The sequence below is a fragment of the Dactylosporangium siamense genome (genome assembly GCF_016862795.1).
GTDB classification, from domain to species: domain Bacteria; phylum Actinomycetota; class Actinomycetes; order Mycobacteriales; family Micromonosporaceae; genus Dactylosporangium; species Dactylosporangium siamense.
Map to the genome: position 1 here is coordinate 1 of NZ_BONQ01000079.1, position 44,467 is coordinate 44,467.

At 71.0% G+C, this 44,467-nt stretch carries 35 protein-coding genes and 2 pseudogenes; 25 read left to right on the top strand and 12 right to left on the bottom strand.

What is annotated here, in order from left to right; all coding sequences use genetic code 11:
• Positions 1-366 precede the first annotated feature (366 nt).
• The 5 genes from Dsi01nite_RS25225 (at position 367) to Dsi01nite_RS25245 (ending at position 4,805) form a co-directional block, all read left to right on the top strand.
• Positions 367-1,563 carry a CapA family protein gene (locus Dsi01nite_RS25225; RefSeq protein WP_373318829.1) on the top strand — a complete coding sequence of 399 codons (1,197 nt, stop codon included), beginning with the start codon at positions 367-369 and terminating at the stop codon, positions 1,561-1,563.
• 108 nt (positions 1,564-1,671) lie between these two features.
• A complete protein-coding gene (gene nth, locus Dsi01nite_RS25230) occupies positions 1,672-2,355 on the top strand; it encodes an endonuclease III (protein WP_203848760.1) in 684 nt (227 codons plus the stop codon).
• Positions 2,352-2,966 (top strand): TlpA family protein disulfide reductase, encoded by a 615-nt coding sequence (locus Dsi01nite_RS25235; protein ID WP_203848728.1) that lies wholly within the window; start codon positions 2,352-2,354, stop codon positions 2,964-2,966. The genes nth and Dsi01nite_RS25235 overlap by 4 nt, the downstream gene beginning before the upstream one ends.
• Positions 2,963-3,616 carry an NUDIX hydrolase gene (locus tag Dsi01nite_RS25240; protein ID WP_203848729.1) on the top strand — a complete coding sequence of 218 codons (654 nt, stop codon included), beginning with the start codon at positions 2,963-2,965 and terminating at the stop codon, positions 3,614-3,616. The genes Dsi01nite_RS25235 and Dsi01nite_RS25240 overlap by 4 nt, the downstream gene beginning before the upstream one ends.
• 4 nt (positions 3,617-3,620) lie before the next feature.
• Positions 3,621-4,805 carry a MarP family serine protease gene (locus Dsi01nite_RS25245; RefSeq protein WP_275423414.1) on the top strand — a complete coding sequence of 395 codons (1,185 nt, stop codon included), beginning with the start codon at positions 3,621-3,623 and terminating at the stop codon, positions 4,803-4,805.
• Positions 4,806-4,842: 37 nt separating this feature from the next.
• On the opposite strand, the gene mycP is transcribed toward Dsi01nite_RS25245, so the two are convergent.
• Both mycP and eccD read right to left on the bottom strand, forming a co-directional pair.
• A complete protein-coding gene (gene mycP, locus Dsi01nite_RS25250) occupies positions 4,843-6,147 on the bottom strand; it encodes a type VII secretion-associated serine protease mycosin (RefSeq protein WP_203848730.1) in 1,305 nt (434 codons plus the stop codon).
• Between the two features lie 259 nt (positions 6,148-6,406).
• Positions 6,407-7,741, bottom strand: coding sequence for a type VII secretion integral membrane protein EccD (gene eccD / locus Dsi01nite_RS25255; protein WP_203848731.1), 1,335 nt, complete (start codon positions 7,739-7,741; stop codon positions 6,407-6,409).
• A 131-nt stretch (positions 7,742-7,872) separates the two neighbouring features.
• Between eccD and eccCa the strand changes: the two genes are divergently transcribed.
• Positions 7,873-11,823: a type VII secretion protein EccCa gene (gene eccCa, locus Dsi01nite_RS25260; protein WP_203848732.1), complete on the top strand. Its 3,951-nt coding sequence runs from the start codon at positions 7,873-7,875 to the stop codon at positions 11,821-11,823.
• Between the two features lie 4 nt (positions 11,824-11,827).
• Here eccCa and Dsi01nite_RS25265 read toward each other — a convergent pair whose 3' ends face one another.
• A complete protein-coding gene (locus tag Dsi01nite_RS25265) occupies positions 11,828-12,367 on the bottom strand; it encodes an inorganic diphosphatase (RefSeq protein ID WP_203848733.1) in 540 nt (179 codons plus the stop codon).
• Between the two features lie 133 nt (positions 12,368-12,500).
• On the opposite strand from Dsi01nite_RS25265, the gene dacB reads away from it, so the two are divergent.
• The 7 genes and pseudogenes from dacB (at position 12,501) to folE (ending at position 21,770) form a co-directional block, all read left to right on the top strand.
• Positions 12,501-13,844 carry a D-alanyl-D-alanine carboxypeptidase/D-alanyl-D-alanine endopeptidase gene (gene dacB / locus Dsi01nite_RS25270; protein WP_239136156.1) on the top strand — a complete coding sequence of 448 codons (1,344 nt, stop codon included), beginning with the start codon at positions 12,501-12,503 and terminating at the stop codon, positions 13,842-13,844.
• 74 nt (positions 13,845-13,918) lie between these two features.
• Positions 13,919-14,962 (top strand): annotated as a pseudogene (locus Dsi01nite_RS25275) (Rv3626c family coenzyme F420 biosynthesis-associated protein); the annotation flags it as partial.
• Positions 14,963-15,312: 350 nt separating this feature from the next.
• The gene (tilS, locus tag Dsi01nite_RS25280; RefSeq protein WP_203848736.1) at positions 15,313-16,281 is read left to right on the top strand and encodes a tRNA lysidine(34) synthetase TilS; all 969 of its coding nucleotides are present in this window, start codon (positions 15,313-15,315) and stop codon (positions 16,279-16,281) included.
• A gap of 291 nt (positions 16,282-16,572) precedes the next feature.
• Complete coding sequence (locus Dsi01nite_RS25285; RefSeq protein WP_203848737.1) at positions 16,573-18,192, top strand: gamma-glutamyltransferase family protein; 1,620 nt, start codon at positions 16,573-16,575, stop codon at positions 18,190-18,192.
• Positions 18,193-18,265: 73 nt separating this feature from the next.
• Positions 18,266-18,841: a hypoxanthine phosphoribosyltransferase gene (gene hpt / locus Dsi01nite_RS25290; RefSeq protein ID WP_203848738.1), complete on the top strand. Its 576-nt coding sequence runs from the start codon at positions 18,266-18,268 to the stop codon at positions 18,839-18,841.
• A 212-nt stretch (positions 18,842-19,053) separates the two neighbouring features.
• Positions 19,054-20,938 (top strand): annotated as a pseudogene (gene ftsH, locus Dsi01nite_RS25295) (ATP-dependent zinc metalloprotease FtsH); the annotation flags it as partial.
• 199 nt (positions 20,939-21,137) lie between these two features.
• Complete coding sequence (gene folE / locus Dsi01nite_RS25300; RefSeq protein WP_239136157.1) at positions 21,138-21,770, top strand: GTP cyclohydrolase I FolE; 633 nt, start codon at positions 21,138-21,140, stop codon at positions 21,768-21,770.
• 139 nt (positions 21,771-21,909) lie between these two features.
• Here folE and Dsi01nite_RS25305 read toward each other — a convergent pair whose 3' ends face one another.
• On the bottom strand, positions 21,910-23,982 hold the full coding sequence (locus tag Dsi01nite_RS25305; protein WP_203848740.1) for a hypothetical protein: 2,073 nt from the start codon (positions 23,980-23,982) through the stop codon (positions 21,910-21,912).
• A 429-nt stretch (positions 23,983-24,411) separates the two neighbouring features.
• On the opposite strand from Dsi01nite_RS25305, the gene Dsi01nite_RS25310 reads away from it, so the two are divergent.
• A complete protein-coding gene (locus Dsi01nite_RS25310) occupies positions 24,412-25,035 on the top strand; it encodes a hypothetical protein (protein WP_203848741.1) in 624 nt (207 codons plus the stop codon).
• Position 25,036: 1 nt separating this feature from the next.
• Here Dsi01nite_RS25310 and Dsi01nite_RS25315 read toward each other — a convergent pair whose 3' ends face one another.
• The 7 genes from Dsi01nite_RS25315 to Dsi01nite_RS25345 form a co-directional block, all read right to left on the bottom strand.
• Positions 25,037-25,666, bottom strand: a complete 630-nt coding sequence (locus tag Dsi01nite_RS25315) for a hypothetical protein (protein WP_203848742.1) — start codon at positions 25,664-25,666, stop codon at positions 25,037-25,039.
• Entirely contained in the window at positions 25,663-26,742 is a 1,080-nt protein-coding gene (locus Dsi01nite_RS25320) for a M23 family metallopeptidase (RefSeq protein WP_425554405.1), read from the bottom strand. The genes Dsi01nite_RS25315 and Dsi01nite_RS25320 overlap by 4 nt, the downstream gene beginning before the upstream one ends.
• A gap of 59 nt (positions 26,743-26,801) precedes the next feature.
• Positions 26,802-27,344: a hypothetical protein gene (locus Dsi01nite_RS25325; protein ID WP_203848744.1), complete on the bottom strand. Its 543-nt coding sequence runs from the start codon at positions 27,342-27,344 to the stop codon at positions 26,802-26,804.
• Between the two features lie 6 nt (positions 27,345-27,350).
• Positions 27,351-29,330 (bottom strand): MFS transporter, encoded by a 1,980-nt coding sequence (locus tag Dsi01nite_RS25330; RefSeq protein ID WP_373318830.1) that lies wholly within the window; start codon positions 29,328-29,330, stop codon positions 27,351-27,353.
• A 5-nt stretch (positions 29,331-29,335) separates the two neighbouring features.
• Complete coding sequence (locus tag Dsi01nite_RS25335; protein WP_239136160.1) at positions 29,336-32,626, bottom strand: ATP-binding protein; 3,291 nt, start codon at positions 32,624-32,626, stop codon at positions 29,336-29,338.
• A gap of 122 nt (positions 32,627-32,748) precedes the next feature.
• Complete coding sequence (locus Dsi01nite_RS25340; protein WP_203848747.1) at positions 32,749-33,123, bottom strand: hypothetical protein; 375 nt, start codon at positions 33,121-33,123, stop codon at positions 32,749-32,751.
• Positions 33,124-33,182: 59 nt separating this feature from the next.
• On the bottom strand, positions 33,183-33,497 hold the full coding sequence (locus Dsi01nite_RS25345; RefSeq protein ID WP_373318831.1) for a hypothetical protein: 315 nt from the start codon (positions 33,495-33,497) through the stop codon (positions 33,183-33,185).
• Between the two features lie 341 nt (positions 33,498-33,838).
• Between Dsi01nite_RS25345 and folP the strand changes: the two genes are divergently transcribed.
• From folP to Dsi01nite_RS25380, 7 genes are all read left to right on the top strand, one after another.
• Positions 33,839-34,636, top strand: coding sequence for a dihydropteroate synthase (gene folP / locus Dsi01nite_RS25350; protein ID WP_203848763.1), 798 nt, complete (start codon positions 33,839-33,841; stop codon positions 34,634-34,636).
• 14 nt (positions 34,637-34,650) lie between these two features.
• On the top strand, positions 34,651-35,016 hold the full coding sequence (gene folB / locus Dsi01nite_RS25355) for a dihydroneopterin aldolase (protein WP_203848749.1): 366 nt from the start codon (positions 34,651-34,653) through the stop codon (positions 35,014-35,016).
• A complete protein-coding gene (folK, locus tag Dsi01nite_RS25360; protein ID WP_203848750.1) occupies positions 35,013-35,534 on the top strand; it encodes a 2-amino-4-hydroxy-6-hydroxymethyldihydropteridine diphosphokinase in 522 nt (173 codons plus the stop codon). The genes folB and folK overlap by 4 nt, the downstream gene beginning before the upstream one ends.
• A gap of 15 nt (positions 35,535-35,549) precedes the next feature.
• Positions 35,550-36,122, top strand: coding sequence for a DUF3180 domain-containing protein (locus Dsi01nite_RS25365; protein WP_203848751.1), 573 nt, complete (start codon positions 35,550-35,552; stop codon positions 36,120-36,122).
• 67 nt (positions 36,123-36,189) lie between these two features.
• Entirely contained in the window at positions 36,190-37,614 is a 1,425-nt protein-coding gene (locus Dsi01nite_RS25370; protein WP_203848752.1) for an ABC transporter permease, read from the top strand.
• Positions 37,615-37,644: 30 nt separating this feature from the next.
• Positions 37,645-37,932 carry a hypothetical protein gene (locus tag Dsi01nite_RS25375; protein ID WP_203848753.1) on the top strand — a complete coding sequence of 96 codons (288 nt, stop codon included), beginning with the start codon at positions 37,645-37,647 and terminating at the stop codon, positions 37,930-37,932.
• Positions 37,933-38,031: 99 nt separating this feature from the next.
• Complete coding sequence (locus tag Dsi01nite_RS25380) at positions 38,032-38,451, top strand: hypothetical protein (protein ID WP_308442098.1); 420 nt, start codon at positions 38,032-38,034, stop codon at positions 38,449-38,451.
• A 52-nt stretch (positions 38,452-38,503) separates the two neighbouring features.
• On the opposite strand, the gene Dsi01nite_RS25385 is transcribed toward Dsi01nite_RS25380, so the two are convergent.
• Entirely contained in the window at positions 38,504-39,496 is a 993-nt protein-coding gene (locus Dsi01nite_RS25385; protein WP_203848755.1) for an ABC transporter ATP-binding protein, read from the bottom strand.
• A gap of 2 nt (positions 39,497-39,498) precedes the next feature.
• Between Dsi01nite_RS25385 and Dsi01nite_RS25390 the strand changes: the two genes are divergently transcribed.
• The 4 genes from Dsi01nite_RS25390 to Dsi01nite_RS25405 all read left to right on the top strand — a co-directional run bounded on the left by Dsi01nite_RS25390 (position 39,499) and on the right by Dsi01nite_RS25405 (position 44,411).
• A complete protein-coding gene (locus Dsi01nite_RS25390) occupies positions 39,499-40,182 on the top strand; it encodes an ABC transporter permease (protein ID WP_203848756.1) in 684 nt (227 codons plus the stop codon).
• Between the two features lie 82 nt (positions 40,183-40,264).
• Positions 40,265-40,954, top strand: a complete 690-nt coding sequence (locus tag Dsi01nite_RS25395; protein ID WP_203848764.1) for an ABC transporter permease — start codon at positions 40,265-40,267, stop codon at positions 40,952-40,954.
• Positions 40,955-41,132: 178 nt separating this feature from the next.
• On the top strand, positions 41,133-42,113 hold the full coding sequence (locus tag Dsi01nite_RS25400; RefSeq protein WP_203848757.1) for a glycine betaine ABC transporter substrate-binding protein: 981 nt from the start codon (positions 41,133-41,135) through the stop codon (positions 42,111-42,113).
• An 84-nt stretch (positions 42,114-42,197) separates the two neighbouring features.
• Positions 42,198-44,411, top strand: coding sequence for a hypothetical protein (locus Dsi01nite_RS25405; RefSeq protein ID WP_203848758.1), 2,214 nt, complete (start codon positions 42,198-42,200; stop codon positions 44,409-44,411).
• Positions 44,412-44,467: the final 56 nt, after the last annotated feature.

Below are 44,467 nucleotides of genomic sequence, written 5' to 3' on the forward strand. Positions count from 1 at the left end.
GCCACCGGCACGTTCCGCGACGCTCAGCCGCCCGCGACCGGCACGTTCCGGGACGGGGCCACTGGGACCTTCCGCGACGGTCAGCCGCCGGCAGGTGGGGCGGTGTTCGGCGCTGGTGGGTCGGTCAGCGGTCCGGCGTATGGCGAGGGCCCCGCGTACGGTGACGGGCCGGGTTACGGCGATGGGCCGGCCGGTCCGTCGTTCGGCGCCGGGCAGACCACCGGGCCCGTCTACGGCGCGCAGGCGAGCGGGCCCGTCTACAGCGCCTCGCGGGCGCCGGACCCCGGGGCGACCCGAGGCCCTGAGGACCTGTTCGCGGCGCAGGCGTATCAGCCCGAGGAACGGGCCGGGCGGCGCAAACTGCCGCTGCCGGGGCAGGCGCCGCCGCAGAAGAACGGGAGCGGGCGCCGCACGGCGATCATCCTGGGAGCGCTCGCGGCGCTCATCATCGGTGCCGGGACGGCGGGGGCGGCGACGTTCCTCAGCGGTGACGACCCGGCGCCGACCAACACCGCCGCGCCGCCGGCGCAGCAGGGCACCGACCCGGCGACGCCGGGTGGCACCTCCGCGCCGGCCGCGGCCGGACCGGCCGAGGGCATCACGATGACCGCCACCGGTGACATCGTGATGGGCATGGCGCCCGGCGGGCTGCCGCCGAACAACGGCAAGGGGTTCTTCGACCCGGTCAAGAGCTTCCTCGCGGCGGACTTCCAGATGGGCAACCTGGAGCAGGTGCTGACCGACGACACCGGCGTCGGCAAGTGCTCCGCGGAGTCCGCGGGCAAGACGTGCTTCGCGTTCCGGACCCCACCGGGCTACGTGAGCAACCTCAAGGACGCCGGGTTCCACATGATGACCATGGCGAACAACCACGCGTACGACTTCGGCGAGGTCGGGTACAAGAACTCGCAGAAGGCGCTCGACGGCGCCGGGATCAAGTACACCGGCTGGCCCGGGATGATCTCGGTCGGCGAGGCCAAGGGCGTGAAGATCGCGGTCGTGGGGTTCGCCTCGTACAAGTGGTCCAACCTGTGCAGTGACCTCGACGCGGCGGAGAGCATCATCAAGGAGGCCGCGACCAAGGCCGACCTGGTCGTCGTGCAGGTCCACCAGGGCGCGGAAGGCTCCGACAAGACGCACACCAAGCCCGGCACGGAGTTCTTCCTCGGGGAGAACCGGTGCGACACGATCGCGTTCGCGCACAAGGTGATCGACGCCGGGGCCGACCTGGTCGTCGGGCACGGGCCGCACGTGATGCGGGCGATGGAGTTCTACAAGGGCCGGCTGATCGCGTACAGCCTCGGCAACTTCGCCGGATACCGGGCGCTGAGCTACAACGGCGTGGTCGGCATCGGCGGGGTGCTCAAGGTGACGCTCGGTGGCGACGGCTCGTACAAGAGCGGCTCGCTGACGGCGACGTACATGGTGGCGCCCGGTTTGCCGCAACCCGACCCGAAGAAACAGGCGATCCCGTTCGTGTCCAACCTGACGAAGCAGGACTTCCCGACCACGGGAGCGAAGATCGCCGCCGACGGGGCCATCACCGCACCGGCGGGCGGCTGATCCACCGATCGCCAACTGCCGGGCGGGCCGAGCCGCCCCGGCTCGGCGGCGACGTAAAGTCGGAGCGTGACAGAGACTGCGCTGGGGCTGAAGCGGCGTGCCCGCAGGATGGGGCGGGCACTCGCGACGATCCACCCGGACGCGCACTGCGAGCTGGATTTCGGCACCCCGCTGGAGCTCGCCGTCGCCACGATCCTGTCCGCGCAGACGACGGACGTGCGCGTCAACCAGGTGACGCCGAAGCTGTTCGCGCGCTACCCGGACGCCGCCGCCTACGCGGCCGCGGACCGCACGGAGATGCAGGACATGCTGGTGCCGCTGGGCTTCTTCCGGAACAAGACCGACTCGCTGATGAAGCTGGGCCAGGCGCTGATCGAGCGGCACGACGGCGAGGTCCCGGCCACGCTCAACCAGCTCGTCGCCCTGCCCGGGATCGGGCGCAAGACCGCCAACGTGATCCTCGGCAACGCGTTCGGGGTGCCCGGCATCACCGTCGACACCCACTTCCAGCGGCTCACGCAACGGTGGCACTGGACCACGGAGACCGATCCGGTGAAGATCGAGTCCGCCGTCGGTGGGCTGATCGAGCGCCGCGACTGGACGATGCTGTCGCACCGGGTGATCTTCCACGGGCGGCGGGTCTGTCACGCCCGCAAACCGGCGTGTGGTGCGTGCACGTTGCGGCGTGACTGCCCGTCGTACGGGATCGGCCCCACCGACCTCGAAACAGCGATCGGGCTGTTGAAGGGCCCGCGGGTCGCGGAGCTGACCGAACTGGCGCTGGCCTCATGAGGCGCGTCCTCGCCGGGTTGGTGGCCGGTGCGCTGCTCGCGCTCGCCGGGTGCACCGCGGAATCTCCGAAGACCGACGACGGCGCCGCGGCGCCGACCGGCCCGCCGTGCCTGCCGGCCGCCTCGGCCGCCGCCTCGCCGGGTCCGGCGCCGTCGTCCGCCGGCAAGCCGCTGCCCGCGATGGCCGTGCGGTGCTTCGACGGCGGCCGCTACGTCGACGTGGCGCAACTCGGCAACGCCCCGACGATTCTCAACCTGTGGCGCTCCAACTGCGAGCCGTGCCGCACGGAGCTGCCCGCCTTCCAGCGGTTCGTGACCTCGGCCGGGAGCAAGGTCCGGGTCGTCGGCGTGATCGTCATGGATTCCCGGCCGGCCGCGCAGTCGGTGATCGACGACAAACAGTTGACGTTTCCGATGCTGGAGGACCGCGACCAGCAGTTCTCGATCGCGTTGAGCCAGGTCGTGGGGAGGTCCGTCGCCAGTGCGCTGCCGGCGACGCTGTTCATCGCGCCAGGAGGTCGCATCGTTTACACGTACCAAGGGATCGCCCTCGACGACGAGAAGATCAGGGCGCTCACGGCGGCCCACCTCGGGATCGAGGTGGCGGCATGAGTGACATTCCCGACTGGTTGGAGCCGCTCCTGACCCGTCTGCGCGACGCCGAGGCGGGCGACTTCACGCGCCTGCCGACCCCGGACGACGAAGGGCAGCGGCAGAGCGCGGTGCTGGTCCTGTTCGGTGAGCAGCCGGAGAGTGGTCCCGACATCCTGGTGCTCCAGCGCGCCGCGACGATGCGCAACCACGCGGGGCAGCCGGCGTTTCCCGGCGGGGCGGTCGACCCGACCGACATCGACACGATCGCGTGCGCGCTGCGGGAGGCGGAGGAGGAGGTCGGGCTCGACCCGGCCACCGTCGAGGTCGTCGCGACCCTGCCGACCCTGTGGATCCCGGTGAGTAACTTCCTCGTCACGCCGGTGGTCGCGTGGTGGCGCTCGCCGCACCCCGTCGGGCCCGCCGATCCGGCCGAGGTGGCCCGGGTCGAGCGCCTGCCGATCCGCGATCTGGTCGACCCGGCGAACCGCCTGCGCATCCGTCACCCGAGCGGATGGATCGGTCCGGCGTTTCGGATACACGACATGTTGGTGTGGGGATTTACCGCCGGCGTGGTCTCTACGCTGCTGGAACTCGGCGGATGGGCGGTCGACTGGCCGACAGACCGGGTTGAGGAACTGCCGACACCTGGTGCCGCCACCGTAGGCTGAATGCGTGTCTGGCAGCGTGATCGATATCGTCCTAGTGCTCCTCGTGGTGATGTTCGCCGTCAACGGCTACCGCCAGGGGTTCCTCGTTGGTCTGCTGTCATTCGCCGGCTTCTTCGGCGGTGCGCTCCTCGGCCTGCAGGTCGGGCCCGTCATAGCCCAGCAGTTCGACGACGACCCGATCCGGGTCGTCGTCTCGTTGGCGGCGGTCTTCGGCCTCGCGGTCGCCGGCCAGGCCCTGGCCAGCTTCGTCGGCAACCGGCTGCGCAGCGCGATCGTCAACCGCACCGCGCAGGGCGTCGACAACGCCGGCGGCGCGGTCGTCTCCGTCGTCGCCGTGCTGGTCGTGGTCTGGCTGGTCGCCGCGCCGCTGAGCCAGTCGTCGCTGCCGTGGCTGGCGCGCTCGGTGAGCAACTCGTTCATCCTCAACGGCGTCGACAAGCTCATGCCGCAACAGGCCGACCAGCTGTCCGCCGCGCTGCGCGACACCGTCGACACGCGCGGCTTCCCCGACGTGTTCGACGGCCTGTCGCCGACCCGCGTCCGGGAGGTCGAGGCGCCGGACCCGAAGCTCGCCGGCTCCGAGCTGGTGAAGAAGTCCGAGCGGTCCGTGGTCAAGGTCCGCGGCATCGCGCAGAGCTGCTCCCGGCGCATCGAGGGCTCCGGCTTCGTCTACGCCACCGACCGCGTCATGACCAACGCCCACGTCGTCGCCGGCACCAAATCGACCACCGTCGAGGTCAACGGCTCGCAGAAGAAGGCGATCGTCGTCGCGTACGACCCCGACCGCGACCTGGCCGTCCTCTACGTCAAGGGGCTCAACGCGCCCGTCATGCCGTTCGCGACGAAGAAGGCCGAGACGAACGCCGACGCCATCGTGATCGGGTATCCGCTCGACGGGCCGTACAACGCGCAGTCCGCCCGCATCCGCGACCACCGCGAGATCACCGGCCCCGACATCTACGAGGACGGCAAGGTCACCCGCGAGATCTACACGATCCGGGCGCTGGTCCGCAGCGGCAACTCCGGCGGCCCGCTCGTCTCGCCCGACGGCACCGTCCTCGGCGTCATCTTCGCCGCCGCCGCCGACGACCAGAACACCGGCTTCGCCATCACCGCGGACGAGGCCGCCGTCGTCGCCGAGGCCGGCAAGACCCACAACGACCCCACCGGAACGGGGAAATGCGCCTAGGACCCGCCTCGCCCGGGCGCCTACTTCGACACAGGCCCTAAAAGCGGTCGTCGCGTCTGGTTCGGTGGCGGGCCAGGACCCCGGCGGCGCCGAGGATCAGGATCAGCAGCGTGGCCACGAGACCGACGGTGACGCTGCTGCCGACGGGTTCGGCGTCCGGTGACTGCCGGGCCCCGGCCAGGCCGGCCGTCTCGCTGACCGGCTGCGGGGCGGCGCCGCCCTCCTCCGTCTTCTGGGCCGCCGCGCTCGGCCGCGCCGGCTTCCCGCTCTCCGTCTTCGGCGCGGCGACGGTCAACGGGTTCGCGGCGACCTCCGCCACCGGCTCGCGCAGCGCGGCCAGGGGGTCGACCTCGCCGAACCCGTACCGGTCGTCCCGCCCCTGCGCGCCCAGATCCTTCGCGGTGCCGATCAGCCGGTTGATCACGTTCGCGGCGCTCATCCTGGGATACTTCGCCCGGATCAGCGACGCCGTCGCGGCGACCAGCGGAGCGGCGAAGCTGGTGCCCTGCACCTGCCAGTACCCGCCGCCGGGGCGCGCACCGGTGAGATTGTCGGCGGGGGCGGTCAGCACGGTCTCCGGTCCCGTCAGTGATCCGGCCCACAGCCCGCCGCCACCATTGCCACCCGCCTTCGACGGGTTCGGGCTTGCCGTCGGTTTGGCGCTCGGTGGGGTACCCCCGCTCAAACCGGCGACCGCGACAACCCCCGGCTCCCGGGCCGGATACCACACCTCGTGGATCGACGGGTCGGTCGCGATGTTGCCGGTGCACGCGACGACGACGACGTCATTGTCCGCCGCGTATCGCAACGCCTCCGCGATCTCGTCGCTGCGCAGCGCGCCGCCGAGCGACAGGTTGAGCACGGTCGCCCCGTGATCGACCGCCCAGCGGATTCCCGTGGCGATGACGGCGGGGTCGTCGTACTTGTTCAGCTTGTCGAGCACCCGCACCGGCAGGATCTTCGCCCCCGGCGCGATCCCGGCGACGCCGGCGTTGTCGTCGGCCCGCCCCGCGATCAACCCGGCGACGGTCGTGCCGTGCCCGACCGGATCGACCCGGCCGTCACCGCCGTCGACGAGATCCAGCCCGGGCAGCACCTGCCCCGCGAGATCGGGATGCGTCGCGTCGACCCCGCTGTCGAGCACCGCGATGATCACCCCGCTGCCCGTCGACACCTTCCAGGCGTCCTTCGCGTCGAGCGCGTTGAGCTGCCACTGCGCCGACCTGGTCTGGTCGGCGGCGGCCGGCTGCGCCGTGACCAGGCACGCCAGCAGCGCGAAGACCGCCGTAACGAGGCCACGGGCGGCGGCGCGGGGGAGGGAGGCGGGTGCGATGGCACCCATTCTGGACCGTGTTGGCCGGGTCTGTCAGCCTCCCGCCCCGCCGCCGGGCGATTCTTAACCAACCGCTAAACGTCCGTCGCCGGGCGGTGGCAGCCCGAGATTCTCAGGGCCGCGGTGAGCCCGTGCCGGTGGTCGATCTTGCGACCGTGATCGAAGGATGGCGGCGTGCCGCGGGGGTTGTGCCGCGATTTCGCGCGGGCGTCGGTGTCGAGAGCGGTGCCGGCGGCCGGGACGTCCCGGGCAGGTGGCGGTGGACGGGTCAGCTGAGCAGGCCGTACAGGCCCAGGACGGCGCAGGCGAGCGGCACCGTCGAGATCAGGCAGAGGATGTCGAGGATGTCGGCGGCGCGGCCGGCGTAGGGAGAAAGCGGGCGCACCGCCGCTCGCGCGCCGGTCAGGGCCACCCCAGTGCCCACGACCGCGATCAGCGCCGCCAGCGCCGGTGCGGGTGGGGCGGACCCGGCCAGGGTCGCCAGGCCGCAGCCGCCGGCCGCGAGCAGGGGTAACCGGTGGCGGACGGTGACGAACATGCGGGCACGCAGGAGCAGGGCCACCCCGGCGACCGCGACCAGGACCAGGCCGGACACGTCGCGGGAGTGGGTCAGGACGGTGGTCGCGGCGGCGGCGGTGACGGCGCAGCCGAGCAGCATGCCGGTGAGCATCTCGTCGGTGCGGGCGACGGCGGCGAAGACGCGGCCGCGGTCCGGGGGCGTGCCGAGGCCGGCGCCGGTCGCGGTGAGGTTGCCGGGGAGGGCGACGACGGGCATCGGCAGCTTGCCGAGGCGGATGGCGAGCAGCGGGGTGCCGGCCACGCCGGCGACGAGTGCCGCGAGGACGACGGCGGCGGCCGCGGCCGGGCGCAGTTGCATGGCGAGGAAGGCGCCGGTGACGCCGAGCAGGGCGGTGGTGGCGCCGGCGACGAAGAGCCGGACCAGGTGGGCGACGCCGGCGCCGGCCAGGAGCGAGGCGATGAGGAGGGCGGTCGAGGCCAGCAGGGTCCGGCCGGCGGCGTCGGTGAGCGGCGGGGCGGTGAGCCAGCCGGCGGCGGCCGCGAACGGCAGACCGCATCCGGCGAGGGTCGCGCCGGTGAGCGCGTCGCCGTAGGCGCGGGAGGCGAGCGTGCCGGCGAGGATCAGGATCAGCGCGGCGACCGCGGCCAGCAGGGGCAGGTCGCCGCGGACGGTGGCGGTGAGGGCGACGAGCAGGCCGGCGCCGGCGGCGGTGAGGGCGGCGGCGCGGGTCGCGGCGGGGCTCCAGGCGACGCCCTGGCGGCGGGCGCCGGCGGCGATCGCGTCGACCACGTCGTCGAACTCGAGCTCGGGCCAGCCCGACCGGGCCGGGACCAGGTGCAGGACGGCGCCGTCGCGGACCTCCTGGCCGGCGAGGCCGGTGGTGGTGGACAGCGCGGTGCCGTCGCCGCGGCGCAGGAGCCAGCCGCCGTGGCGCTCGCCGTCGTCGGCGAGTCCGACGCCCGCGTGCTGCAGCAGCTCGGGCAGGAGCTCGGCCACGGGCACGGCGTCGGGCAACGCGACGTCGACCCGCCGCTGGGGCGAGTTGATCGTCACGCGGGCCAGGCCGGGCGAGGCTGCGGGCATGGATTCAGATGTACCACGGTCGATGGATGGACGTCGCCCCGCCGGTACGAATCGGACGTTGTGTGATGGAGTTGTCACGCAGGATGCATCTGGGGTCCCGCTCGGGGTGCGCCGGACTTACAGTCTCTGGCGTGAGCACGGTCATCGTGAAGCGGTCGCCCCGGCGGCCCGCGCCCGAGATCCCGAGCGGCGACCTGGTGGTCCAGGCGCCGCCGGAGATCCCGCCGGTGCCGCCGTCGCGCTGGCAGCAGCTGGTCCAGGTGGTGCCGATGCTCACCGGCACCCTCGCCACCGCGCTGCTGTTCGCGGGGCGGGACGGCGGGACGTATTCGTACGTGATCGGAGCGGTGTTCGGGTTCTCGACGCTGGGCATGCTGCTGACGTCGGCCGGTGCGGGTGGTGGGCCGAAGAAGGCGGAGATGATGGCCGCCCGCCGGGACTACCTGCGGCACCTGGCGGCGCTCCGGCGGCAGGTCCGCGACACCGCCGCCAAGCAGCGCACCGGGCTGCACTACCGGCATCCCGATCCGGGCTCGCTGTGGTCGACGGCGGACAGCTTCCGGCTGTGGGAGCGGCGCCCGACCGACGGTGACTTCGCGGTGGTGCGGGTCGCGGTCGGCCCGCAGACCCTCGCCACGCCGCTGCATCCACCGCTGACCGGGCCCCTCGACGACCTGGAGCCGCTGACCGCCGGGGCGCTGCGCCGGTTCCTCGACGCCTGTTCGGTGGTGCCCGACCTGCCGGTGGCGATCTCGCTGCGCAGCTTCGCCCGGGTGCACCTGAGCGCCGAGGCTTCGCATGACGCGGCCCCGGCACTGGTGCGGGCGATGCTGGCACAGCTGGCGGTGTTCCACGCACCCGAGGACCTGCTGATCGCGGTCTGCGCCGGGCCGCACCGCCGGGAGCGGTGGGAGTGGACGAAGTGGCTGCCGCACGCGATGCACCCGACGCGCACGGACGCGGTCGGGCCGGTGCGGCTGGTGGCCGGATCCGCGGTCGAGCTGGAGGCCCTCCTCGACGACCTCCTGGCCAACCGGGCCAGGTTCGACGCGGGTCGCCCCGCCGGGCGCGGTGCCGCGCCGCACCTGGTGGTCGTGCTCGACGGTGGTGACCTGGACGGCGGCGGCCACCTCGGTGCCGACGGCGGCGTGGACGGCGTGACGTTGATCGATCTGGACGGCGCGCCGTCCCGGCTGCTCGATCCGGCCGCGATCGTGCTCGACCCGTCGGGTGGGGAGCTGGTGACGACGTCGGTGGCGGCCGATGGGGACCCGGCCGGGCCGGGGGGCCCGATCGGCGTGCCCGACGCCGTGGCGCTCGCCGAGGTCGAGGCGCTCGCCCGTCGCCTGGCACCGCTGCGGTTGGCGGTTGTCGGCGGCACCGATGACGAAAACGGCAACCGGGACACCGGCGCCGACCTGGCGGCGCTGCTGGCGCTCGACGACCCCTGGTCGCTGGACGTCACGAGGGCATGGGCACCGCGCCCGCACCGCGCCCGGCTGCGGGTGCCGATCGGGGTGGGGCCGCAGGGGCAGCCGGTGGAGATCGACCTGAAGGAGTCGGCGCAGGACGGGATGGGCCCGCACGGGCTGCTGATCGGCGCGACCGGGTCCGGCAAGTCGGAGCTGCTGCGCACGCTGGTGCTCGGCCTGGCCGCCACGCACTCGTCCGAGACGCTCAACTTCGTGCTCATCGACTTCAAGGGCGGCGCGACGTTCGCCCGGTTGGACAGGCTGCCGCACGTCGCCGCGTTCATCACCAACCTGGAGGCGGAGCTGCCGCTGGTCGACCGCATGACCGACGCGATCAACGGCGAGGTCGTGCGGCGCCAGGAGGTGCTGCGCCGGGCCGGTGAGTACGACTCGGTCCGCGACTACGAACGGGCCCGCGCCGGCGGCGCACCGCTCGCGCCGCTGCCGAGCCTGCTCGTGGTCTGCGACGAGTTCAGCGAGCTGCTGGAGGCCAAGCCGGACTTCATCGACCTGTTCGTGCAGATCGGGCGGGTCGGCCGGTCGCTGGGCGTGCACCTGCTGCTGGCCTCGCAACGGCTCGAGGAGGGCCGGCTGCGCGGCCTCGACACGCACCTGTCCTACCGGGTGGGGCTGCGGACGTTCTCGTCGCTGGAGTCGCGCACGGTGCTCGGCGTCCCCGACGCGTACGAGCTGCCGCGCTCACCCGGCCACGGCTACCTCAAGTCCGGCACCGAGCCGCTGACCAGGTTCAAGGCCGCGTACGTGTCGGGCGTGCACCATCAACCCGGGCGAGCCGGTGCGGCTGCGGAGCCGGGGCGGCGGGTCGCGGTCTACGACACGCGGTTCGCGCCGCCCCGGGCGCCCTCGGAGGAGCCGCCGGACTCGCAGGAGCCCTCGGGAAGCCTGCTCGACATCCTCGTCGACCGGCTGGTCGGTCAGGGTGTCCCCGCGCACCAGGTGTGGTTGCCGCCGCTGAGCACGCCGGCGTCGATCGACGAGCTGCTCGGCCCGGTCGCGGTCGAGGCGGGCCGCGGCCTGAGCGTCGCCGACCCCCGGCTGCGCGGGGCGTTGCAGGTGCCGGTCGCGCTGGTCGACAAGCCGCTCCTGCAGCGCCGCGACGTGCTGTGGTTCAACCTGGACAGTGCCAACGGGCACGTCGCCGTCGTCGGCGGCACGCAGAGCGGCAAGTCGGTGGCGCTGCGCACCCTGATCGTCGGGCTCGCCCTGACCCACACGCCCGCCGAGATCCAGGTGTACTGCCTCGACTTCGGCGGTGGGCAGCTGCTCGGCCTGCGGGACCTGCCACACGTCGGCGGGGTGGCCGGACGGCTCGACCCGGCCGCGGTCCGCCGTACCGTCGGCGAGGTCGCGGCGCTGCTCAACGACCGGGAGCGGCGCTTCGCCGAGACGGACGTGGACAGCATGGCCACGTATCGGCGCCGACGGGCGACGGCCGGCGCGGCCGATCCCTGGGGCGACGTGTTCCTGGTCATCGACGGCTGGGCAACCGTCCGCGGCGACTACGAGGACCTCGAGAGCACGATCACCGACATCGCGACCCGGGGCCTGTCCTACGGCATCCACGTCGCCGCGTCCGCGTCGCGCTGGATGGACTTCCGGCCGGCGCTGCGGGACCTGCTCGGCTCCCGGATCGAGCTGCGGCTCGGCGACGAGAGCGACTCCCTCGCGTCGCGCAAGGCCGCCGCGAACGTGCCGAAGGAGGCGCCGGGGCGGGGCGTCACCTCCGACGGGCTGCACCTGCTGGCCGCCCTGCCGAAGCTGGCCGGCGGTGACCAGGCGGACCTGGTCAAGGCGGTCGCGGCGGGCTGGACCGGCGCCGCGGCGCCGAGGGTGCGGCTGTTGCCGGCCCTCGTGCCGCACGCGGCGGTGGCCGGCGACGCCGACCCGGCCAACCCGCTCGACCTGCCGGTCGGCATCGCCGAGACCGACCTGCGCCCGGCCCGGGTCGACCTCGGCGCGGAGCCGCACCTGCTGGTCTTCGGCGACGCCGGCTCGGGCAAGTCGACGCTGCTGCGCGGCCTGGCCACGACGATCAGCGACCGGTTCACGCCCGAGGAGGCGCGGATCGTGCTCGTCGACCACCGGCGCAGCCTGCTCGGCGCGGTGCGGACCGAACACCTCATCGGCTATGGCACCGGCGCGCAGCAGACCGAGGACCTCGTCGCCTCGGTCGCCGCCTACATGCAGCGGCGCCTGCCGGGGCCCGACGTCACCCAGGACCAGCTGCGCACCCGCGGCTGGTGGACCGGGCCGGAGTGCTTCGTGCTGGTCGACGACTACGACCTGGTCGTCGCCGGACCCGGCAACCCGATCGATCCGCTGCTGCCCTACCTCGCGCAGGCCCGCGACGTCGGCCTGCACCTGATCGTGGCGCGGCGCAGCGGCGGTGCGTCCCGCGCCCTGTTCGAGCCGGTGCTGCAGCGGTTGCGGGAGCTGTCCTCACCCGGCCTGCTGCTGTCCGGGGACAGGGAGGAGGGCGCGCTGCTCGGCAACATCCGCCCCGGTCCGCTGCCGCCGGGGCGGGGCTGGCTGGTCACCCGCCGCGACGGCGCGCGCCTGATCCAGGTCGCGCACGTCGAGGCGGGCTGAAGCGCTACTCGGTCGGGCGCGCGGTCGGGGCGACGCCCGGGTCGTGATAGGTGCCGTCGGCGATCGCGTCCTGGTAGCGCTTGCGGGAGGCGGCGATCTCGGCCTCGGCCTCGACCCGGCCCACCCACGTGGCGCCCTCGACGCTCTTGCCCGGCTCCAGGTCCTTGTAGACCTCGAAGAAGTGCTGGATCTCCAGCCGGTCGAACTCGCCCAGGTGGTGGATGTCGCGCAGGTGCTCCAGGCGGGGGTCCTCCGCGGGCACGCAGAGCACCTTGTCGTCGCCGCCCTTCTCGTCCGTCATGCGGAACATGCCGATCGCCCGCGAGCGGATCAGGCAGCCCGGAAACGTCGGGGACTGCACCAGCACGAGCGCGTCGAGCGGATCCTCGTCCTGGCCGAGCGTGCCCTCGATGAAGCCGTAGTCAGCCGGGTACTGCGTCGAGGTGAACAGCGTCCTGTCGAGCCGGATCCGGCCCGTCGCATGGTCAACCTCGTACTTGTTGCGTTGACCTTTCGGGATTTCGACCGTCACGTCGAAGTCCATCTGATGACTCCTCACCCTCGCACCGCTGCGCCGACCATTAGTCTCCCTGACAGCACCACGGTGGAACGGGGAGGGTCCGTTGGCGAGGGAAAGACCACAGGTTGGCACCGTTGTCGCGGCCATCGCGCTGGTCGTGGCGCTTGTCGCCGCGCTGGGCTCGGTGTACGCGGGACCGCAGACCATCCGGCTGCTGGGCCTCGCCGAGCCGGACGGACAGGCCAGATGGACCGCCGGCGTCACGCCCGAGCTTCCACCCGCGGTCCTGGCCGCGATGGACAGCCAGGCGCCGCTGCCCTCGCCGGACGGGGTGAAGGCGGCCCTGACGTCGTTGCTTGCCGCGCCCGCGCTCGGGCCGCACATCACCGCCTCCGTCGTGGACGTGGCGACCGGGCAGGTCCTGTTCTCCTCCGAGCCCGACGCGGCGATGACCCCGGCCTCCACCACGAAGATCGTCACGGCCGTGACGGCTCTCGCGGCGCGCGGACCGGCGTATCGCATCCCGACCCGCGTCGTCGCCGGCGCGCAGCCGGGTGAGGTCGTGATCGTCGCGGGCGGCGACCCGACCCTCGCCGTGTTCCCGAACCCGTACTACCCGGGATCCGCCCGGCTCGACGACCTGGCCGCGCAGGTGAAGAAGGCACTCGGCGACACGGCACCGACGAAGGTCGTCTACGACAACTCCGTGTTCACCCCCGGATCCGGGATCGGTCCGGGCTGGGACGCCGACGCCACCACCGCGGGCTCCGGCGCGGTGATCACCCCCCTGATGACCGAGGGCGGCCGGCCGAACCGGGCTCCGTATGCCGTGCGGTACCCCCAGCCGGACGTCCAGGCCGCGCAGGCGTTCGCGAAGATGCTCGGGTTGCCGCCCGCCGCCGCCGTCGCGGGGACGGCGCCCGCGGGCGCGCAGGAACTCGGCAAGGTCGAGTCGGCGCCGATGGTGCGGCTGGTCGAGTTCATGCTGACGGAGAGCGACAACGTGCTCGCCGACATCCTCGCCCGGCAGGTTGCCCTGGCCAAGGGCCAGCCGGCGTCGTTCGAGGGCGGTTCCGCCGCCATGCGGGCCGTGCTGGAGGAGCTGAACCTGCCCGTGACCGGATACGGGCTGGTCGACGGCAGCGGATTCTCCCGCAACGACCGGCTGTCTCCGGCGCTGCTCACCACGCTCCTGGCGACCGCCGCCCGCTCCGACCGGGCCGACCTGCACGGGATCTTCAGCGGCCTGCCGGTCGCCGGGTATTCGGGAACCCTGACCGGACGGTTCGTCAAAGCGCAGGAAGGTGCCGGCGCGGCCGGGTTGGTCCGGGCCAAGACGGGCACGCTCACCGGCGTCAACTCGCTCGCCGGGATCGTCGTGGATGCCGACGGGCGGACCCTCGCGTTCGCGTTCATGGCCGATCAGACCACCGACCGTGACAAGGCCGTCGTCGCGCTCGACCGGGTCGCGGCCGCGCTCGCCGCCTGTGGCTGCCGGTAGCTGAGTCGTCGCCGAGGGTCGACTCCGGGTCTTCTCAGCAGCAGACCGTGGCCGGGCGCGGGTACGGTGGGTTCATGGCGCAGTTCGTCGATTGGGATCTGGCCGCGGCAACCGCCGCGGCGTTGGGCAAGAGCGGCCCTGCCGTGTCCTACGAGGAGGCCGCCGCCGCCGTCACCGATCTCCGGGGGCTGGCGGACGAGGCGACCGAGCACGTCAGCTCCTTCACCGGCCTGCGCACGAAGCTTCTCGCACCGCCGGTGCGCATCGTCGACCGCCGCGACTGGGCGGCGACCAACATCGAAGGCCTCCGGCAGGTGATCCAGCCCCTGGCCGAGCGGCTCGCCGGCGGCAAACAGCCGGGGCCGATCACCAGCGCGATCGGGTCACGGTTCACCGGTGTCCAGGCGGGCACCGTGCTGGCGTACCTGTCGGGCAAGGTCCTCGGGCAGTATGAGGTCTTCTCCGCGGACCCCGGCCAGCTGCTCCTGGTCGCCCCCAACATCGTCGAGGCGGAGCGCCGGCTGGGCGCCGAACCCCGCGACTTCCGGCTCTGGGTGTGCCTGCACGAGGTCACCCACCGGGTCCAGTTCACCGCGGTCCCCTGGATGCGGGGCTATTTCCTGGGTGAGGTCGGCGCGTTCGTGGACGCGTCCCAGCTCAACCAGGACCAGCTCGCCGAGCGGCTCCGCCGTGGCATCGGCGCCCTCGCCGACGTGGTCCGCGACCCCAACAGCAAGATCTCCGTGCTCGACCTGGTCCAGACGCCCGGCCAGCGGGCCGTGCTCGACCGGCTCACCGCGCTGATGACGGTCCTGGAGGGGCACGCCGAGTTCGTCATGGACGGCGTCGGCCCCGAGGTGGTGCCCTCGGTCGAGGAGATCCGGGCCAAGTTCAACCGGCGCCGCGAGTCGACCGCCAACCCCCTCGACCGGGTGCTGCGCAAGCTGCTCGGCGTCGACGTGAAGATGCGCCAGTATGCGGAGGGCCGCAAGTTCGTCCACGCGGTCGTGGAGCGGGTCGGCATGGACGGCTTCAACAAGATCTGGCAGTCGCCGCTGACCATTCCGCGGCTCGACGAGCTCGGCGACCCCGACGCGTGGGTCGTGCGGGTGCTCGGCGCGAGCGCGCTGAGCCGGTCCGTCGCCGTCCCGCCCGTCGCACAGGCCGCGACCGCCCCGTCCCCGGCGGCGTCCCCCGCCAAGGCGGGAGTCGTCGAGGTCCCGCCGGCGCCCGTGCCGACGTTGCCCGAGCCGGTGGAGGCCGCCTCGGCCGAGGCCGGCGTGGCGGAGCCGACCGAGGTGGCGGGCCTGACGGCCGAGGAGGCCACGGCAACGCCCCCGGTCACCACGGCGACCACGACCGTTGAGCCCGTCAACGAGGCGGAGCCGGCGGCGAAGGCGGACGAGGGCGACGAGGGCGACGGCACCCAGGAGCAGCCGGCCAAGCCCGACGCCATCGGCTGATCGCGATGGCCGCGCTGCCGCCGGCCGTGGCCGCGGTGCGTGCCGCGGTCCGGCGTGGCTTGGCCGACGTGTCGCCGGGCGACATGGTGCTGGTGGCCTGCTCGGGCGGCGCCGACTCGCTCGCGCTCGCCGTGGCGGCCAGGTTCGTCACCCAGCGCATGCGGACGCACTGTGGCCTGGTCACGGTCGACCACGGCCTGCAAACGGGCTCTACGGAGCGGGCCGCCCGGCTCGCCGGGTGGGCGAGGGACCACGAGTTCGACCCGGTGGACGTGCGGACCGTCAAGGTCGGCGGGCACGGAGGGCCGGAGGCGTCGGCCCGCAACGCCCGGTATGCGGCGCTGGTCGCGGCCGCGAAGGCGCACCGGGCGGTCCTGGTCCTGCTCGGCCACACCCGCGACGACCAGGCCGAGACGGTGCTGCTGGCGCTGACCCGCGGTGCTGGTCCGCACGGGCTGGCCGGGATGCCGGCCCGGCGGGAGCGGCAGGGGGTGCTGTTCGCCCGGCCGCTGCTGGACGTGACGCGGGCCGACACCAGAGCGGCGTGCGAGGTGGCGGGGCTGAGCCCGTGGGAGGACCCGCACAACACCGATCACGCGTATGCCCGCTCGCGCGTCCGGCCGCTGGTCGCGGCACTGGGGCCGGCCGTGATCGACAACCTCGCCCGGACCGCGGGTCTGATCGCCGCCGACACCGCGCTGCTCGACGAGCTCGCCTCGGACGCGTTCGACAAGGCGGTCGTCGGGGTGGACGAGCTGGACGTCGCCCAGCTGGAGCGGCTGCCGGCGCCGGTCCGCACGCGGGTGCTGCACTCGTGGGCCCGCCGGCTCGGTGTGTCCGGGGGTGCGCTGTCGCACCCTCACGTGGTGGCCATGGACGCGCTGGTCACCGACTGGCACGGGCAGGGGCCGGCGGCGCTGCCGGGCGGGCTGCGGGTGGCCCGGCAGGGCGGCAGGCTGCGCCGCATCGCCTGAGCGGCAGAGTGCGCGGCGCGCTGTTCGGCGGCGGGCTGTGGCGGTCGCGGGCTGGTCGTCCGCGCGACTGACGGCCGCGCGACCGCGGGTGCCTTCGAGCGGCCGGGTTGTCGGCGGCGTCGGATGGGCGGGTTCGTGGATCCGATCGTGGTGACCGGTGTGCTTCCGGGGGTGCCGTGGGTTCAGTGGGTCGGTGCGGGGCTGGTCGCCGATCGGCATGGGTGGGGTGGCCGGGTGGCTGCGGGCGCCGGGCCGGGCACCCGGGTGTGCCGCATCGCTTAAGATCCACAGATGTCGAAGGACCTGCACCCGCACCGGCCCGTGTACGCGCCGCGGGGCGTCGTGGCGACCGCCCAGCCGCTCGCCGCGTCGGCGGGGCTGGCGGTGCTGCGGCGCGGTGGCAACGCCGTGGACGCGGCCATCGCGACCGCTGCCGCGCTGACGGTGCTCCAGCCGGGTTCGAACGACATCGGCAGCGACCTGTTCGCCCTGGTGTGGGACGGCTCACAGCTGCACGGTCTGAACGCCTCCGGGCGGTCGCCGGCGCTGCTGACCCGGGACCTCGTCGTCCAGCGCGAGCCGTCGGCGCGTGCCGCGTCCGCGCTCGGCGGCGCGCAGGCCGTCGCGGGCCAGGTCATGCCGGCCCGCGGCTGGCTGCCCGTGACCGTGCCCGGCGCCCCGGCCGGCTGGCGTGACCTGCACGGACGGTTCGGCTCGCTGCCGTTCGCGGAGCTGTTCGAGGACGCGGTCGCATACGCCGAGCACGGCTACGGGGTGTCGCCGACCGTCGCGCATCACTGGGACCGGGCCGTCGAGGTGGTCCACGCGGGGCTGGCCGGCGATGAGTTCACCGAGTGGAGCCGGGTGTTCACGCACGGCGGTCGGGCGCCGCGGGCCGGGGAGCGGTTCCGCAACCCGGACGCCGCCCGGACGCTGCGGTCGATCGCGGCGACCGGTGGTGAGTCGTTCTACCGGGGCGAGCTCGCCGAGGCGCTCGTGGCGCACGCCGAGCGGACGGGCGGGCTGCTGCGGGAGGCCGACCTGGCGGAGCACGCGTCGCTGTGGGTCGAGCCGCTCTCCGCGCGGTACCGCGGGCACGACGTCTGGGAGCTGCCGCCGAACGGGCAGGGCATCGCCGCGCTGCAGGCCCTGGGCATCCTGGAAGGGTTCGACGCGGGAGGCGAGGACGACCTGCACCGGCAGATCGAGGCGGTGAAACTCGGTTTCGCCGACGCGCATGCGTACGTGGGGGACCCTGCGCTGGCCGTACCGCCGCCGCATCTTCTGGATCTTGATTATCTGGCGGAGCGCCGGGCGCGCATCGGCCGGCGGGCGGCCGAGCACCCGCCCGGTGACCCGGCCCGGGGCGGGACGGTCTACCTCTGCACGGCCGATGCCGACGGGCGCATGGTCAGCCTGATCCAGTCCAACTACATGGGATTCGGCTCGCACGTCGTGGTGCCCGGCACCGGCTTCAGCCTGCAGAACCGGGGCGCCGGGTTCGCGCTCGCCGAGGGTCATCCGAACGAGGTCGGACCGCGCCGGCGGCCGTTCCACACGATCATCCCTGGGTTCCTGACCAGGGACGGCGCCGCGGTCGGGCCGTTCGGCGTCATGGGCGGACACATGCAGCCGCAGGGCCATGTCCAGGTGGTCCGCTCGACCGTCGACGACCTGCTGGACCCGCAGGCCGCGCTCGACCGGCCGCGTTGGTACTGGCACACGGGGCTGGACGTGCGCCTCGAGCCGGGCCTCGCCGGCGCCGCCGACGACCTGCGGCGACGCGGTCACCAGGTGCGCGTGGTGGAGGAGCAGGGCGCCTTCGGCTACGGCCAGGCGATCTGGCGCACGCCGTCCGGCTACGTCGCCGGCTCCGAGCCCCGGGCCGACGGCGCGGCGCTGGGCTTCTGACGCCGCTGCGACGAGAGTCTCTCGGGGGTGACCCGCCGTCGATCCGGAAGGGCCGATACGGCAGGCTAGGCGCATGGCCGACGGCACCACCTGGCACGCGTCCGACATCGACCACGTGATCATCAGCGAGGAGCAGATCCGCGACAAGACGGCGGAGCTCGCCAAGCAGGTGGCGGCGGACTACGCCGGCGCCGAGTCCATCCTCCTCGTCGGTGTGCTCAAGGGCGCCGTCATGTTCATGGCGGACTTCGCCCGTGCGCTGGGCCGGGTCGGCCCTCCGGTCGAGCTCGAGTTCATGGCCGTGTCCTCGTACGGTCAGGGCACGACGTCCTCCGGCGTGGTGCGCATCCTCAAGGACCTGGACCGCGACATCGCCGGCCGTCACGTGATCGTGGTCGAGGACATCGTCGACTCGGGGCTCACGCTCTCGTGGCTGCTCAAGTACCTGCAGAGCCGCTCCGCGGCCCAGGTCGACGTGGTGGCGCTGCTGCGCAAGCCCGATGCGCTGAGAGTGAACGTGCCGGTGCGATATGTCGGGTACGACATCCCCAGCGAGTTCGTCGTCGGCTACGGGCTCGACTACGCCGAGCGGTACCGTGACCTGCCCTTCGTCGGGGTGCTCAAGCCCTCGGTCTACGGCCGCGGCTGACCCCGGTCTTCCTGGGAGTCTGCTGGGAGCATTCCGTCGGCGGCCCACGCCGATCCGCGACTGTCGGTGCCACGGTGTACCGTCAAATGGTCACGAGCGTCAACTGAGCCATACTCCCCGACGCTTGCGACATCGCGTCGGCACAGTGGGTCCGGCGTGGTCAGCGGTCTTACGGATGGAGGGGCCGGGCGCCGCGTGTGCCCGACGACAACATGGAACGTACCCGTTTGTTCCGCCGGCCGGTGGTCTGGATCCTCCTGGTGATCATCGGTGCGATCGTCCTCAGTTCCTTCTTCACGTCCGGCCCCAGTTACACGAAGGCGGACACATCGCAGGTGCTTGCCCTGTTGCGTGAGGGCAAGGCCAAGAAGGCGGTGATCCAGGACAAGGAACAGACCCTCAGGCTCGAACTGAGGAACAAGGAAACGATCAACAAGACCAAGACGGACAAGGTCGAAACCCAGTTCACCTCGCAGTTCGCCGACGAGCTCCAGAACGAGCTCGCCACGCTGCAGGCGGACAAGAAGGTCGACCAGTACAACGTCAATGTCACTCAGGACAACATCTTCCTCAGCCTGCTGATCAACCTGCTGCCGATCGCCGTGCTGGTCGTGCTGCTGCTGCTCTTCATGTCGCAGATGCAGGGCGGCGGCTCGCGGGTGCTCAACTTCGGCAAGTCGAAGGCCAAACTGATCTCCAAGGACACGCCGAAGACGACCTTCGCCGACGTGGCCGGCTCCGACGAGGCCGTCGAAGAGCTGCACGAGATCAAGGACTTCCTGCAGGCCCCGGCCAAGTACCAGGCCCTCGGCGCCAAGATCCCGAAGGGCGTCCTGCTCTACGGTCCTCCCGGCACCGGTAAGACGCTGCTGGCCCGCGCCGTCGCCGGCGAGGCCGGCGTGCCGTTCTACTCGATCTCCGGTTCCGACTTCGTCGAGATGTTCGTCGGTGTCGGTGCCTCCCGGGTCCGGGACCTGTTCGAGCAGGCCAAGGCCAACGCGCCCGCGATCGTCTTCGTCGACGAGATCGACGCCGTCGGCCGCCACCGCGGCGCCGGCATGGGCGGCGGGCACGACGAGCGCGAGCAGACGCTCAACCAGCTGCTCGTCGAGATGGACGGCTTCGACACCAAGGGCGGCGTGATCCTGATCGCGGCCACCAACCGGCCCGACATCCTCGACCCGGCCCTGCTGCGCCCCGGCCGCTTCGACCGGCAGATCCCCGTCGACCGGCCCGACATGGAGGGCCGCAAGGCGATCCTGCGGGTCCACGCGAAGGGCAAGCCGTTCACGCCCGACGTCGACCTCGACTCGGTCGCTCGCCGCACGCCCGGCTTCACGGGCGCGGACCTGGCCAACGTCATCAACGAGTCGGCGCTGCTGACCGCCCGTCACGAGAAGCGGGCGATCACCAACGACTACCTCGAAGAGGCGATCGACCGGGTCATCGCCGGCCCCGAGCGGCGCACCCGCATCATGAGCGACCACGAGAAGCGGGTCACCGCCTATCACGAGGGTGGCCACGCGCTGGTCGCCTGGGCGCTGCCGCACTCCGCGCCGGTGCACAAGGTGACGATCCTGTCCCGCGGCCGCTCGCTGGGTCACACGCTGGTCCTGCCGACCGAGGACAAGTACACGCAGACCCGCTCCGAGATGATCGACACCCTGGCGTACGCGCTGGGTGGCCGGGCCGCCGAGGAGCTCATCTTCCACGAGCCGACCACCGGCGCCGGCAACGACATCGAGAAGGCGACCGCGCTCGCCCGCTCGATGATCACGGAGTACGGCATGAGCGCCAAGCTCGGCGCCATCAAGTACGGCGTCGGCGACGGCGAGCCGTTCCTCGGCCGCACGATGGGCCACGAGCGGGACTACTCGGAGAAGGTCGCGGCCGAGATCGACGGCGAGATGCGCGCCCTCATCGAGATCGCGCACGACGAGGCGTGGGAGATCCTGGTCGAATACCGCGACGTGCTCGACCAGATCGTCGAGGAGCTGTTCGAGAAGGAGACCATCTCCCAGGCCGACATGGCCCGCATCTGCGCCCGCGTGGTCAAGCGGCCTCCGATGGCGCCGTACAGCGGCAACGGCCGCCGGCGGCGGGCCCTCGAGGCCGGTGCCAACGGCTCCGACGTCGGCCAGCCGGTCGGCGTGAACGGCGACGGTGACCAGGTCCGGATCACCAGCGGCGGCGAGACCACGGACGGCAAGAACTGAGCGAGATCAGCAGCACCGAGCCCGACGCCGACGATGACGGCGCCGGGCTCGGTGCATCAGTTGCCCAGGTCGAGGTCGAGGTGGAACTCGACCACGTCGCGGCCCGGCTCGTCAGCGGCAAGCTCGGCGGCGTCGAGGTCGAGCGCAACGTCGACCTGAAGCGCATCGAGGCCGCGGTCCGCGAGATCCTCCTGGCCGTCGGCGAGGACCCCGACCGCGACGGACTGCGCAAGACACCCGCCCGGGTCGCCCGCGCCTACGCCGAGCTTTTCGCCGGCCTGCGCGTCGACCCGGCGCAGGTCCTGTCCACGACCTTCGAGGCGGACCACGAGGAGCTCGTCCTCGTCCGCGACATCGAGGTCATGTCGATGTGCGAGCACCACCTGCTGCCGTTCCACGGGGTCGCGCACATCGGGTACATCCCCGGCCACGACGGTCGCATCACCGGGCTGTCGAAACTGGCCCGGCTCGTCGAGGTGTATGCCCGGCGGCCGCAGGTCCAGGAGCGGCTCAACTCGCAGATCGCCGACCTGCTGATGGCGGAGCTCGCCCCGCGCGGCGTCATCGTGGTGATCGAATGCGAGCACATGTGCATGTCGATGCGCGGCATCCAGAAGGGTGGCTCGCGCACGATCACGTCGGCGGTCCGGGGGCTGCTCCGCGACGACGCCAAGTCACGCGCCGAGGCGATGTCGCTGATTTTGCGCGGCTAGGTCTTCGGTGCTTCCGCGCTGTTCCTGATTCTCGTGGTCTTCCTGGTCCTGGGCTGAGCCCAGGACCAGGTTTTTCTTGGTTTGGCTGTTTCCTGGGCTCAACCTAGGACCAGGTTTCTTGGTTTGGCTGTTCCTGGGCTCAGCCCAGGAACAGCACCGCGCCGAAGACGATCATCGGGACCAGGGCGAGCAGGCTGATCGCCATGCCCATCACCGGGGTCCTCGCCGTGGGCCGCCGGGTCGTCGCGCCGATCGTCAGCCAGCCCAGGCCGAAGGCGAGCGCCGGCAGCACCAGCGCACACGGCACCGCCAGCAGGCTGATCCCCTCGAACCGCTCACCGGCCAGCAGCGTCGGCACCTGGACGAAGGCGGCCAGCACCGCGAACGTGAAGTAGATCGCGGCATTGATCCAGGCCCGCGTGCTGGATGCCGTGCCGGACCGGTCGGGGGCGGCGAGCGCGCCCTCAGACTGCTTCAGGCCGGCTGCTGCCACGCGGAGGGCGTGGGAGACCCTGCCGGGGAGGGACTCGGGCGCTGGGGGGCTCTGAGGGCTCTGGGGGCGTGCGGTGCCGGTCCCGGTGGCGCCGGTGGAGACGGGGGCGGGCACGCCACTGACGGCCGCCGGCCGGACCGGCCCACCGCTGACCTGCGCCGGGCTCTTGGCGTGGCTCGGGACGTAACCCGGTGCCTGGCCCGGGCTCTGCGGCCGGGCCGGGACACCGCTGACCGGCGGGCGATAGGTCGGCTGCGCGCCCGTCGGGCCGTTGTAGTTCGGGGCGCCAGGGTAGGTCTGGAACGGGCCCATGATCGCGCCCGTGTTGCCCGCGGTGCTGCCCAGGTACAGGTTGCCGGTCGCCGGCGGGCTGGGGACACCCGGCGCCACCGGCGGTGCACTGACCGGCAGGGTCGCCGTGCGCGAACCCGGCTGCTGCGGCCAGGTCGTGGCGGGCTCCTGCGCCGCGCCGCGCCGCCGCCCCGCGGGCTGAGCCGCGGGCCGGGCCGCACCCGTCAGCACGGCCGCCGCGGTCTGCGTCTCCTGCCAGCTCGGCATGAGATCGAACGCCCGGCCGCCCGCCTCCCGGGCGATCTCCGTCAGGTACGCCTGGTGGTGGGCGAGCTTCGCCCGGATCGCCGACAGGTCGTCGCGGGCGGCCTTCAACGCCGCCTTGTGCTCCGCGACGACCGCGATCACCTCCCGGCGGACCGCGTCGAGCCGCTGCCCCGCCGCGACGTAGTTCAGCCACGCGGTGCGACTCGGCTCGCCGACCTGCGCCGGGGGTGCGCCCCAGGGGCCGCTGAGCTGGGCACAGACGCGGCGCACCAGATCGGCGGGAGGATCCTGGTCGAGATACACCGGGGCGTTGAGCCGGGCCGGGGTCACGCCGGTGCCCGAGAACGTCGCCCCCGGCGGGTCACCCACCCACGCGTGCGGGTTACGGATCGCGATCTGCGTCGCGTGCGGCAGCGGCGCCTGCGTCGTCTCCGCCGTCAACGGCGGCGGCGGCCACCCCGCTGCGATCAGATGCAGCCGGCCGGCGGGCCCAGCGTGCGCCAGCCCCGCGATCCTGGCCAGATCCCGGCCCTCGGTGAGCTCAGGAAGGGACGCGATCACGATCAGCAGCGTCGGCCCCGGGGCGTCGGTGCGGGCGGCGATCCACTGCTCGCCCTCATCCAGCACCGCGCGAAGACCCTCCGCATCACTTACCGGCGCCGGCATGATCGACTCGATGCCCGCGAACCACCCGAACGTGGACCCCGAGTCCACAGCGTCGATGGCCCGGATCCTCACCGACCCCGGCGGCGACGAGGCGAGCAGCCGAAGCACCAGACTGCGCAGCAACCCCGCGACCCGACTGTCCCTGGCATCGGCGTCAATGGCGATGTGCCCGGCCCGCAGCAGCGGCACCACCACCGGGAACCGCGCGTCGTCCAGCGGATGCGCCTGCCCCACCCGCACAAACGTCGGCGGCAACGGCCCACCGAGCGGCGTGGTCGGCGCGAGCGCGTCCAGCTGCGCACCCAACCAGCCGGGCGCCAGCTGGTTCGCGTCGGCCCTGAGGCTGGCGGTGAGGTCGTGCTGCTCCGCGTACTGCGAGGCCGGCGCGGCACTCGGCGAATACGCGTCCAGCACCGGCCCAGCGGCGGCGACCAGCGCAGCGGTGTGCCGGTGCAGCGCAGCCGCTCGCTCGATCCGTGCCCGCAGGCGTGCCACCGTGCCCCTTTCCGCCCTTGCCGATCCAGCAGATGCGGGAACGGTAACGCAGACTGGGGAAGCAGTCAGTAGGCGCACTGGGAGTCTTGCGTTCCCGCAGGTGCGGGCTCTGGTCCTGATACCCCCACCACGTCCCTCCGATCTTGCGCACCTTGCGATCGGTACTTGCGACGAGCCTTTGCGCTGACGTTCGCGGGTGTTCCCGGCTTCCGTGGCGTGGTCGGCTGCCGTGATCTGGTCGGCTTCCGTGGGGTGGTCGGCTGTCCGGCTCTTTGGCTTTCGGTGCGGGCTTTGGCTTCCGGCGCGTGAGTTGCTTCGCGGCGGCTTCGGGGGCTCGCCGGCGGGGTGGTGCACAGGCTGTTTGTGGCGTGGGCAGTGCTGCGGCGCGGGAGGGTGCCAGTCTTCGCGTGGGCGGATAGCCTCTGATGCGTGGACCCATCGAAGCCGAACGAGCCGAGCATCGATCAGGGCAGGTCAATCCCCCGATCCCGCCCAGCCGACGACGAGGTCCTCGAAGGCGAGATCATCGGCAAGGACGAGCCCCTGCGCCGACCGGGCCCCGTCCCTCCATCGCCGCCGAAGCCACCAAAGCGAGGCCTTGGCGTACGCAAGACCCTGCTGATCGTGGTAGCAGTTGTGGCACTGGGCCTGTGCCTCGGCGGTTCGATTACCGCATACGTCCTGTACGACAAGGCCACCAGACCTGACCGCAGCAGTCCCACGGTGACCCTCCAACAGTATCTGAACGCACGGATTAATGCGCACGACGATGCCAAGGCTTCCGTATTTGTCTGCGGCTCTCCGGAGCTGAATGTGATCGATTCGGAAATTGACAGGATTCGAGACTTGGAGGCAAAATTCGATATCGCCGTTACCGCCTCGTTCTCCGACATGGCGCTCGCCTCGGCGGGAGAAGTCTCGGAGTTGCGCCTAAAAATCAACTTCGTGATTCCTGAAGAAGATGAACGCAAGTCGGTTCTGGTGCAAGACTGGAAATTTGAAATGGTTTACGCCAATGGCTGGCGAGTGTGCGGTGCGGAGAAAACGTACTAATCTATTCGATCCAGATTAAGTGAATAGGCAATTCGAGAGTCTTCGGTGCCTGCCCGCTCCATGCCCATCGGTACCAGTCCAGCTCCGTGCAGATGCGAACGCAGATGTCGCCCTCTGCGCTATTGTAGGGTTCTGTTACAACCCGCAGGTCCCGTTCGTCTCGTCCGACCTTGTTATCTGGCCCCGGCAGCCGTACCACCCGCAGTCCGGTGACGATTCCGACGTCATGTACTGGCCGTGGTGGTCGAGCCGGTGGCGCATCGAGCGACACCAGCCGTCCCACAAGCTCCGAACGGCCTCCGGTCGCCTCCACTGTCGCCGAGATTCGCTCGACCCAGACGCGCTCGATCGGCACCAGTGGTGCGAAGACCTCGGTCTGTTCGGATTCGGCCCGGTACCACTCCTGCTCAGGCAGTACCGGTACATAGGTACGGCTTGCTTGGATCACCGCGTCGTCAACACGCAGGTCCCCGCGCCAGCCTAGACCCGGTAGCCCGACCATCGCGCGTCGACCACGCAAATCGCGAACCGCCGCGGCCGGCACCAGTTCAATTCCCGCGGGAGCGCGTTCGGTGCTGCCGGCGATCAGATCCCAATCGGGAAGGTCGTCATCGTGGGGAAGATCGCTCACGGCTCACCTCCGAGCGGCGCGCCCATCAGCTGCATGAACTGCACTGGGTCGACCGCGCCGTTCTTGCTCGAATCGTTGTGCAGATGCGTTTCGAAGTGTAGATGAGGGCCTGAAGAGTGGCCGGTTGTGCCCGAAAGGCCGATTTCCTGACCTGGCGCGACGCTTTGACCGACGATGACGTTCGGCTGCTTCACCATGTGGCAGTATCGAGTGATGATGCCATTGGCATGCAGAATGTCGACGAACCACCCGCAGCCCCGAACCGACGGTGAGCCGTCCCGGTCGCAACCCCAGGGCTTTCCGTTCGGGCCGATTGCATCGCAGCGCACCTTTATGACTCGACCCGCCGCGGCCGCGTGAATGACGGTGCCTCTCGGCACGATGAGATCGACACCCTGGTGCGTGGGGCGGGATGCCGTCCGGAACCCAGAGCCGACTTTTCCTTTGACCGGGGCAGTCCATCCTGATGCGGCGATCTGCCCCACGTTGACGCATTGCAACTCGGTCTGGTCTCCGACAGCGCGCGCGGCACCGCCGGTCAAAGAGTTGACGACCGTCGACGCCAGTTCCTCATGCTTCGCATATGCGTTGGGGTACGCGCTGCGCTGCACCTTCTGCGCGGCGCGAGTCAGACTCATAGTCTGCCAACCCGGGATCGTAATTAGCTTGTCGTAGAACTTTCGCGACGAGTATTTCGGATCCATGATCTGCTCGGGCGTGCCCCAACCCGTGCTGGGCCGTTGCTGGAACAGGCCAAGCGAGTCGTGGTCATTTCGAGTGCCAAGATTTGGTAGATTGCGCAGCCAGGACTCTTGCATCGCCGTGGCGACGGCGATGACCCAGCCTCGCGGGGGCACCTTGAGATCCTGCCCAACCCGAACGATGATTGCCGCGTTACGGACCTGCTCCGGAGTGAGTCTGCGGTGGTTTGGCATTTCCGCCGAAACATCGACCAGCTTGCCATTCCCGCAGCCCGAGTCATACGTGACCGTCTTGTTCGCCGCGTCGAGGAAGAACGACACCACGCCACCACTGCAGCACACCAGCACCAATACTGCGGCAAGCGCGATCAGCAGTGCTGGGCGGAGTTTGCGCTGGCCCTCCTCACCGGGGGCGCTGGCGGTCTCGAAATCCGTCACGCCATCTCCCAGTCCAAGGAGGTGACTTGCCAACGCCCATTGATTGCCTCGAGCTGCAGGACGATTGTCCCGCCGTCGGCCGGTATCTTTGCGGTCGCAACCTGACCGAAATCCTCAAGGGCGGTCGGACCAGTGATCGTGGCAGCAGGCACATCGCTCGGGTCCGTATCAGCGAGGTCTTCCATCAACTCGCTCGACGCGTCCGGCTTCAGCCCCGCTCGCCACTGTTCGCCGGAGACGCCGGGTTTGCGTATCCATGCCTTCGCAAAGCGTGTGGCGACCGCGGTTGCGTCAGCTGCACCCTTGCTGAGCGAAGGAGCTGCCGAGGCCGACTCATCTTGCACCCCATCGTCGCCGAGCGAGCTGAACGGATCCGGGGTCTTGGTTGCAGGAGCTACAGTCGGACCGAGCGCGTCGTTGTCCGACTGGTCGCCCTCCGTGAAGATGGTACGGCCGAATCCCACTGCCACGAGCACCACGACGATGAGCGCCATCGCAATGCCGTACCGCGTGCCGAGTAGACGCAGAACCGTACGCATGGATTCTCACCCCGGCAGGTTTGCCGACTCCGGTCGTCGCGCCGGCGTCCGGTCCTGTGTGGACCGATCTGAGTCGGGTCGATAGATGGAATACGACGGCGCGGTCTCTGCTGGCGAGTCCGGCTCTTCCCACACCGGCTCACGCCGTCGACGCTGTGGACCGTCCTGCCGCGTCGGCCGCTCTTCAGGCCTGGCCACGCGTTCGCCGGTCTCCGAGGATCGTTCGCCAGCGCCGGTCGAACGTTCACTGCCGCCCACCGACAACGGGTCTTCGTCCCGGGACTCCGGCCGTTGCCGGACCGGACCGGCCTCGCCGCGCCGCTGTGGTTCGTTCGTCCCCCCAGCGTCGACGACCTTAAGTGCGGCGGCTTGGCGGACATCGCGCAGGAACAGCCTGTGCCAGCCGCCGACTGAGGTGATTGCCTTGGTGGAGTCTTTTCCGCCAAGCTGTGTGATCCGGCGATACGGTCGCAGCAACAGCCAGCCGACGATCCCGGTCAGCCAAATTAGCAGAACCTGCAACCAGCCGGCCAATGAGGCGGTATCAAGAATCAGGCTCACTGCGAGTAGGTAGATCGCTGAACCGGTTCCAAAGATAATGATGTTGAACATTGCGGCAATAACTGCATTGCCGAGCCGTCGTAGACCGGCGTTGGCTGGTCGGAGCAGTCCGACCGTTCCTAGAATTGGCGAGGCGATTACGGCCCACCGGAAGATCAGGAATCCAAGGATTACTAGCACGGAGGCTGTAATGTCAAAAAGGGCGAAGAATAGTGCCGAAAGAATCGCCAGAAATCCTGCGCCAACTCGATCCATCCCTCTGCTGCCTTGCAGGTGCTGATAGGCTTCTGGATCTTCGGTCTTTATTTGTTCGGCGATCCGCATCCATCGCTGCTGCTTTTGCTCGGTGATGGTCTTTCGCATCGTAGATCCGATTGATGGGCCCGGCTTGCCGTCCCGAATGCGCGCCTCTTCTTCGGCAGCCGCTCGGCGTTCATCTGCTCTAATGCTCTGGATGTCCTGCCAGGAAAATGACTTTGCATCGTAGAGTGCGGGCCCGTATTTAGTAGCGGTGCTGTTGTCTGCAGAACCGAGCGTGCCTCGGAGCCAATTTCGGTACAGGAGCCCGTCCACGACAGTATCGCTGGCTCGGGCTGCCGGGAGGCGGATATCTTGGCAGGCTTTAGGATCGATATTGCGGCATTTTTCGGGTGGGATTGTTTCGTTGGGCGGACCAACGGCGTCGTGAATGACTCCAAGACTAGAAATTAATGTCCGATCTGCAATTCCTGCGGACCATGTGGGCCATGCGGCAATTGCTGTGATGATTACCATCACGAAAAGCGCCCAACCCGCCGTCGTGACGGCATTAGACAGGTCTGATTGCCTTGAGCGCCATAGAAGATATAGTCCGACAATGGTCAGCGTCACCGCACCGAATGCCGTAAATACTTTCGAATACACTGCTTTGGTGGCTGTTTCGACGAGTGGGTCTGCCCATCCCCACATGTATGTAGGATCCCATGCACGCTCGCGTACTGCGTTGGATGCTCCGATTATGCCTGTGGCGATAAGAAACTCGCCATTTGCTACTGTGTTCTCGAATTCGGCGCTTGGGTTGGTTACGACTGACGCGCATTTAAGGTCATATGTTGTAAAGTCGTAGCCAGCGTAGCCATACTCGCTGTGCCGAAACCAGAGCCGGGAGCCCCGTGATGCCTCAGGCTCGGTAGCGAACCAGCCGGCCACGCCCGAGTCTGGGGCGCTTGGTGTTGGTGCGTCCAAGCAACTCACCCGGGACTGGACATCAACCTGTAGCCGATCCGCGCAGTTCTGGAAATTGCCCTGAACCCGCCACTCTTCAACAGAGCACAGCCCACCCTCCGGTGCCTGCACCGGGCCGGGCGCTGCGGCCGCTGGCCCCGCTGGCCCGGCGAACAACGTTGCCACTGCGGTCACGATGATGACAGCTGCGTACACGGGCAGGCGTCTCACCTGTCGACCTCCGGGTCGTCGTCGTGGATGTCCACGACCTCGCCGCCGACGGTGCCGTCGACGTGTACACCCCCCGGTGTCGTGTCGAGGTAGCGCAGGAGGTCGCGGACGTAAGAGACGTCGACGCGGACCTTCTGCACCCGGCCGTCCACGTCGCGCATGACGAACTCGCGGAATCCCAGTCGCGAGGACGAGGACGTGTCGACCTGGGAGAGTGCCGCGAGCGTCTGCTCGTAACCGACGTCGGTCGGGACGCGCAGCAGGCGCAGCGCCTCGGCGGCGATCTCGGAGTCCTCGGCGATGCGGCCGACGAAGACGGTGGAGACGAGGTTCTGCACGTCGAGGCCGAGGATGTCGCGGGGGTTCTGGGAGGCGACCAGCGCCGCGAGGTTCCACTTGCGGGAGTCCCGGGCGAGCCGGACGAGGAAGGAGCGGCCCGAGCGCCAGCCCTCCATGAAGTGGGCCTCGTCCAGGCCGACGAGCTTGCGTTGGGTCATGTCGCCGCCGTAGCAGCGGCGGACGGCCAGGCGGTGGGCGGTGTGCAGCATCGGGAGGGCGAGGGACTCCTCCGCGGACCAGTACTCGCGCTCGATCTTCAGGTCCGGCAGGCGCAGGCCCGCCATGGTGATGACGGTGAGGGTCGCGTCGGCGCCGAGGAGGCCGGGGGGTGGGGTGCCGAAGAAGAGCATGGCGAGGGGCATCTCGGCGGTGTCCAGGAGGAGGTTGCCCAGCTCCAGGGCATCGTGGTCGCCGGTGTCGCGCAGGGAGCGGATGACGTCCTCGAGGGTCGAGGACTCCTCGGCCGGCACCTGACGGACGGCGTGGCGCAGCATGGTGGCCGTGGACGCCTCGCGGGCGACCTGCGGCGGGACGAGCATCATGCAGATGTCCTGCACGAGCATGCGGCGCTCGGCTCGCGCGTTGGAGATGGCAATCTCAAACTCGCGGTCGCCGCCTGAACCAGCAGCATAATGACCGCGTTGCGGCGTGGGGATCAGGGAGTACGGCGCCAGCGTGCCCTGCTCGGAGCCGGTGAGGTTCAGGACGCGCGAATACGGCGCCAGCTCCGGCATCGCGCACAAGCGGGCCAGGGGGCCGGAGGGGTCGAGCAGCGTGACCTGGACCCCGCGGCGGGCGTTCAGGTAGCCCAGGGCGCCCATGAGGGTGGACTTGCCACCGCCGGGCTCGGCGACGAAGACGGCCAGGCCGGAGCGCTCGCGGACCTCCATGGGGAAGTGCAGGTCGAGGAAGACCGGGCGGCGGGAGGTGCCGGCGGTGCGGCCGATGAGGTCGCCGCGGCGGTCGCCGACGGTCGAGGCCGCCTGGGGCAGGGCGGCGGCGAAGAGCTTGACCGGCATGCGGCGCAGGTAGCCGGTGTTGGCGAGGGGTTCGCCGGGGATGAACTCGCGGGCCAGCCAGTCCTGCTGCTTCGGGTGTTGCAGGGCGACCCGCATCTCCCGGGAGTACATCTGGGTGACCCGGCGGGCCCGCTCCAGGCACTCCTCGCGGGTGCGGCCGCCGACGGCGATGCGGTGCCAGCCGTGCGCGCGGGAGGAGTCGACGGGAAGCCCGGTGCTGATCTCGTCGCCGATGGTGAGGGCGCGCTTCGCGAGGCGTTCCAGCTCCGGGGGAGCGTCGATGCCGTGCTCGCTGTAGTCGGCCTGCTGGGAGCGGATGAGTCTGAGCCGGTGCTCGAGGTTGCGGAACGAGTCGTTGGGGCCGAGGATGTCGATCCGCGAGGAGAGCTCCATCGGCCAGGGCAGCCGCTCGTGGAAGTGCAGCCAGGGCTCGTGCCGCTCGGGGATCTCCAGGGGCTCCATCCGGCCGACGGTGAGGACCGCGACGTGCCGTTCCTCGCCGCTGACCCGGTTGACCAGCTTGACCGTGGAGCCGTAGGGCGTGCGGTACCGCTCGACCTGCTCGGTCATGGCCAGCAGGTCGCCGCGGTCCCAGGAGCCGTCGAGGGTGGTGATCTGGCCCGGCGGTGACATGCACAGCGCGACGGAGCGGTAGAGCAGCCATTCCAGCTCGAACGCGGTGACCCGGCGGCCGCGCATGCCGAACGCGCCGAGGACCTCGTCGAACTGCTCGACGGTGCGGGCCATCCTGCGCCGTTCGGCGTCGGCGACGCCGCGGCGGAAGAGGGAGCCGATGCGCTCGGCGAAGGTGTCGCCGAGGGTGCGCCGGGCGAAGGAGATGCCGAGGTAGGTCTGGCCCTCGGCGTGGTTGATCGCCAGGAGGTGCTTCTGGGCGGCGACCAGGTGGTCGGCCCATGACGGGCCGGCGCCGGCGGACGGCAGGGGATACGGCGTGTTGTTGTCCACCACGCGGGCCCACTGGTCGGCCGGGAACGGCTTGGTGGTGCGGCGCAGGTGCAGGCGGAACCCGGCGAGGCCGGCGTACTGCTCGGAGATCGCCGACAGCAGCGCCTCACGCTCGGCGTCCGGGCGGAACGCCCAGCGGACCTCGGGCAGCCAGTACCAGGCGGTGACGGTGTTCGGGGTGAACGTCAGGTGCCCGGCGATCTCGGTGATCGCCAGGTCGATCGACGCCTGGCGGTCCTTGTGCCGGGGTTTCGGGGTGCGATCCAGCGGCGTCCGCCGGCCGGGCTTGACCGCGGGCAGGGCCCTGGCCGGCCGCGGCGGCTGCTGCCCCGGGGCGTCCTGCGGGTTCCGGCGAGCCGGTGGCACCGCCACCACTTTGCCGTTCGTTTTGGCGGGTGTACGGCTGGTGCCTCCGCCCGACGGTCGACTGGGCAGCCGTGATGAACGATCCGGCTGCCGCTGCGATGGCTGCCGTTCGGTGGGTTGCCGACGGTCGGCCGGCGGCCGCTCGGCCGTCCCGGGCCGGCCGAGCATGCGGGGATGCTCGCCGCTCCACTCCAACACGTCCGGGTGATCGCGGTCCGCGAGCCCGCCGCGGTCGAGCTGCTCCGGGGCCGGGGGCAGCGCCGGCGGGCCGGCCTCGATCGGCCGTCGCTCGACTGGCGTGCGGTCCAGCCGGCGTCGCTCGTAGGCGCCGGGTGGCAGCGCGTCGGTCCGTGGCACCACCCGTTTGGGGGCGCGCAGGTCCTCCGGGGCCCGGCCGGCGCCGGACGACGGGGCCGCCGACACCGGGATGCCGGAGATCGGCCGGCTGCTGCCGGGATCGAGGGCCTTCACCCGGTCGCGGGGCCGCCCGCTGGGCGGGTCGTCGAACAGGCCGAGGAACGGCGAGTCGACGTCCGCCGCGGCTGATGGGGGAGTCGACGCGCCGGCCGGGCGATCGGCCGCCGGGCCGCGGAACATCGCCACGCGACCGCCCTCGGCGGCGGCCCTCAGTCCGCCATCGTAGTCAGACGTGTGCGCAGCGTCGTCATCCGTGTCCGGCTGATTGGAGTAGCCCCCAGTGCGACGGGGAGGCGGGTTGGTCATGCGAGATCACCGGTGAGTTCCGGACGGATCCGCACCCTGGTGGCCACGAGCCTGGCATCGCGCTGCTCGTGGCTCGGCTCCCGGGTGTGGCGCCAGTCGGTCAGGGCTGTGCGGACCACCATCCGGGCGGGACGGTCGGGGTCGACGTAGCGGAAGATCAGCGACGTCGCCACGATCGCGAGGGCGATCTCGTAGGCGGGGAAGAAGTCGACCTGCAGCGTGATCATGTAGCGGATGAACATGAACAACGGCACCAGCAGTGCGAACACCCCGTACTGCGCATAGGGCAGCTGGACAGGCAGGGTGTAGCCGGGCGGCCCGAGGTAGACCAGACGGGCCCGGTAGATGTCATCGTCGGTGCGCAGCCGCATTCTTGTTCACTCGTCTCAGCAGTGAGGCTCAGCAGTGAGGCCGGGGAGGCAAGGCAGCCCTAGTTGGTTCCGAAGATCAGCTTGACGAGCGAGTCGCCGAAGAAGAACAGCGACGCGGCGCCGGCGACGAACGCCAGCCCGATGATCGCGATGGCGGAGCTCGTGAGCACCCGCGAGACCTCGCCCTTGCTGGCCCGGCCGATGAAGATGACGCCGAGCACGGCGAGCAGGATCGGCACGATCTTCTGGATGAAGAAGTCCAGGACGCCGTTCGTGTTGATGGTCGGCTGTGGGGACGGCGTCGGCGCCAGGGCTATGGCGTCCGCGATGCGGGTGGTCTCCCCCCACAACGCCTGGCCGATCTCCAACAACATCATCAGACCTCCCCGGAGGCGCGACGGGCGAGGTGCACGCCGCGCGTTAAGCCTCGCTGATAAGACGACCCGGTCATACAACCCCGGCTGCTGTGTCGCCCTCCAGCGGAACCTTATCCGGGCGTTTGCCCTGCTAAATGCCCATTGTCGGGTTTAACGGTCCGAATAACGTTCACTTGCAGAGAGTACGTTGCAGCCCTCTTTCCAACAAGCTGACCGGTCCGTGATCAGTGTTGCGGATGAGGCGCGTGCGCGGTTACCCCTGGTGGGGGACAGGTGACTGACCGAAGGTGAGTACCTTCATTCAGGTGACGCTCCTTCGCCGTCCTTCCCCCGTGGTCATGGGGGTGCTCAACGTGACTCCGGACAGCTTCTCCGACGGCGGCCGCTATGCCGGGCTCGGCGCCGCGGTCGACCACGCCATGCAGATGGTCGAGGAGGGCGCCGACGTCATCGACATCGGCGGCGAGAGCACCCGCCCGGGCGCCGACCGGGTCGACGCCCGGACCGAGCTGGACCGGGTCCTGCCGGTGATCCGCGAACTGGCCGCGGCCGGGGTCGTGATGAGCATCGACACGACCCGTGCGGCGGTCGCCGCCGAGGCCGTCGCCGCCGGGGTCGCCCTGGTCAACGACGTGTCCGGCGGTCTCGCCGACCCGGACATGGCCCGCGTGGTCGCCGACGCCGGCTGCCCGTGGGTGCTCATGCACTGGCGGGGGCATTCCCGGCGAATGACCGATTTAGCCCTTTACGACGATGTCGTCAAAGAGGTTTGTGCCGAACTGCTGGAGCGCGTCGACGAGGCCGTCGCCGCCGGCGTCGCACCCGAACGGCTGATCCTCGACCCCGGCCTGGGGTTCGCCAAGAAGGCCGAGCACACCTGGCGGCTGGCCGCGCACCTGCCGGAGCTGGTCGCGCTCGGGTACCCCGTCCTCGTCGGATCGAGTCGCAAGTCCCACCTCGGCCGGCTGCTGGAGGCGTCCGACGGGTCCGCCCGCCCGACCGGGGACCGTGAGGCGGCCACGATCGCCACGACCGTGCTCTCCGTCGCCGCGGGTGCCTGGGGTGTGCGGGTCCATGAGGTCCGTGGCAACGTTGATGCGATCAAGGTGTGGCAGGCCGTACAGGCGGCGCGATGAAGACAGGCGGTGCCATGACGGCTGACCGGATCGCTCTGACCGGGCTCCGGGTCCGCGGCAACCACGGCGTGTTCGACTTCGAGCGCCGGGACGGCCAGGACTTCGTGATCGACGTGGTGCTGGAGCTCGACCTCACGCCCGCCGCGAAGTCCGACGACGTCACCGACACCGTGCACTACGGCGAGCTGGCCGGGCGGCTCGCCGAGGTCGTCGCCGGCGACCCGGTCAACCTGATCGAGACCCTGGCCCAGCGCCTCGCCGACGTGTGTCTGGCGGATCCGCGGGTACGGGCAGCGACGGTCACCGTCCACAAACCCCAGGCGCCGATCCCGCTCGAGTTCGCCGATGTCGCCGTCATCATCCGCCGGGAGCGCACATGACGAGGGCCGTGCTGGCGCTCGGCAGCAACCTCGACGATCGCGAGGCCAACCTGCGCGGCGCGGTCGACGGGCTCGGCGACGTCGTGATGGCCGTGTCCGGGGTGTACGAGACACCCCCGTGGGGCGACCCCGACCAGCCGCACTACCTCAACGCGGTCCTGCTCGCCGTCGACCCGGCCGCGACCCCCCGCGACTGGCTCGACCGGGCCCACCGGCTGGAGGACACCGCCGGTCGCGTGCGGGACCCGGAGCGCCGCTTCGGCCCGCGTACGCTTGACGTAGACGTCATCGCCGTCTGGGACGACGACGACCGGCCGGTCATCACCGACGATCCGGAGCTGATCCTGCCCCACCCGCGGGCACATCTCCGGGCGTTCGTGCTCCGGCCGTGGCTCGACATCCAGCCCTACGGGCAGCTGCCGGGCCACGGATGGCTCTACGAGCTGGTCCGGGCCGCCCCGGTTGCCGCCGACCTCGCCGACCTGCGCCCGCGGGAAGACATCCACCTCGATTCGTGATCTGGAGCCGAGCCGATGGCCACGCCGTCACCCGACGAACCGAACGCGACCGGGCCCAAGGGCCGCATGGAGCCGACCAGTCCGGCCACCCTCGTCATCGCCGCGCTCGCGACCACGGCGCTGTCCTGGATCGGCATCAGCAGCCTGTGGAACAGCCTGCCGACGCTGCCCTGGCTGCCGCCGCTGACCCTGATCGGCCTGGCGATCTTCGAGGGCTTCGAGGCCTACTCGACCCGCAACCGGATCCTCCGCAAGGAGGGCGCCGGCCCGCTGCAGCCGCTCATCATCGCGCGGTACGCCGTCCTCGGTAAGGCGTCCGCGCTGGTCGCCGCCCTGTTCGGCGGTCTCTACCTGGGCATGTCCTCCTGGCTGCTGACCCAGCGGGGGGTCCTGGCCAAGGTCTCCGAGAACCTGCCGCAGGCCCTGCTGGGCGTGGCGGGATCGATCGTGCTGCTCGCCGCCGCGCTCTGGCTGGAGCGGGCCTGCCGGGTGCCACCCAGCACCCGGGACAAGGATCTTCCCAGGCAGGGCCGCCTGGACGGTCGCCGTGAGGGCGATCGCACGGAGGACGAAAGCCTCGATCGATAGGCATCTGGAACAAACACTGTCGTCTTCCGCGCCCAAAGACTGTCGCAGGTCACAATCCGCGGTTACTGTGCGACCCGTACCGGTCGTCGGCTGGCAGGAGGCGCGCGCGATGGCGTACGACGACTCGCGGTTCCGCGGTGAACCCGGGTTCCGTGAGGAGCCCGACTTCCGCTCGGGCGGCGTGCCCGAGGATGCGCCGACGCTCGGGGTGTCCAACCAGTCGGTCTACACCCCCGGCTCCTACCCGGCCGCCGGCACCGACTACAGCGTGCCGCCGACGGAGAGCACCCTGGGCCTGGCCGCCCGGCGGGCCGCGCCCAGCCCGGCGCAGCTCGGCGACGTCTTCGACGACCCCGAGCACGGCGAACCCGGCCGCGACCGGCTGGCGGTCCACGCGCTGTGGGAGATGGTGCTGCTGCTCGCCACCGCCTCCCTGCTGTACCTGCTGCGCGACGCGCGGCCGGAGGCGCTGCGCGGTGCCGAGTTCGAGTCGCTCCTGCTCGCCGGGGCCGAGCTGGGTCTCGTCGCGATCGCCATGGGGCTCACCCTGCGGGCCGGCGCCGTCAACCTCGCGCTCGGTCCGATCGCCTACGCGTCGGCGCTGTTCTTCGCCGACAACTCCCACCGCGGTCTGGCGGTGACGGCCAGCATCACCGCCCTCGTCGCCCTCGGCGTCGGCGTGTTCATCGCGGTCCTGGTCGTCGGCTTCCACGTCCCCGGCTGGGCGGCCAGCCTCGGCGTGGCGCTCGCGCTCATGGCCTGGATCGCCGACCAGAACGCGGAGCAGGTCGTCGCCGGTGCCTACGACCCGCACGACCAGGCGCTGTACTGGATGCTCGCGGTCGTCCTCGTCGGGGTCGTCGGCAGCGCCGTCGGCCTGGTCCGGCCGGTCCGCCGCTCGGTCGGCCGGTTCCGCCCGGTCGCCGACCCCGCCCGCCGCCGGGGTGGCGGCGCCGCCACCATCACCGGCCTGGCGATCGCCGGCTCGGCCCTGCTGGCCTCGGTCGCCGGGGTGCTGACCGCCCTCGACGTCCGCGAGGTCACCACCACCGAGAACGGCATGGCCGCGGCCGGTCTCGCCACCACCGCCCTCGCCGTCGGTGCGGCCCTGATCGGCGGCACCTCCGCCTACGGCCGCCGCGGCGGCGTGTTCGGCACGGTCCTGGCCGTCGCCGCGATCACGCTGCTGTTCCGGTACTCCGCCGCCGAGAAGTGGAACATCGCCCCGCTCGCGGTCGCCGGCGGCGCGATCGTGATCGGGCTGGTCGTGACCCGCCTGGTCGAGACCTTCGGCCGGCCACGGACCGTCGCGGACGAGGCGATCGAGGAAGAGGTCTGGACCCCGAGCACCGCGGGCTACGGCTCCTCCGCCCAGACCGAACCCGACAACGGCTGGTCGGCGTCGCGGACCGGCGGCTGGACGAGCCAACTGCCGGCTCGCACCACCGACGAGGACTGGGGCGTCGAGGAGCGGTGGGGCAGCAACCGCTGACCCTCCGGCCGGCCTCGCTAAGCTGTGGTCATGACCGACGCCACCCTTGCGGAGCTTGACGCGCTGTCCACCGAGGAACTCCGCGAACGCGCCTTCAACCTCGCCCGGCAGCGTCGCGACGTGAAGTTCTTCTGGGACCTGTTCAAGCACGTCACGTCCAGCAACGACGAGACGCAGGACGGCTGGCTCGGCTCGCTGGACGCCACGATCGACGACGTCGTCGCGCTCTGGCGGGAGGTCACCGACCACACCTACGGCGAGTCCGAGCCGCTGGTGCGCGCCGCCTTCATCGACTACCTGATGTCGCCGGCCAAGTAACTATCGGTAGTCGTTTATAAAACGTGTTTCCCGGGACTAATCCGGGGCATGGCTGTTACTCGTTCGCGCTACCGCTCCGCCGCAAGCGCGGGCACGCTGGTGGCATTCCTGTTGGTGCTGATCTTCGGCAGCCCCTGGTACGTCGACTGGGTCAACTCGGGCAACCGTGGTCTGTTCCTGGAGACCCTGGCGTGGCCCGCGTGGAACTTCGACACCGACCAGTCGGTGCGTGACCTGCTGGCCGCCGATCTGAAGGCGATCCTGCTGGTCCTGTTCACCGCGGTGTTCATCAAACTGCTCGTCGGCGCGCAGCTCGCCAGCGCGCGCGGCACCATCTCGGCGATCCTCACCGGATGGGCCGCCTACATCTTCGCGGCCGCGCTGGCCGCACTCATCACCGCGTTCCTGCTGGCCAACGCGTCGCTCGCGTCCGCGGTCATCGCCGCCACCGGCGGCGCCGCATACGCCCTCATCGTCGGCTGGATCGTCGGCCTGGCATCGATGGCGGGCCGCCGGTAACGCCTGGCGGCGCGAGACCGGCGACGGACCCCGCCGCCGGTCTCGCGCGGTGTCACCGGGTGGCGGCGTCGACCTCGGCCAGCGCTAGCTGTACATCCGCGGCGGACAGCAGACCGAGCACCTCGTCGCCGTCCCGCACCACCACCGAGCCCGTCCCCGACGCCAGCATGGTGCCGAAGGCGACCCGGAGCGTGGCGTCGGCGGCGACGGAGGGCAGGCCGTCGGGCGCGCCGTCCAGCGGGTGCAGCCGGTTGCGGGGGATCGGGGTCACCGACAGGCGCATCACCCCGCGGTCCTCGCCGATGAACTGCTCGACGAACGCGTTGGCGGGGCCGGCCAGGAGCTCCGCGGGGGTCGCGTACTGCTCCAGGTGGGCGTGGTCGGACAGCACCGCGATCTTGTCGCCGAGCTTGATCGCCTCCTGCAGGTCGTGCGTGACCAGGATCGTCGTCTTGCGCACGCTCTGCCGCAGACGCAGGAACTCGTCCTGCAGCCGGCCCCGGTTGATCGGGTCGACGGCGGAGAACGGCTCGTCCATCAGCAGCACCACGGGGTCCGCGGCGAGCGCGCGGGCGAACCCGACCCGCTGGCGCTGGCCACCCGACAGCTCGTGCGGATAGCGGGCCGAGTACCGCCCCGGCTCGAGGCCGACCAGGTCCAGCAGCTCGTCGGTGCGCGCGGCGATCGTCTTCTTGTCCCAGCCGAGCATCCGCGGCACGGTGCCGACGTTGGCCCGGACGGTCTGGTGCGGGAACAATCCCACATTCTGGATGACGTAGCCGATCGTCCGCCGCAGTCGCACCGGATCGACGCTCGTCACGTCCTCGCCGTCGACCAGCACCCGGCCGCCGGTCGGCTCGATCAGCCGGTTGATCATCCTGAGGACGGTCGACTTGCCGCAGCCCGACGGGCCGATGAGCACGGTCACGTCGCCGCCGGCGATGTCCAGGCTCAGCTGGTCGACCGCCGTGGTGCTGTTCGGGTACGTCTTCACCAGCCGATCGAGGGTGATCGGCGCGCCGTCGGTCTTCGCGGTACGGTCCACGCATGTCCTTCCTGGCTCGCGGTGAGGCGGGCAATCCCTGGTTTTCCTGGAGCTATATCCGGGATAACGGTGACACGCTCTGGGACGCGCTGGTGGATCATGTGGCCATCACCGTCTGGTCGGTCGCGATCGCGGTGGCCATCGCGGTGCCGCTGGCCGTGCTGGCGTACTGGGTACGCCCGCTCGCCACGCCGATTCTGACATCAGCGAGCGTGCTTTACACGATTCCGTCGCTGGCCCTGCTCGCGTTCCTGGCCCCGTTCCTGGGCACCGGCCGCACCCCGGTCGTCGTGGCGCTGGTGCTGTACGCCCTGATCATCCTCATCCGCAACGCGCTCACCGGCCTGCAGCAGGTGCCCGGCGACGTGCGCGAGGCCGCGACCGCGATGGGCTACAGCCGGGCCGCCCGGCTGTGGCGGATCGAACTGCCGCTGGCGCTGCCCGCGATCCTGACGGGGCTGCGGCTCGCGACGGTCTCGACAGTGGCGTTGGTCACCGTCGGCTCGATCGTCGGCTCGCAGGGTGGCCTGGGCTCACTGATCCTGAACGGCTTCCGCGCCAGCCTCTACAAGGCGCAGATCCTGACCGCCACGCTCGTGTGCGTGCTGCTCGCCCTGACCCTCGACCTGCTGCTGGTCGGGCTGACCCGGGCACTCACGCCATGGATGAGGAGGCGGAGCTCATGAGCGGCCAGCGCGGCGGCTCGGGCCGCTCATCATGTGACAGGTGTGGTTCAGGTCGGCGCTGGAGCGCAGCGGAGGCGACGGCATGAACGTGATCAACGACATGTTTCTGTGGTTCAACGACCCGTTGAACTGGACCAACCCCGACGGGATCCTGGTCCGCCTCCGCGAGCACCTGGAGATCTCGTTCCTGGCGGTGCTCTTCGGCTGCCTGGTCGCCTGGCCCGTCGGGATCTGGCTCGGCCGCCGCGGCGCCGGCTCCGGCGTCGTGGTCATCCTGTCCAACATCACCCAGGCGATGCCGGTCATGGCGCTGCTCACCATCCTGTCGCTCGGCCCGCTCGGCATCGGCGTGCCGGCCGTGGTGGTCGCCCTCGCGGTGTTCTCGCTGCCGCCGTTGCTGGCCAACGCGTACACCGGCATGCGCCAGATCGACGACGAGATCCGCGACGCGGGCAAGGGGATGGGCCTGACGCAGGCGCAGATGCTGTGGCGGGTCGAACTGCCCCTCGCCGTGCCCTACCTCGCGACGGGCCTGCGCATCGCGACCACCCAGGTCGTCGCCACCGCCACCCTCGCGACCATCGTCAACGGCGGCGGCCTCGGCAACATCATCTACGCCGGGTTCGGCCTCGGCGCGGGTCGCGGCGACGCCCAGATCCTGGCCGGCGCGGTCCTGGTCGCGGGGCTCGCGCTGCTGGTCGACGGGCTGATGGCCCTGGTGGAGCGCAAGGTCACACCCAAGGTGTTGCGGCAGGCCGCAGGGCGGGTATGACGGGTCGTTACGAAACCGTGCCTGGTTGCGGTTGCCGATTTCCCATAGGCGGAGTTGCCTATTCAACTAGCGGGCGGACTACATGCGAGCTGCATGTCGACAGCGCCGTCCGTCGGACACGCGGCCGGTCACAGTGATCGCGCCGGGACACGGAAGGCGGGCCATTTTGCGAACTGCCATGCGCGCCACGCTCGGGGTCCTTCTGGGCCTCGCCACCGTCGGCCTCGCGGCCTGCGGTGATGAGGGCTCCTCGGGCACCAAGGCGCCGGCAACCGTGAGCGGGGCCGGCTGTGCCCCGATCGCGGGGGACAAGCTTGTCCTCCTCACCGACGACAAGCAGCTGCAGCTGGCGGACAACGTCATCGCCGCGGTCAACACCAAGGTTGCCGATCCTGAGCTGATCGCGGCGCTGGACAAGGTCTCCGACGCGTTGACGCCGGAGAAGCTGATCCAGCTCAACAAGGCGGTCGTCGTGGACCGCAAGACCTCCAAGGTCGCGGCGGAGGACTTCGCCAAGGCCGAGAACCTCACCGCCGGCATCGCGAAGGGCAAGGGCGGCCCGATCAAGATCGGCGCCGCGGACTTCGCGGAGAACGCCACGCTCGGCGCGCTCTACGAGATCGTCCTGGACGCCGCGGGTTACGACGCGACCGTCCAGACCATCGGCAAGCGCGAGATCTATTACGGCCAGCTGACCAAGGGCGACATCCAGGTCGTCCCCGAGTACGCGGCCACCATCACCGAGCACATCAACGGCCTGACCAACGGCAAGGACGCCAAGGTCCTGGCCTCCGGTGACGTCGACAAGACCGTGACCGCCCTCAAGGACATCGGCGGCAAGGCCGGGCTGTCCTTCAGCAAGGCGTCGAAGGCCAACGACCAGAACGCGTTCGCGGTCACGACCGCGTTCGCCGAGAAGAACGGGGTGAAGACGCTCAGCGACTTCGCCGCCAAGTGCTCCGGCAAGGACACCGTCCTCGGTGGCCCGGCCGAGTGCCCGCAGCGGCCGTTCTGCCAGGTCGGTCTGGAGAAGACCTACAACCTCCAGGTCGGCAAGTTCGCCAGCCTCGACGCGGGTGGCCCGCTGAGCCTTGACGCGCTGAAGAAGGGCACGGTCACCCTCGCGCTCGTCTTCTCCTCGGACGGCTCGCTCGGATAACGCACAGTAGTGGTGAAATGCCCGTCCTCGCTTGCCGTGGGCGGGCATTTCGCTTGCCCTGAAGACTAGGTAAGGTCTCTGCTCATGCCAGCCACGGAAACCACCGGAGGACGGCCGAGCACCAAGTTGCTCCAGATCCTCTTCTGGGCTGGCGTCGGCCTCGCTCCGCTGGCTGCGCTGCTGTTGCTGTTCGGCGGCGGGTTCGTCCTGCAGCTCGCCGCGGTCCTCGCGGTCCTCGTCGTCGTCCTTATCGGCCTGTCCATCGCGCTGCGCCCCGACAACGAAAACGTGCGCGGCGAGATCGAGGAGGCGATGTTCGAGGAGCTGGACACGCTCCGCGACGACATCCGCGGCGACATCACCCATGCGGCCCGCGCCACGCACGGTCAGCTCGTCGAGCGCATCGGCGTGCTGCACGAGACCGTCGACGCGCTGCGCAACCAGGTCGACCTGATGCGCGGCCAGCTCGAACGCACCACCCGCGCGGCGCAGCAGGCCGCCGCCCAGCACGCCGGACCGCAGCCGGCCGGCTCCGCCGCAGTGCCCCAGGGCGTGCTGCGGCACACCGAGACCGTGCAGGTCACCACCAAGACCATGGTCGTCGACCCGACCGACCAGCGGCGCGACGGCACCGTGTACGGCGCCCGCCCCGAGATCCCGCAGCAGCGCCGCCCGACCTCGGAGCGTGACGCCGACTGGCCCCAGCGCCCCGGCGAATGGTCCGACCGGGACGGGCAGGACTGGCACGAGCCCACCGATCGGGCCCGCCACGACAACGGCCGGGTCGTCGAAGGCAGCCACTGGAACGAGGCACCCGGGCGGGCCGGCTGGAACGACCGCGGCGACGACCGCGACCAGGGTGAGCGCGGCGGCCGGGCCGGTTCGCACGACCGCGGGCGCGCGGGCCGCGAGCCTTCCGACTGGGCCGACCAGTCCGACCGCACCGGCCATGTCTCCGGTCACGCCTCGGGGCACGGTTCCGGTCACGGCGCCGGGTACGGGTCCGGTCACGATGCCGGACACGCCCCGGGGCATGGTTCCGGGCGCGGGGACTGGGACGAAGACGGCGACGGCGGCCGGGCCGAGCGCGGTGGGCGTGGCGACTGGAGCGACCGCGGCGACGGCGGCGGTCGCGGGGGCCGCGGCGAGTGGGCCGACGGCGACCGGGCGGACCGCGGGGGCCGCGGTGAGTGGGCCGACGGCGACCGGGCGGACCGCGACCGGGCGGACCGCGGCTCGCGGGGCGAACGGTCGGACGCCGACACCGGTCGGGCCGCTCGCGGTGACTGGGGCGCCCGTGACGGCGACGGTGGCCGTGACGGTGGCCGCCGCCGGCGCGAGGAGTGGACCGACCGTGGCGACGGCGACCGGGGGCGCGGCGAGCACGCGGGCCGAGCCGACCACGCCGACCGGGGCGAACGAAGCCGGGGGGACCACGCCGACCGCGGCGGACGTGGTGAGCACACCGACCGCGGGGGTCGTGACGAGCAGTCCGACCGCACCGAACGCGGCTGGGGCGCCGAGCGCATCAGCCGGTCAGAACGCACCGAACGCTCCGAATGGACCGAACGCAGCGAACGCTCCGAGTGGATCGAACGCACCGAGGCACCCCGCGAGGAGTCCTGGACCGAGCAGCTGCTGCGGGAGCGGATGGCCCGGGCCGACGGCAACGGACCGTCCGGCGAGGTCGAACGCCCCGGCGGTCGCCGCCGCGCGCACGACCCGGACGACGACGCCGGCAACGTGACCGGGGTCCGCACCACCGACCGGTGGGCGTCGGTCCACAGCGACGAGCGCGGCGGCCGCGAGCTGCGCATGGGCGAACGCCGCGCCGCGGTCCACGCCGACGAGACCGGCACCCACGTCCGGATCGAGGACCGCTGGGCGTCCGTGCGGCACGAGGAGTACGCCCCCACCACCCCCGAAGACGAGCCCCGCCGGGAAAGCCCCCGCCGATCCGAGGCCCGCCGCGAACGCGAACGCCAACGCGACCCCGACGGACACTGGTCCGAGAGCAGCTACGAGGAAGCCCGCCGCGACGACGCCGGCACGACCCGCTGGTCCGAGGTCCGCCGCGACCGCCCCGCCCTCGGCGCGGCCCAGGCCGCCCTGCCCGCGTCCCCCACCTCGCGCTGGCAGGACCCCGCTCCCGCCCGCGAGGACGAACGGGTGTCCCGCCGCTCCCGCCAGGACGACGACGAGGACTACGGCTGGAACGGCTCCCGCGACGAAGCCCGCCCCCGCCCGACCCGCCAGATCGTCGACTTCGAAGGCAACGACGACCGCTGGTTGAGCTGAGCTGTGATTCTGCCGCAGCGCTGTAATGCTGCCGCAGCGAGCTGCGGCGGCGGGGG

Coding starts and splice junctions, on each gene's coding strand:
- nth (WP_203848760.1), top strand. CDS start 1,672: ATGGGGCGGGCACTCGCGACGATCCACCCGGACGCGCACTGCGAGCTG.
- Dsi01nite_RS25235 (WP_203848728.1), top strand. CDS start 2,352: ATGAGGCGCGTCCTCGCCGGGTTGGTGGCCGGTGCGCTGCTCGCGCTC.
- Dsi01nite_RS25240 (WP_203848729.1), top strand. CDS start 2,963: ATGAGTGACATTCCCGACTGGTTGGAGCCGCTCCTGACCCGTCTGCGC.
- mycP (WP_203848730.1), bottom strand. CDS start 6,147: ATGGGTGCCATCGCACCCGCCTCCCTCCCCCGCGCCGCCGCCCGTGGC.
- eccD (WP_203848731.1), bottom strand. CDS start 7,741: ATGCCCGCAGCCTCGCCCGGCCTGGCCCGCGTGACGATCAACTCGCCC.
- Dsi01nite_RS25265 (WP_203848733.1), bottom strand. CDS start 12,367: ATGGACTTCGACGTGACGGTCGAAATCCCGAAAGGTCAACGCAACAAG.
- tilS (WP_203848736.1), top strand. CDS start 15,313: ATGGCCGCGCTGCCGCCGGCCGTGGCCGCGGTGCGTGCCGCGGTCCGG.
- Dsi01nite_RS25285 (WP_203848737.1), top strand. CDS start 16,573: ATGTCGAAGGACCTGCACCCGCACCGGCCCGTGTACGCGCCGCGGGGC.
- hpt (WP_203848738.1), top strand. CDS start 18,266: ATGGCCGACGGCACCACCTGGCACGCGTCCGACATCGACCACGTGATC.
- Dsi01nite_RS25325 (WP_203848744.1), bottom strand. CDS start 27,344: ATGCGTACGGTTCTGCGTCTACTCGGCACGCGGTACGGCATTGCGATG.
- Dsi01nite_RS25335 (WP_239136160.1), bottom strand. CDS start 32,626: ATGTTCCGCGGCCCGGCGGCCGATCGCCCGGCCGGCGCGTCGACTCCC.
- Dsi01nite_RS25340 (WP_203848747.1), bottom strand. CDS start 33,123: ATGCGGCTGCGCACCGACGATGACATCTACCGGGCCCGTCTGGTCTAC.
- Dsi01nite_RS25345 (WP_373318831.1), bottom strand. CDS start 33,497: ATGTTGTTGGAGATCGGCCAGGCGTTGTGGGGGGAGACCACCCGCATC.
- folP (WP_203848763.1), top strand. CDS start 33,839: ATGGGGGTGCTCAACGTGACTCCGGACAGCTTCTCCGACGGCGGCCGC.
- folB (WP_203848749.1), top strand. CDS start 34,651: ATGACGGCTGACCGGATCGCTCTGACCGGGCTCCGGGTCCGCGGCAAC.
- folK (WP_203848750.1), top strand. CDS start 35,013: ATGACGAGGGCCGTGCTGGCGCTCGGCAGCAACCTCGACGATCGCGAG.
- Dsi01nite_RS25365 (WP_203848751.1), top strand. CDS start 35,550: ATGGCCACGCCGTCACCCGACGAACCGAACGCGACCGGGCCCAAGGGC.
- Dsi01nite_RS25375 (WP_203848753.1), top strand. CDS start 37,645: ATGACCGACGCCACCCTTGCGGAGCTTGACGCGCTGTCCACCGAGGAA.
- Dsi01nite_RS25390 (WP_203848756.1), top strand. CDS start 39,499: ATGTCCTTCCTGGCTCGCGGTGAGGCGGGCAATCCCTGGTTTTCCTGG.
- Dsi01nite_RS25395 (WP_203848764.1), top strand. CDS start 40,265: ATGAACGTGATCAACGACATGTTTCTGTGGTTCAACGACCCGTTGAAC.
- Dsi01nite_RS25400 (WP_203848757.1), top strand. CDS start 41,133: ATGCGCGCCACGCTCGGGGTCCTTCTGGGCCTCGCCACCGTCGGCCTC.
- Dsi01nite_RS25405 (WP_203848758.1), top strand. CDS start 42,198: ATGCCAGCCACGGAAACCACCGGAGGACGGCCGAGCACCAAGTTGCTC.